This window comes from Geodermatophilus sp. URMC 61 (genome assembly GCF_052931555.1).
The window spans coordinates 2,908,823-2,966,493 of sequence record NZ_JBRFHZ010000002.1 but is presented as its reverse complement, the minus strand read 5'-3'; the positions used below and the strand labels follow the sequence as shown (position 1 = coordinate 2,966,493).

Sequence of the window (57,671 nt, the reverse complement as noted above, 5' to 3'; positions counted from 1 at the left end):
GGCCGAGGAGACCGGCATGGCCGCCGACCGGGTGCTGCTCGCCGAGAACGGCGTCGTCGTCGACCTGGTCGACGGCAAGGCGACGATCGTCGGGTCGGTGCCCGTCGGCGACGTCTACGTCGACGGGCTCAACGTCGGCGACGTGGGCGAGGAGTCGCTGCAGGAGCGGCGCATCCTCGGCGACGAGGGGTTCGTCGCGCTCACCGTCGTCATCGAGCCCTCGACGCGCACCATCGTGCGGCCGGTGCACCTCTCCGCCCGCGGCTTCGCCGACGACCCCACGGTCTTCGACCCGGCGCTGCAGTTGGTCGAGGAGAACCTGCGCCGCACGCTGGCCGACGGCGAGACCGACCCGCACCGCCTCTCGCAGGTGATCCGCCGGACGATCGGCAAGTGGGTGTCCGACACCTACCGTCGTCGCCCGATGATCATCCCGACGGTCCTCGAGGTGTGAGGACCGTCCTGCGGGGGCGCCGGCGGCCGGTGGCGTCGCGGGGTCACCTCATGATCGGGATGGGCTGGATGCCCTCGTCCTCGGGCAGCTCGAAGCCCCAGACCTGCGCGTAGAAGGACAGCTCGCCGTCCAGTGCGGCGCGGATGGTCTCCGCCCGCCGGAACCCGTGCTGCTCGCCGGGGAAGAGCAGGTAGGCGTGCGGTACGCCCTTCGCCCGCAACGCCGCGACGATGGCCTCGGCCTGCTCGGGCGGCACCACCCGGTCCTCGGCGCCCTGGAACACCGCCAGCGGGGTGTCGAAGGCGTCGACGTGCGAGATGGGCGAGCGCTCGGCGTAGACGTCCGCGCCCTCGGGCCACGGCGCGACGAGGGAGTCCAGGTAGCGGGACTCGAACTTGTGCGTGTCGGCGGCCAGGGCGGCGAGGTCGGCCACGCCGTAGTGGCTGGCCCCCGCGGAGAAGACGCCCGGCCGCAGGCACAGCGCGGCGAGGGTCGTGTACCCGCCGGCCGAACCGCCGCGGATCGCCATCCGGGTGCGGTCCACCCGGCCGGCGTCGGCGAGGGACTGCGCGCACGCCACGACGTCGTCCAGGTCGACCACGCCCCACCGGCCGCGCAGCGCCTCCCGGTAGCGGCGGCCGTAGCCGGTCGACCCGCGGTAGTCGACGTCGGCCACACAGAAGCCGCGGGAGGTCCAGTACTGCACCTCCGGGTTGAGCACCGCGGTGGTCGCGGACGTCGGCCCGCCGTGCACGACGACCAGCAGGGGCGGCAGCGTGCCCTCCGGCGCGGTCACCTCCGGGTTGGTCGGCGGGTAGACCAGCGCGTGCGCCGCACCGATGCCCGTGCCGCGCTCCGGCGTGGGGAAGGTGACGTGGTCGGGCCGGGAGAACCAGGCCGGGTCCACCCCGAGGTCGCGCGCCGGCCGCAGCACCTCCGCCGGGGCGCCGTCCGCCGGGACCCGCAGGACGACCGGCTCGCTCGTCGGGCTGCCCGCGACACACACCACCGACCCGCCCGCGGCGGTCAGGGCGCGGAAGGCCGTGTAGGGCAGCTCCAGCTCGCGCACCCGCCCGTCGGGCTCGCGCACGGCCAGCCGGTCGGCGCCCTGGCGCGGGAACGCCAGGACGACGCGGCCGTCGTCGAGCGGCGCGAAGCGGCGGGCACCGAGCCGCCACTGCGGGCCGGCGATGTCGGCGCCCACGTCGAGCACCAGCTCCGCCTGCCCGCCCGGCCGCCACCGGTACAGCGCCCACGTCCCGGTGCGGTCGGCGCAGAACCACAGCGCACTCTCGCCGTCCCACGTCGGCTGGACCACCGACTCCACGCGGCCGTCGGGGGCCCGGCCGCCGGCGACGACCGTCTCGCCGCCGTCCGCGTCGCGGACGACGAGCGCGGCGGCGTCCCACGGCATGTCGGGGTGCTGCCACTGCAGCCAGGCCAGGTGCCGGCCGTCGGGGGAGGAGCGGGGGTCGGAGACGAAGTCGGGCCCGCTGACCAGGACGTCCACTGCGCCGTCCGCACCGACGCGCACGAGGTCGTTCCCCACGTCGGCCGCCGCCCCGCCGGCCGCGTGGGTCTCCCGGACGGCGAGCAGGCCGCCGTCCCGCGTCGGGTGGAGGTCGCCGTAGCGGACCCCCGCCGGCAGCTGCGGCTCCGGCGTCACCGCGACCGGCTCGGCGGCACCCGGGTCGCGCCGGTACAGCCGCTGGTCGGCGAAGTGCGCGAACCACAGCACTCCGCCGGAGACCGCCCACGCGCCGCCGCCGTACTCGTGCACCCGCGTCCGCGCGTTCCACGGTTCGGGCAGGACGTCGGCCGCCGTGCCGTCGTCGCTGCGGCGTACCACCGCGGAGCGGCCGCCCTCACCGGGGCGGGACTCCGACCACCAGACGGCGCCCGCGTCGACGGCCACGTCCTCGAGCCGGGCGGCGGCCCGGACGACGAGTTCCGAGGTGACCGGCGTGGGCCAGCTCCCGTACGGGAGGGTGCGGCGTGCGGGCATGGCCCGACCGTAGACGCCGCTGTGCGCCGCTCCCCGGGCCGGACGCGGGCCACACCGGGGGATGCGCCGGGACCGGACGCTGTCGGGCACGTGGGGTGGACGCGGGGGCCGGTTCCCGGTGAGGATCGGGACGACGGTGGCCTGCAGTGGCAGGTCGACGGGAGCAGCAGCGAGTGGAGGGCGCCGGGCTCGGGGGAGGGGACGCGGTCCGCCCGAGCGGGTGGCGGACACGTCCTCCCGCTTCCGTTGACCCAGCGTGTGCGGCGATTACCGTCTGATGCATGCCTGCTCGCACGACGACGACCCGGCCGTCGGGTCGGTCGTCCGCGCGCGGACGCTCGGGCTCCGGGTCGACCGCGTCCCGGAAGCGTCCGCCCGCCAAGCGACCTGCCGCCGGCGGCCGCAAGCCCGCCGCCCGCAAGGCCGCCGCCAAGAAGTCCGGCCCCGGTCTGTGGAGCGTCGTCAGCGGTGGCTGGTCGCTGCTGGCCCGCGGCGCCGGCGGGCTGGCCCGCTCGGTCGCCCGCCCGGAGGAGGCCGAGCCGCTCGCCCCCGAGCACCGCCGCGACGGCGTGGGCCTGGCCGTGCTGGGCCTGGCCGTCGTCCTCGGCGCGGCCGCCTGGAGCAACGGCATCGGCCCGGTCGGGGCCGCCTTCGCCGGCGCGGTGCGCTGGGTGGTCGGCTCGCTGGTCATGGTGCTGCCGGTCGTGCTCTTCCTGGCCGCGCTGCGGCTGCTGCGCCGCGGACCGCGCCCCGAGGCGCGCGGCCGGCTGGCCATCGGCTGGCTGTGTCTGGTGGTGTCGGTGCTCGGCATCGCCGAGGTCGTCGGCGAGGGGGCCGACCCGTCGCAGGACCGGCCCGGCTCCGGTGGACTGGTCGGCTGGGCCGCGGCCACGCCGCTGGTCGCCGGTGTGGGCACCGTCGTCACCGTGGTCCTGCTGGTCCTGGTGGCCTTCTTCGGTCTGCTGGTGCTGACCGCGACGCCGGTGCACCTGATCCCCGAGCGGCTGCGCGAGCTCACCGACCGCCTGCTGGGCCAGGCCGACGACGAGGACGCCTACGACGACGAGGACTGGGAGGACGACGAGGAGCCGGCCGAGCCGCCGGCGCCCCGCCGCGCCCGCCGTCGGTCGCTGTCCGACGACCTGGCGGACACCGGCCCGGTGGAGACCGTGCCGGCCGTCGACCACGCCGCCTTCGACGAGGCGCCCGAGGCCGTGCGCCACGAGCCGCCGCCCCCGCCGGTCCCGGCCCGCCGTCCGGCAGTCGTCGACCGGACCGCGCCGCCGGAGGACCTCCCGCCCGTCGAGGAGCCCGAGCAGCTGCGGATCGAGCCGGTGGAGGGGCAGTACACGCTGCCCTCGGTCGGGGTGCTGCGCGCCGGCGACCCGCCGAAGAAGAGCTCGAAGGCCAACGACGCGGCGATCGAGGCCATCACCGGCGTGCTCGAGCAGTTCAACATCGACGCCGCCGTCACGAGCTTCACCCGCGGTCCGACGGTGACCCGCTACGAGATCGAGCTGGGCCCGGCGGTCAAGGTCGAGAAGATCACCGCGCTGACCAAGAACATGGCCTACGCGGTGGCCAACGACAACATCCGGATCCTCGCGCCGATCCCGGGCAAGTCCGCCGTCGGCGTCGAGGTGCCCAACGTCGACCGCGAGATGGTCAGCCTCGGCGACGTGCTGCGCTCGCAGGTCGCCAAGCAGGACCCGCACCCGATGCTGGTCGGGCTGGGCAAGGACATCGAGGGCGGGTTCGTCTGCGCGAACCTGGCCAAGATGCCGCACCTGCTGGTCGCCGGTGCCACCGGTGCCGGTAAGTCCAGCTGCGTCAACTCGCTGCTGACCTCGCTGCTGCTGCGGGCTACGCCCGACCAGCTGCGGATGATCCTGGTCGACCCGAAGATGGTCGAGCTCACGCCCTACGACGGCATCCCGCACCTGATCACGCCGATCATCACCGACCCGAAGAAGGCCGCCACCGCGCTGGCCTGGCTGGTCGAGGAGATGGAGCAGCGCTACCAGGACATGCGGGCCACCGGCGTCCGGCACATCGACGACTTCAACCGCAAGGTCGAGCGCGGCGAGATCGTGGCGCCCCCGGGCAGCGAGCGGGTGTACCGGCCCTACCCGTACATCCTCGCGATCGTCGACGAGCTCGCCGACCTGATGATGGTCGCCCCGCGCGACGTCGAGGAGTCGATCGTCCGGATCACCCAGAAGGCGCGTGCCGCCGGCATCCACCTGGTGCTGGCCACCCAGCGCCCGTCGGTGGACGTCGTCACCGGCCTCATCAAGGCCAATGTGCCCTCGCGGCTTGCCTTCTCCACCTCCAGCCTCACCGACAGCCGGGTCATCCTCGACCAGCCCGGTGCGGAGAAGCTGATCGGCATGGGTGACGCCCTGTTCCTGCCGATCGGCGCCGGCAAGCCGATGCGCGTGCAGGGCGCCTACGTCTCCGACGCCGAGATCGAGGCGGTCGTCGAGTTCACGAAGCGCCAGGCCGAGCCGGAGTACCGCGAGGAGGTCTTCAGCGCCGCCGAGGGCGACAAGAAGGAGATCGACGAGGACATCGGCGGTGACCTGGAGCTGCTCGTCCAGGCCGTCGAGCTCGTCGTCACCAGCCAGTTCGGCTCGACGTCGATGCTGCAGCGCAAGCTGCGGGTCGGTTTCGCCAAGGCCGGCCGGCTCATGGACCTCATGGAGAGCCGCGGCATCGTCGGCCCGTCCGAGGGGTCCAAGGCCCGCGACGTGCTGGTCAAGCCCGACGAGCTCGAGTCGGTGATGTTCACCCTCCGCGGCGGCACGCTCCCCGGCGGCGAGTGACAGCAGTCCCGGGGACGACGCCCGGCGGCCCTCCTGCCCCCGCGGCGAGCCTGCGAGCCGTGGGGGGCAGGAGCGTCCTTCACCTACGATGGACCGGTGACACCTCCGACCGACGCTGCTCGCACCGTGGCGGTGGTGACCCTCGGGTGCGCCCGCAACGAGGTCGACTCGGAGGAACTGGCCGGCCGGCTGGCCGCAGGCGGGTACCGCCTGGTCGAGGACGCCGAGGGCGCCGACGCCGTCCTGGTGAACACCTGCGGCTTCATCGAGTCGGCCAAGAAGGACAGCGTCGACGCGATCCTGGCCGCCACCGACTCCGGCGCCCGGGTGGTCGCGGTCGGCTGCATGGCCGAGCGGTACGGCTCCGAGCTCGCCGGTGCGCTGCCCGAGGCGACGGTGCTCGGCTTCGACGACTACGCCGCGATCGGCGACCGCCTCGACGACGTGCTCACCGGTCGCCCGCTGGTCCCGCACGACCCCCGCGACCGTCGCACCCTGCTGCCGATCAGCCCGGTCGAGCGCACGGCGGCGGTCGCCGCGGTCGACGCCCCGGTCATCCCCGGCCACGGCTGGGTGCAGCGGCAGCGACTGGCGTCCGGCCCGTCCGCCGCGCTGAAGCTCGCCTCCGGCTGCGACCGGCGGTGCGCCTTCTGCGCCATCCCCGCCTTCCGCGGCTCGTTCGTCTCCCGGCCGCCGGCCGAGGTGCTCGGCGAGGCGCGGTGGCTGGCCTCCCAGGGCGTCACCGAGCTGGTGCTGGTCAGCGAGAACTCCACCTCCTACGGCAAGGACCTCGGCGACCTGCGCCTGCTCGAGCGGCTGCTGCCGCAGCTGGCCGCCGTGGAGGGCATCGTCCGGGTGCGGGTCGCCTACCTGCAGCCGGCCGAGCTGCGGCCGGGCCTGCTCGAGGTCATCGCCTCGACCGAGGGCGTCGCCCCCTACTTCGACCTGTCCTTCCAGCACTCCTCGCCCACCCTGCTGCGCCGGATGCGCCGGTTCGGCGGCACCGACGACTTCCTCGCGCTCATCGAGCGGGCCCGCGGGCTGGCCCCGACCGCCGGGTTCCGGACCAACGTCATCCTCGGCTTCCCCGGGGAGACCGAGGACGACGTCGCCGAGCTCGAGCGCTTCCTCGTCGAGGGCCGCCTCGACGCCGTCGGGGTGTTCGGCTACTCCGACGAGGAGGGCACCGAGGCGATGGGCCTGCCCGGCAAGCTCGACCAGGACGAGATCGGCGCTCGCGTCCGGCGCATCACCGACCTGGTGGAGGAGCTCACCGCGCAACGCGCGGAGGACCGACTGGGGGAGCGGGTCGAGGTGCTGCTCACCGAGGACCTCTCCACCGACGAGGGCCACGTCGACGGGGGACGTGGTACGTGGGCGGGGCACGCCGCCCACCAGGACCCCGACGCCGACGGGACGACGGCGGTCACCGGGGTGCCCGCCGGTGCGGTCGCCGGCCTCGTCGTGGCCGCGGAGGTCGTCGACACGGAGGGCGTGGACCTGGTGGCCACGGCACTGGTGCCCGCGGTGCGCGCATGAGCGCTCCGGTGGACCCGGCCGCCACGCCGCCCCAGTCGGCGCGGGTGCTCAACCTGGCCAACGCGCTGACCGTGCTGCGGCTGGCCGTGGTGCCGGTGTTCGCCGCGCTGCTGTTGGCCGACGGCGGTATGGACGACGAGCGGCGGTACTGGGCCACCCTGGTCTTCGCGCTCGCGATCATCACCGACCGCTACGACGGGATGATCGCCCGGCGCACCGGTCAGGTGACCGAGTTCGGCAAGCTCGCCGACCCGATCGCCGACAAGGCGCTGACCGGCACCGCTCTCGTCGCCCTCTCGGTGCTGGCGCTGCTGCCCTGGTGGGTGACCCTGACGATCCTCGTCCGCGAGGTCGGGGTGACCCTGCTGCGCTTCTGGGTCATCCGCCACGGCGTGATCGCCGCCAGCAGGGGTGGCAAGGCCAAGACCGTCGTCCAGGCGCTGGCCATCGGGCTCTACATCCTCCCGATCGACGGTCTGTTCGGCACCCTGCGGTGGTGGGTGATGGCCGCCGCCGTCGTACTCACGGTGGCGACCGGCCTGGACTACGTGCACCGCGCGCTGGCGCTGCGGCGCACCAGCGTCCGTGCCGCTCGCGCCGCGGCCGCCCGCCGCTCCACCGGGCCGGCTGACCCACGGACCGACGCCGCCGCCTGAGCGAGGGCGCCCTGCGCCCCGCCGCTCGTCAGAGGGCTCCGGGCCCCTCGCCAGCCCGCGACGGGGCCACGGAACAGAGCCTCCGCTCACGGTGTTACGCCCAGAGCGGACGCGCCTGGCTCGGGACGGTGGGCGTCGGTGGCGCCGCGTACCGTGAGCGCACGGCTCCCTCCCCGGGTGCCGCCGCTTCCGCACAGGTAGAACAGGAGACGGCGATGACGCTGCTGCGCACCCAGCTCGGGACGACCCTGCGTGGCCACCGGCTGCGCCAGCGTCGGACGCTGCGCGACGTCTCCGGTGCCGCCCGGGTGAGCCTGGGCTACCTCTCGGAGGTCGAGCGGGGGCAGAAGGAGGCCTCCTCCGAGCTGCTCGCGTCGATCTGCGACGCCCTCGACGTCGAGCTCGCCGACCTGCTGGCCGAGGTCAGCCAGGGGTTGCGCGGTGACGACGTCCGCGTCCGCCCGCTGGTCCCCGCGCCCGAGGCCGTCGGCGTCCCCGCCGTGGAGGAGACCGCGGCGGCCGCGTCCGACGAGCAGCCGGCCGCCGAGCCCGCGCTGGCGCTGGTCGGTGCGCCCACCCGCGCCTCCGGTCGCCCGACCGGCGCGGTGTCGCTGGCGGCCTGAGCAGGGACCCCGTCCTCGTCCTCCCTCAGCGGGCTGAGGGTGGGACCCGGGACGGGGCCGCGGCGAGCCTCGGGACGGCGCTGCCGTGCCACCCACCCTGCGCAGGATGGGGCCCTGAGGGGTCCTTCCACTTGACCGGCCGTGCCCCCGGTGCGAGACAGGGGGACATGGCGTCGGCCGGACCGCTCCCGCACGACCCCGCCCCGCCGGGCTGGGCGCCCCACGTCCCCGCGCACCTGCCCGGGGCACGCACCCGCAGCGGCAACGCCATGGGCCGCACCCGCGCCGGGCTGCTCGACGGTGCCGCGCGGGCCTTCGCCGAGCGCGGCCTGCGCGGCAGCACGATGCAGTCGGTGGCGGCCGCCGCCGGGGTGGCCAAGGCGACCCTCTACAACCACTTCCGGACCAAGGACGAGGTCGCCCGAGCGCTCCTGGCCGCCGAGCTCGACCGGCTGACCGAGCTGGCCGGCAGCCTCCCGCCGTCCGCGGCCCTGACGCTGCTGGCCGACGAGGTCGCCGTGCACCCCGTGCTGCGCCGGTTGGCGGACGACGAGCCGGCCGTGCTGACCGCTCTGCTCACCACGACGCCGCAGCACTGGGCAGCACTGGTGCACCGGCTGGCAGCGGCGCTGCGGGTCGACCCCGCCCTCGCCGAGCTCACCGCGCGCTGGCTGCTCGGCCTCGTCCTCCAGCCGGGAGAGGCGGAGGCGCGCCGGGCGACTGCGGAGCGCCTCTCCGACCTGCTGCCCTCCTGACCGGGTCCTGGGCCGGCTCCCGCGTCGTACGCGCGGCGGACCGGTGCGGCGTGGGATGGTGACGGTCCGGCACCGCCCCGCCGAGGGCGTCGGTCCTCCTCGCAGACCTCCGGAGGTCGCCGTGCGGTATCTCTTCCGGCCACCGGCCACCGACGGGGCCGGCCTGCTGAGCCTGCCCTTCCACCTGCCGCTCGAGCAGTGGGACCCCGAGCTGCTGCTCGAGGTCCCGCAGCGGGGCATCTCGCGGCACGTCGTCCGCTTCACCGCGCAGGGCGGGCACGTCTACGCGCTCAAGGAGATCTCCGAGCCGCTGGCCCGTCACGAGTACGCGCTGCTCGGCCAGTTCGAGGAGGAGGGCCTGCCCTCGGTGTCGGTGCTCGGGATCTGCGTCGACCGGCCGGAGGGGCAGGACGCCGTCCTGGTGACCCGCTACCTCGAGTACTCGATGTCCTACCGGTACCTGTTCTCCCGGACGTCCGCCGAGCACTCCGCCGAGCAGCTGCTGGACACGATGGTGGTGCTGCTGGTCCGACTGCACCTGGCCGGCGTCTTCTGGGGCGACTGCTCGCTGTCCAACACGCTGTTCCGGCTCGACGCCGGCGCCTTCACCGCCTACCTGGTGGACGCCGAGACCTCCGAGCGGCACCCGCAGCTGAGCCCCGGACAGCGTCGCTACGACGTCGACCTCGCCCGGGAGCGGGTGGGCGCCGAGCTGCTGGACCTGCAGTGCGGTGACCTGCTGCCCTCGCACGTGGACCCGATCGAGGTCGCGGACAGCCTGCCGGTGCGCTACGAGGCGCTCTGGGAGGAGGTCACCCGCGAGGAGGTCTTCGCCCTGGCCGAACAGCGCCAGCGGGTCGCCGCGCGCCTGCAGCGGCTCAACGACCTGGGCTTCGACGTCGGCGAGATCGAGCTGGTCACCGACCCGGAGGGCGGCGCGCGGCTGCGCGTGGAGACCCGCGTGTCCGAGCCCGGCCAGAACCGCCGGGAGCTGTTCCGGCTGACCGGCCTGGAGGTGCAGGAACGCCAGGCCCGACGGCTGCTCAACGACCTGCGCGCCTACCGGGCCACCCTGGAGCAGAAGCTGGGCACGCCCGTGCCCGAGACCGTCGCCGGGTACCGCTGGCTGGCCGAGGCGTACCAGCCCGTCGTGGACGCCATCCCGCCGGACCTCGCCGGCCGGCTGGCGCCGGCCGAGGTCTTCCACGAGATCCTCGAGCACCGCTGGTTCCTGTCGGAGAAGGCGGGCCACGACGTCGGGACGACGCGGGCGGCGCGCTCGTACTTCGACACGGTGCTGCCCCGCACCCCCAAGGAGCTGACCACGCCCTCGGCCATCGTCGGGGGCCGCGACTGACCCGGTCAGCGCGCCCTCCGGGGGGTGGTCACGGGCTGGTGTCGTTCGAGTTGACACCTCCTGTGGCCTGGGCCACGGTACGAAAACCGCGGTGATCTCAAGCCGCTGTTCTCCCACGGAGGCGGATGCCGGTGTCGAGGTGTGGCAAGGACGGACCGTCGAGCGGAGCTGTGGCTCCCTCGCGGAGACGGTCGCTCGGGGGTGCCGCCGCGACGCTCGTCCTGGCGTCGACGCTCGCGGCCTGTGGCGGCGGTGGTGAGGCGGGCGCCACGCCGACGCTGAACTGGTACATCAACCCCGACTCCGGGGGACAGGCCGAGATCGCCGCCCGCTGCTCCGCGGCGTCCAACGGGGCCTACACCATCGAGGTCTCCCAACTGCCCCGCGAGTCCTCCGCCCAGCGTGAGCAGCTCGTCCGGCGGCTGGCCGCCAACGACACCTCGATCGACCTGATGAGCCTGGACCCCCCGTACATCCCCGAGTTCGCCCAGGCCGGCTTCCTCGCCCCCGTGCCCGAGGACCTCGCCACGCGGGTCACGGAGGGCGTCGTGCAGAGCTCGATCGACTCGGCGACGTGGGACGGTGAACTGGTCGCCATCCCGTTCTGGGCCAACACCCAGCTGCTCTGGTACCGCAAGTCCGTGGCGGAGGCGGCCGGGCTCGACATGACCCAGCCGGTGACCTGGGACCAGCTCGTCACGGCCGCCCAGGAGCAGGGCAAGCTCCTCAGCGCCCAGGGCCGGCGCGCCGAATCCCTGACGGTGTGGCTCAACGCGCTCATCGAGTCCGCCGGGGGCTCGATCATCGAGGAGAACTCCTCGAACCCGGAGGACATCCAGCTGGGGCTGACCACCCCGGAGGCTGCCCGGGCCGCCGAGGTGATGAACACCGTGGCGAACTCAGGCGTCGTCGGTCCGGCCTTCTCGACGTCGAGTGAGGACACCAGCGCCACCGAGTTCGAGAGCGCGGACGCCGGCTTCATGGTCAACTGGCCGTTCGTCTACTCGCGGGCGCTCGCCGCCGTCGAGTCGGGCACCCTGGACGCCTCCGTGCCGGAGGACTACGGCTGGGCGCTGTACCCGGCTGTCGACGCCGGCCAGCCGAGCGCACCTCCGTTCGGCGGGATCGACCTGGGCGTCAGCGCCGTGGGCCGGAACGTCGACCTGGCCTACCAGGCGACGGAGTGCATCACCAGCGACGAGAACCAGGCGTACTACATGACCACCAACGGCAACCCTGCCTCCTCGGCCGCGGTCTACGACGACCCCGAGGTGCTGGAGGTCTTCCCGATGGCCCCGACGATCCTGGACTCCCTGGAGGCGGCGGCCAACCGTCCGCAGACGCCGTACTACAGCGAGGTCTCCGGAGCCATCCAGCGGGAGTACCACCCGCCGTCGTCGGTGACGCCCGAGACCGGTGACCGAGCCCAGGCCCTGATCCAGGCCGTCCTGTCAGGAGACCAGCTGCTATGAGCACCACCACGCTGCCACCCACAGAGAAGACCCAGCCGGTCGCAGCTCCGCGCGGGACCATCAGCGACCGTTCGCGCGCCGAACGCCGGCTCGGCTGGCTGCTGGCCGGCCCGGCGTTCGTGGTCATGCTGCTGGTCACCGCCTACCCGATCCTGCAGGCGATCTGGTACTCGTTGTTCAACTACCGCCTGACCGACCCGGAGAACCGGTCGTTCCGGGGGCTGGGCAACTACGCGGTGATCCTGACCGACGGCCTCTGGTGGCAGGCGCTGCTCGTCACGCTGTTCATCACGGTGGTGACCGTCGTCGTCGAGCTGGTCCTGGGCTTCGCGCTGGCGCTGGTGATGTCCAAGGCTCTCAGCTCCATCCGACCCGTCGTCCGGGCGGCGATCCTCATCCCGTACGCGGTCATCACGGTCGTCTCGGCCTTCGCGTGGGCGTTCGCGTTCAAGATCGAGACCGGCTTCGTCAACAGCTGGTTCGCCTGGCTCCCCGGGATCTCGGCGGACACCGACTGGTTCGGCGGCCAGTGGACCTCCCTGCTCGTGATCTGCCTGGCCGAGATCTGGAAGACCACGCCCTTCATCTCGCTGCTGATCCTCGCCGGCCTCGCGCAGGTCCCCGACGTGCTGCAGGAGGCTGCCAAGGTCGACGGCGCCACCTGGTGGCAGCGGATGTGGCGGGTGACCATCCCGAACATGAAGGCGGCGATCATGGTCGCCCTGCTGTTCCGCACGCTCGACGCGTTCCGCATCTTCGACTCGATCTTCATCATGACGGCCGGGGCCAACGGCACGGAGTCGGTCTCGTTCCTGGCCTACCGGCAGACGATCGCGCGAGTGGAGATCGGCCTCGGCTCCGCGGTCTCGGTCCTGCTGTTCATCTCCGTGGTGATCATCGCGTTCGGCTTCATCAAGGGGTTCAGGATCGACCTGGCCCAGGCGAGAGGGGAACGCTGATGTCCCGGCGGGAGAAGACCTGGTGGATCATCGGCGGCGTCCTGATCGTCCTCTACTGCCTGTTCCCCATCGCGTGGATCGTGGCGCTGTCGATGAAGACGCCCGAGGACATCGCGAACGGCCAGTTCCTGCCGACCGACGCGTCGTGGGAGAACTACTCCACCATCCTCACGGGATCGGCGAGTGAGCTGTTCCTCCCGGCGCTGCGCAACTCGTTCGGCATCTGCCTCATCGCGACGTTCATCTCCTGCGTCCTGTCGATGTTCGCCGCGTACGCGATCGCCCGACTGGACTTCCCGGGGAAGAAGCTCATCCTCTCCACGGCCCTCGGGGTGGCGATCTTCCCGGTCATCTCGATCGTGACGCCGCTGTTCAACCTCTGGCGCCAGATCGGGCTCTACGACACCTGGCCCGGGCTGATCATCCCGTACCTGTCGCTGACCCTGCCGATCTCCATCTGGACGATGTCGGCCTTCTTCCGGGAGATCCCCTGGGAGATGGAGCAGGCGGCGCAGGTGGACGGCGCCACCACCTGGCAGGCGTTCCGCAAGGTGATCGTCCCGCTCGCCACTCCTGGCGTGTTCACCACCGCGATCATCGCCTTCTTCATCGCCTGGAACGACTTCGCGTACGGCATCTCGCTGACGTCGACCAGCGCCTCCCGGCCGGTCCCCGCCGCGCTGGGTCTGTTCTCCGGTGCCTCACAGTTCGAGGACCCGACCGGTGCGATCGCCGCGGCGGCGGTGATCGTGACGATCCCGGTCGTCGTCCTGGTCCTGCTGTTCCAACGGCGCATCGTCGCCGGCCTGACCAACGGCGCGGTCAAGGGCTGACCCCCGACCCATCCACCCAGCGAGGGGACGAGTTCTCATGGCATCGATCGAGATGCGCAACATCGTCAAGCAGTACGGCGACGGCTTCCCGGCCGTGAACGACGTCAGCCTGGACATCGCCGACGGGGAGTTCATGATCCTCGTCGGCCCGTCCGGCTGCGGGAAGTCGACGCTGCTGAGGATGATCGTCGGGCTGGAGGACATCACCAGCGGTGACATGATCATCGGTGGCAAGCGGGTCAACGACCTTGCGCCCCGGGACCGCAACCTGTCCATGGTGTTCCAGAACTACGCGCTGTACCCGCACATGACGGTGTACGAGAACATCGCCTTCCCGCTCCGGTTGTCCAAGACGCCCGACGACGAGGTGCGCCGCAGGGTCACCGAGGCCGCCGAGGTCCTGGAGCTCAAGGAGCACCTGGACCGCAAGCCGGCCAACCTCTCCGGTGGCCAGCGCCAGCGCGTCGCCATGGGCCGCGCCATCGTGCGGCAGGCCGAGGCGTTCCTGTTCGACGAACCGCTGTCCAACCTCGACGCCAAGCTGCGCGGCCAGATGCGGACGGAGATCTCCCGGCTGCAGCGCCGACTGGGCATCACCACGGTCTACGTCACCCACGACCAGACCGAGGCCATGACCCTCGGCGACCGGGTCTGCGTGCTCCGCAAGGGCCGGATCCAGCAGGTGGCCTCGCCGCGCGAGCTGTACGAGCAGCCGGTCAACCTGTTCGTCGCCGGGTTCATCGGCTCGCCGCCGATGAACTTCCTCCCCGCGCACGCCGAGGGCGGCCGGCTGCAGACGCCGTTCGGGCCGATCGAGCTCGACGAGCGCCGGGCCGCCGCCATCAAGGGCCGCGATCTGCTGCTGGTCGGCATCCGGCCGGAGTACTTCGAGGACGCGTCGCTGGTGGACGAGGCGAAGCGGCCGCTGGGCTCGGTGTTCCGGGCCCGGGTCGACGTCACCGAGTGGCTCGGCGACTCGCAGTACGCCTACATCCCGTACGAGGCACCGGAGGCGATCCGCAACCAGTTGCGTGACCTGTCGCGGGAGCTCGACGCCGAGGAGCTGCGCACGCAGGCGATCGTTTCCATCGACGCCACGAGCCGGATCCGTGAGGGGCGCGAGGCGGAGTTCTGGCTGGACGCCCGCAAGGTGCACGTCTTCGATCCGCAGACCGGCGAGAACCTCACCCGGGACGCGGAGGCCGGGGCGCGGCTGACGCAGATGGCCACCGAGGACCGGGTCGAGCAGGTCCACGAGGCGCAGGCTCAGGGGACGACGGTCGGCGGTGGGGCCAGCCGGGCCGGAGCGGCCTGAAAGAGGACCTCGTCCCGGGCCCCACCCCTCGCACGCAGGGCCGGGGCCCGGGACGGGGCCGACTCGGGGACGCCCTGGAGGGCCGGGACGATGCGAGCCTGCGACGACCGCCGTCCGTGGTGGCGGACGGCGGTCGTCTACGAGGTGTACCTGCGCAGCTTCGCCGACTCGGACGGGGACGGCGTCGGTGACGTCAACGGGCTGCGCAGCCGACTGCCGTACCTGGCGGACCTCGGCGTCGATGCCCTGTGGGTCACGCCCTGGTACCCGTCCCCGATGGCCGACGGCGGCTACGACGTCAGCGACCACCGCGACATCGACCCGCGACTGGGCACCCTGGCCGACGTCGACTCGCTGCTGGCCGAGGCCCACGACGCGGGCCTGCGACTGATGGTCGACCTGGTCGCCAACCACACCTCCGCCGAGCACCCGTGGTTCCGCGCCGCCCTGGCGGGCGGTCGGGGCGCGCCCGAGCGGGCGCGGTACTTCTTCCGGGACGGCCGGGACGGTGGGGACCGGCCACCCAACGACTGGATCAGCGCCTTCGGCGGTCCGGCCTGGACGCGGGTGCGGGAGCCGGACGGGTCGATGGGGCAGTGGTACCTGCACCTGTTCGCTCCCGAGCAGCCCGACCTCGACTGGGACGACCCGGTCGTGCAGGAGGAGTTCGACGGGACCGTGCGGTTCTGGCTGGACCGCGGCGTCGACGGCATCCGGGTGGACGCCGCGCCGGCCCTGGCGAAGGTCCCCGGGCTGCCCGACGCCGGCCACGCACCCGGTGCCCTGTTCGAGTCGGCCCGGTGGGTGGACAACCCGCACTGGGACCGCGACGAGGTGCACGACGTGTTCCGGCGCTGGCGTTCGATCAGCGACGGCTACGACGGTGACCGGGTGTTCGTCTCCGAGGCGGTGGTCGCCGGTCCCGAACGGCTCGCCCGCTACGTCCGGCCCGACGAGCTGCACACGAGCTTCAACTTCGACTACCTGCGCGCCGCCTGGGACGCGGACGGTCTGCGGGCGGCGATCGACGGGACGCTGTCCGCGCTCGCGCCGGTCGGGGCGCCGCCCACCTGGGTGCTCTCCAGCCACGACGAGACACGGCACGTCACCCGCTTCGGCCGGGCCGCCAGCGGTGCGGCCACCATGGGCTTCGACGCGGCAGCTCCGACGGACCTCGTCCTCGGCCTCCGCCGGGCGCGTGCCGCCGCCCTGCTCACCCTCGCCCTGCCCGGAGGCGCCTATCTCTACCAGGGGGAGGAGCTCGGTCTGCCCGAGGTGGAGGACCTGCCCGAGGAGGTCCTGCAGGACCCGACCTGGGAGCGCTCCGGGCACACCGCCCGCGGCCGGGACGGCTGCCGGGTGCCGCTGCCGTGGTCGGGCGACCGGCCGCCGTTCGGGTTCACCGCCGACGACGTCCGCCCCTGGCTGCCGCAGCCGGAGTCGTGGCGTGACCTGACGGTGGCGGCGCAGCGCGACGACCCGGCGTCCACCCTGTCGCTGTACCGCCGTGCCCTGCGGCTGCGCCGCACCCTCCCCGGCCTCGCCGACGACGCACCGCTGACCTGGTGCGACCTCGGAGAGGGCGTGCTCGCGTTCGACCGGGGCCGTCGCTTCCGCTGCATCGTGAACCTGTCGGACCGGCCGGTGGCGCTGGCCGGGCAGGGTGGACCGGTGCTCACCAGTTCGCCCGTCGCCGCCGACCTGCCGACGGACACGGCTGCCTGGCTGCGGACGGACTAGCGGGTCAGCGACCGGGTGAGGACGAGGCGGTGCTCGCCCGGTCCGTTGCGGTCCGGCGCCAGGTGCGCGCTGGCACCCAGCGCGGTGTGGAAGGCGACCGCGGCGGTGTTCTCCGGCCGGGCGACCGCCTGGACGACGCGCGCCCCGGTGGCCAGCGCCACCTCGTCGAACGCGCGCACCAGCCGGCGGCCCAGGCCGGTGCGGCGCCGGTCGTCTCTCACCGCGAGCAGGTGCAGGTAGGCCAGCCCGTCGGCGGTGACCACCCCGAGGAGGTAGCCGACGTCCTCGCCGTCGGCGCTGCGGGCCAGCGTGCCGAAGCCGCCGAACTGGTCGAACCAGACCGGGTGGTGCAGTGGCCGGGTGTCGACGTCCCAGAACCGGTCGTGCGCGGCGAGCAGGCGGGCGCGGACGACGGTGGCCGACAGCTCGGCCAACCCGACCAGGGCGACGTCGTCGGGGTCGGTCACCGGCGGGCCGCGGCCAGCTCGTCGTGGGTCGGGGGGTCGGCGCCCTCGCGGGTGCAGTTGATCGCGGCGACCAGCAGGGCGTCGTCGACGATCGGCAGCAGCTCCTCGTCGGGCAGCTCCTCCAGTGCCACCCGGGTGGTGATCCCGGCCTCGAGCAGCCCCGTGAACAGGCCCGCGGCCAGCGAGTCACCGGCGCCGACGGTGTCGGCCACGGTCACCCGCGGGGGCTCGCGGTGCAGCAGCTCACGGCCGGGCCGGGCGATGCGCAGCGGCGCTCCGCCGTCGGTGAGCACGACCAGGGCGATGCCGCGGTCGGCCCAGCGCAGCGCCGTCGCGTCGAGGTCGTCGGCGGCGTCGGGCTCGAGCCAGGAGAGGTCCTCGGCGCTGACCTTGACGATGTCGGCCCGGGACAGCAGCCGCTCGAGGCGGGTGCGCACCGACTCCGGCGAATTGCCCAGCGCCGCGCCGACCGGGCCGTCGGCCAGCATCGGCCGGATGTTCGGGTCGACGCTGACCAGGGCCCGGCCGTCGGCAGCCACCTGTTCCACCAGCCGGGCGATCGCCTCGCAGCCCGGCGGGGTCCAGCTGGAGATGGAGCCGACGTGCAGGATCGCCGTCCCGGCCGGCAGGACGGCGGCGAGCTCCTCGTCGGTCCACTGCCAGTCGGCGGCGCCCTGGACGTGGAAGCCGTAGTCCGGGGAGCCGTCGGGCCCCAGCCCCACCACCGCCAGGCTGACCGGCTCGGTGGCCGGGACGAACCCGCCGAGGTCGACGCCGGACAGCTCGACGTGCCGCCGGAGACTCGCGGCCAGCGGCCCGGTGCCCAACCGGGCGAGCAACCGCACCGGGACGCCGAGCCGGCCGGCCGCGACCGCGACGTTGAGGGCGTTGCCCCCGGGGCGGGCGACGTAGTGCGGGGTCGTGCCGTGCGGCCCGGCGCCGGCCGCGGCGTCGGGCAGCATGTCGACGACGAGCTCGCCGAGGACGCTCAGCACCGGGCGGTCGCTGTTCACCCCCGCGACCCTAATGGGGGATCCGGTCGGGGACGTCCCTGGTGGCTCGCGGACAGCACCACCTGGGACGATGACGGGGACGACGATCGCTGCGGCGCGCCGGACGGGTAGGCCTGGTGCACGACCGCGACTGCGCAGGAGGACAGATGCCGAACCCGTTCGTGAAGCTCTGGAGGTACCTCACGGCCTCCGCCAACGCGAAGATCGATGAGAAGGCCGACCCCAAGATCCAGATCGCCCAGGCGATCGAGGCCGAACAGCAGCGGCACCAGGCGCTGGCCAACCAGGCCGCGGCGGTGCTGGGCAACCAGCGGCAGCTGGAGATGCGGCTCAACCGGCAGCTCGGCGAGGTCGAGAAGCTGCAGGCCTCCGCGCGCCAGGCGCTGGTGCTGGCCGACCAGACCCGCGCCGGCGGTGACGCGGCGAAGGCCGCCGAGTACGAGCAGGCCGCGCAGGCCTTCGCCACCCAGCTCGTCGCCGCGGAGCAGTCCATGGAGGACCTCAAGCGCAGCCACGACGAGGCGCTGCAGGCCGCCGAGCAGGCGCGCGGTGCGGTCGAGCAGAGCCGGATGCGACTGCAGACGACGCTGGCCGAGCGCACCAAGCTGATGAGCCAGCTCGAGCAGGCCAAGATGCAGGAGCACGTGGCCGCGTCGATGCGCCAGGTCAACGAGCTGTCCGCGCCGGGCAACACGCCGAGCCTGTCCGAGGTGCGCGACAAGATCGAGGCGCGCTACGCCAACGCCCTGGGCCAGGCCGAGCTGGCGCAGACGTCGGTGGAGGGGCGGATGCTCGAGGTGCAGAAGGCGACCCTCGACGTCGCCGGCGCCTCACGGCTGGACCAGATCCGCGCCTCGATGGGGCAGCCGGCGATCACCGGGGGCCAGAACGCGACCCCGGCGCTGGAGGAGGGCGCGCCGTCGGTGCCGACGTCCACTGCGCAGCCGGCGGCCCAGCCCGCCGAGCGCCCCGACCAGCAGTAGGAGAAGCACCCCTGCTCCCACCACTCGCGAGCTCGCGGCGGGGCCCTGCAGGGAGCCGCGTCCTCCCCACCCTTCGCCGGCTCAGGGCGGGACCCGGGACGGGGCCGATCGCTCCGCGGGCCCGGTCAGCTCCGTGACCGGGCCCGCGGCGTCTCAGGAGGCGCCGGGTAGCGGCGGTGGGTGGTCGGGCTCGCCGGTGCGGGCCGCGGGGTCGATGGGGGAGCGGGCGGCCTGGCAGCGGGGGCACCAGTAGGTGATCCGCTCCTGCAGGTCCGGGCCCTGGTCGCCGCGCAGGATCGGCGTGCCGCAGCGCAGGCAGGGGCGGTCCTTGCGGCCGTAGACCCAGTGGTCGCGGCCGCGGCGCAGGTCACCGGTGGTGCTCTGCTCCGGGCGGTCGCGGTTGGCCAGCATCAGCGTGCGGATCCGTTCGACCAGCCCCGCGAGGTCCTCGACGTCGGCGACCCGGGCCCACGGGTGCACGCCGCTGAGGAACAGGCCCTCGACCTTGTAGAGGTTGCCGGGACCGCACAGGTTGCGCTGGTCGAGGATGGCGACGCCGATCTGCTCGTCAGGGTGTGCCCGCAGTCGACGCATGGCCTCGTCGAGGTCCCAGTCCGGGCCGAGCACGTCGGGGCCGAGGTGGCCGACCAGCTGGTCCTCGTGCTCGGTGCGCACCATGGCGACATCGTGCAGCCGGTAGCCCACGCACTCCCACTCGTCGGTGGCGAGGATGGCGCGGATGGCGAAGGCCGGACCGCCACGCCACCGCGTCCCGTGCCGGTAGATGTGCCAGCTGCCGTCCATCCGGTAGTGGGTGCGCAGGGTCCAGCCGTCGGTGAAACGAGTCAACATGTGCTTGCCGCGCGGGACGACCTCGGAGACGGTGCGGCCGGCGAGGTCGGTGGCCGCCAGCTGCGGCACGCGCAGCTCGCCGCGGCGCAGGGTGGCGCCGGCGAGTGCGGTTTGCATCCGTTTCGCCGCCAGCCAGACGGTGTCTCCCTCGGGCACGCGCTCCAGTGTCCTGCCTGGCCGGAGCCGTCGCCGCATCCGCCCTGCTCGGCCGCGGCGCATGTCACCTCGGGGGTGGGAAGGGGCAGCTCGACCGCGGTGCTGAGCCTCCCGTGCAGCGACGCGACCGATCGACGAACGCCCCGCTCACCGCACCCGAGGCGGTGGTCGCCGCCGCCGAGCCGGTCACGGTGACCGTTGCCCGTGACGTGCGTGCCGACCGGCGCGAGGCCTTCGAGGGGTGGGCGGCCGAGGTGCTCGACCTGGCTGCGGGGTTCCCGGGCAACCTGGGTGCCAGCCTGCTGCGTCCCGGACCGGGCTCGACCCGCTACCACCTGGTGTACCGGTTCGCCGACGGCGAGTCGTTGGCGCGCTGGGAGCGCTCGAGCGAGCGGCAGGCCGCGCTGGAGCGCGTCGAGCACCTGACCGACGGGGTCGACTACGCGCACGTGGCCGGCCTGGACAGCTTCTTCACGGCCCTGACCCCCTCCCGGCCGGGACCCCGCTGGCGGCTGACGGTCCTCACCGTGGCCGCCGTCTTCGCCATCACGCTGGCCTTCCAGCTGCTGGTCGCCCCGCACGTGTCGGGGTGGCCGCTGCCGGCGCGGTTGCTGCTGTCGGCCGTCGTCGTGGTGGTGCTGCTGGGCTACGTCGTCATGCCGGCGCTGTCGCGGCTGTTCCGCCGGTGGCTGCGCCCCTCCCGAGACTGAGAGGACCTCCCTGCCGCAGCTCCTCCCAGGCTCGCGGCGGGACCCTGCAGGGAGGCCGCCCCTCCTCCACTCCTCGGAGGAGGACCCCGTCCCGAGGCTCACCCCGAGCCTGCGAGAGGTGAGGAGGACGGGGTCCTGCCAGGGGCCTGCGGTGCCCTGGACGGGGCTGCGCTCAGGCACGCACGCGCAGGCCGCGGGGAGTGGCGGCGAAGCCCGCCGCCTGCAGCGCGGCCGACAACGGGGTCGACTCGTGCACCGAGGCGCCGTCGGCCTTCTGCACCACCATCCGGCCGAGCGCGCCGGCCGCGACCGCCCCGGACAACGCCGTCGCAGCCTCCTTGAGCGTGGTCTCGTCCTCGGTCCAGGACAGCAGTGTCTTGCCGCCCCGCTCGACGTAGAGCACCAGCTCGCCGTCGACGAGGACGACCAGTGCGCCGGCCTTGCGCCCGGCGCGGTGCCCGGCGCCGCGCCGTCCGCCGCCGGTGCCCTCGCCGAGGTCGACGGCGCCGTCCGGGTCGCCGCCGCCCTCACCGGTCGCGCCGGGGCGCTCGGGCCAGGGCAGGGCCGCGCCGTAGACGTTGGCCGGGTCGGTCGCGGCCAGGACCACCGCGCCGCCGGGCACCCGGTCCGGCGAGGCGAAGCTGCGCAGCCGGTCGACCGAGCCCGGCGTGCCGAACTGCGCGGCACCGAGGGTCTCCACGAAGTAGCCGCGCCGGGCCCGGCCGTTCTCCTCGAAGGCCCGCAGCACCGGGTACACCGCGGAGAACCCGCCGGCGACCTGCTCGGCCACCACCGCGCCGCGGGTCAGCACGCCGTGCCGCTCGAGCAACGCCTCGGCGCGGGCCGTCGTCCGCTTGGTGGGGTTGGCCTCCCGGTCGGGCAGCCGCGACCAACGGCCGGCCATGGTGGGCGGCCCGCTGCGGGTCGGCATCGCCGGGCGGCCCAGCCGGGTGCGGCCGTAGCGGCTGCGGTCCAGCCGCGCCCCGGGCGGAGCGGGCTGGCGCCTGTGCGTGCCGCCACCGGACAGCCGGGTGCGCAGCGGCGCCAGGGTGTCGTTGGTCAGCGCACCGGCCCAGACGAGGTCCCACACGAGGTCGGCGAAGGCGGCGTCGTCGGTGGAGCCGGCGAGGTCCGACAGCCCGCGGAAGAACAGCGCCTGTCCGCCGGCCAGGTGCTCGAGCACCGCGGGGCCGGCCTCGGGCAGCTCCAGCAGTTCGGGGAGCAGCACCGGTGCGAGGTCGGCCGGCACGAGGCTGATCCAGCCGTCGCCGCCGGGCAGCCCGCCGGCGCCTGCCCACAGCACCTCTCCGGCGCTGGTCAGCTCGTCGAGCATCGCGGGGGAGTAGTCGCGGACCCGGGCCGGCAGCACCAGCGACTCCAGCGCGCTGGCGGGGACCAACGCCCCGGCGAGCTGCTCGATGACCGCCAGCACGCCGTCCGGCCCGCGCATCCGGCTGCCCACCGACTGCCAGGACGGCGTGAACCGCGCCAGCGTGTGGACCGGCACCGGCTCGACCTCCTGGCGCAGCCGGGCGAGGCTGCGCCGGCGCACCGACCGGAGCACGTCGGCGTCGCACCACTCCTGCCCGGTGCCGCCGGGGCGGAACTCGCCGGTGACCAGGCGGCCGGTGCCGACCAGGCGCTGCACTGTCGCGGTGACCACGGCGACGCCGAGGCCGAGTCGCTTCGCCACCTCGGTGGGCTGGAAGGGGCCGTGGGTACGGGCGTAGCGGCCGACCAGGTCACCCAGGGGGTCGGGGACCGGCTCGGTGAACACCTCGGGCACCCCCACCGGCAGCGCGGTGCCGAGGGCGTCGCGCAGCCGGCCGGCGTCCTCGATCGCCACGTACCGCTCCTCGCCGGCGATGCGCACCACGAGCGCGCGGCGGGCGGCCACCAGCTCGTCGAGCCACTCCTGGCCCACGCCGCGGGCGGCGGCCTCGGTGGCGGTGAGGTCACCGACGATGCGCAGCAGGTCCGCGGCGCCGTCGAGGTCACGGGGGTGGCGGTCGGCCGGCAGGCGCTGCAGCTCGGCCTCGACCTCGGCGAGGGCCTCGGCGTCGAGCAGCTCGCGCAGCTCGGAGCGACCGAGCAGCTCCGCGAGCAGCCCGGTGTCGAGGGCCAGGGCCTGCGCCCGGCGTTCGGCCAGGGGGGCGTCGCCCTCGTAGAGGAACTGGCCGACGTAGCCGAAGAGCAGCGACTGGGCGAAGGGGGAGGCCGTCTGGGTCTGCACGTCGACCACCCGGACCCGCCGAGAGCGGACGTCGCGCATCAGCTCCACCAGTCCGGGCACGTCGTAGACGTCCTGCAGCACCTCGCGGGCGGCCTCGAGCGTGATCGGGAAGCTGGAGAACTCGCTGGCCACTGAGAGCAGCTGGGCGGCCCGCTGCCGCTGCTGCCACAGCGGGGTGCGCCGGCGCGGGTCGCGGCGGGGGAGCAGCAGCGCCCGCGCCGCGCACTCGCGGAACCTGCTGGCGAACAGCGCCGAGCTGCCGACCTCGGCGGTCACCTCCCGCTCGACGTCGTCCGGGTCGAGGACGGCGAGGTCGGCCTCCGGCGGTTCCCCGGTGGTGTCGGGCAGGCGCAGCACGATGCCGTCGTCGGAATGCATGGAGGCGACGTCGACCCCGTAGCGCTCTCGCAGCCGTGCGGCCAGCACCAGTGCCCACGGGGCGTTGACCTGCGCGCCGAAGGGGGAGTGGACGACCAGCCGCCAGTCGCCGAGCTCGTCCCGGAAGCGCTCGACCAGCAGCGTGCGGTCGTCGGGGAGGTGACCGGTGGCCGCCTTCTGCTCGTCGAGGTAGGTCAGCAGGTTGGCCGCACCCCACTCGTCGAGGCCGGCGGCCCGGGCCCGGTCGAGCCCGGCCTCGGGCGTGGCGGTACCGACCTCGCGGAGGAAGGCGCCCAGCGCGCGGCCGAGCTCCAGGGGGCGCCCGGGCGCGTCGCCGTGCCAGAACGGCATCTTCCCGGGCTGGCCGGGGGCCGGGCTGACCAGGACCCGGTCGTGGGTGATCTCCTCGATCCTCCAGGAGGAGGACCCGAGCAGGAAGACGTCGCCCACGCGCGACTCGTAGACCATCTCCTCGTCGAGCTCGCCCACGCGCCGGCCGCCGCGGCTGTCCTCCCCGCCGACGAGGAAGACGCCGAACAGGCCGCGGTCGGGGATGGTGCCGCCGCTGGTGACCGCCAGGCGCTGGGCGCCACCCCGGGCGGTGAGGGTGTCGGTGACCCGGTCCCACGTCAGCCGCGGGCGCAGCTCGGCGAAGGCGTCGGAGGGGTAGCGACCGGCCAGCATGTCGAGCACCGCGTGCAGCGCGGAGTCCGGCAGCGAGGCGAACGGCGCGGACCGGCGGACCAGTGCGGCGACCTCGTCGACGGTCCGCGGCCGCTCGGAGACGATCGCGACCACCTGCTGGGCCAGCACGTCCAGCGGGTTGCGCAGGTAGCGGATCGACTCGATCGCGCCGGCCCTCATGCGCTCGGCGACCAGCGCGCACTGCACCAGGTCACCGCGGTACTTCGGGAACAGGACACCCCGACTGACCGCGCCCACCTGGTGCCCGGCCCGGCCCACGCGCTGGAGGCCGGAGGCTACCGTCGGCGGCGCCTCGACCTGCACCACCAGGTCGACGGCGCCCATGTCGATGCCCAGCTCGAGGCTCGAGGTGGCGACCACCGCCGGCAGCCGACCGGACTTCAGCGCCTCCTCGACGATCGCCCGCTGCTCCCGGGAGACCGAGCCGTGGTGCGCGGCAGCGACCGGCTGCACGCCCTCGGGCACCCCGCCGCCTGACCCGGCCTGCGCCATGAGGGCGGCGGCGTTCGTGCCCGGCGGGACCGGCTCCCCGGTCGCCCGTTCGTACGCCAGCTCGTTGAGTCGACTGGTCAGCCGCTCGGCCAGCCGCCGGGAGTTGGCGAAGACGATCGTGCTGCGGTGGGCCTCCACGAGGTCGAGCACCCGCTCCTCGACCGCCGGCCAGATCGACGTCCGCGGCTGGTTGCCCGCCGCCGAGCCGTCGAGCTCACCGGTGGGCTGACCCAGGGAGCTCATGTCCTCCACGGGGACGACGACCGAGAGGTCCCACTCCTTGGCCGACCCGGGCGCGACCACCTCCACCGGGCGGCCACCGGCGAGGAAGGCGGCCACCTCCTCGACGGGGCGCACCGTCGCCGACAGGCCGATCCGCTGCGCGGGGCGTTCCAGCAGCTCGTCGAGCCGGTCGAGGGAGACGGCCAGGTGGGCGCCGCGCTTGGTGTCGGCGACCGCGTGCACCTCGTCGACGATCACCGTCTCGACGCCGCGCAGCGCCTCGCGGGCGGCGCTGGTGAGCAGGAGGAACAGCGACTCCGGCGTGGTGATGAGGATGTCGGTGGGCCGTCGGGCGAAGGCCCGCCGCTCGTCGGCCGGGGTGTCACCGGAGCGGGTGCCCACCTGGATCTCCGGACGCGGCAGGCCCAGCCGGGCCGCGGCCTGACCGATGCCGGCGAGCGGAGCGCGCAGGTTGCGCTCGACGTCGACGGCCAGCGCCTTCAGCGGAGAGACGTAGAGGACCCGGCAGCGGGCCTGCTCGTCCGCCGGCGGCGGTGTGCTGGCGAGCCGGTCGAGCGACCAGAGGAAGGCGGCGAGCGTCTTGCCCGAGCCGGTGGGGGCCACCACGAGGGCGTGCCCGCCGGTGCTGATGGCCTGCCAGGCCCCCTGCTGCGCGGCCGTGGGCTCGGCGAAGGCGCCGGTGAACCACGCCCGGGTGGGCTCGGAGAACCGGTCGAGGGCGGACACGGCTCCCAGTGTCCACAGGGGTACGACACTCCGCTGGCCTGCGAGGAGCCGCCGGAGAGGGACGTGGTGTGCGGCACACTGACCGCCATGCGCCGATCCCTGTACGAGGCCGAGCACGAGGACTTCCGGGAGACGGTCCGGGCGTGGGCCGAGAAGAACGTCGTCCCCTTCCACGACCAGTGGGAGCGCGACGGCATCGTGCCGCGCGAGGTCTGGACCTCGGCCGGCGCGCAGGGCTTCCTGGGGACCGACATGGACGAGCGCTTCGGCGGCGGGGGCGTGCGCGACTTCCGCTACCAGGCGGTCCTCGACGAGGAGCTCATGCGGGTCGGCGCCACCGGTGTCGGCTTCGACCTGCACAACGACGTCGCCGGGCCCTACCTGCGCGACCTGGGCACCGAGGAGCAGAAGCAGCGCTGGCTGCCCGGCTTCTGCCGCGGTGAGCTGATCACCGCCATCGCGATGACCGAGCCGGCGGCCGGCAGCGACCTGCAGGGCATCCGGACGGCAGCCCGGCGGGACGGCGACGACTGGGTGCTCACCGGCTCGAAGACGTTCATCACCAACGGCATCAACGCCGACCTGGTCATCGTCGTGGCCCGCACCGACCCGGATGCGCCGGGCGCCCGGGGCCTGAGCCTCCTGGTGGTGGAGCGCGACATGCCCGGCTTCTCCCGCGGACGGAACCTGGCCAAGATCGGTCTCAAGGCGCAGGACACCGCCGAGCTGTTCTTCGACGAGGTGCGCGTGCCGGCGGAGAACCTGCTCGGCACGGAGAACCGCGGTTTCGCCCACCTGATGGAGAACCTGCCGCAGGAACGGCTGTCGATCGCCGTCGGCGCGGTGGCCGCGGCCGAGACGGTGCTGGCGCAGACCGTCGAGTACGTCACCGCGCGCACCGCCTTCGGGCGGCCGGTCGGCAGCTTCCAGAACAGCCGCTTCGTCCTGGCCGAGCTCCAGACGGAGGTCACCATCGCCCGCACGTTCGTCGACGAGTGCGTGCGCCAGCTGAACACCGGTGAGCTCACACCGGTCGACGCGGCGATGGCGAAGTACTGGACGACGGAGCTGCAGAACAAGGTGGCAGACCGCTGCCTCCAGCTGCACGGCGGCTACGGGTACATGGACGAGTACCCGGTCTCCAAGGCCTGGCGCGACGCCCGCATCCAGCCCATCTACGGCGGCACCAACGAGATCATGCGCGAGATCGTCGGCCGCTCCATGGGCCTCTGAGGCCGGGCCTGCTGTGCCCGCGCGGACCCGGGCCGTCGACCCGGTCGCCGTCCAGCGCCGGACCCTGGGCGTGCTCAGCGGGGGAGTCGCCCTGAGCGGGCTCGGCATCACGGTGGGCATCACCGTGGGCGGTCTCCTCGCCCGCGACGTGGCCGGCACCGAGACGGCGGCGGGTCTCGGCCAGACGGCCGGCGTGCTCGGGGCCGCGGTCCTCGCCGTGCCACTGGCGCGGATCAGCGACCGCGCCGGGCGCCGAGCCGGGCTGGCGGCCGGGTACGCAGTCGCCGTCCTCGGGTCTCTGCTCACCGTGGTCGCGGCGATCGTCTCCTCCCTGCCGCTGCTGCTCGTGGGACTGTTCGCCTTCGGCGCGGCGACCGCGTGCGGGCTGCAGGCCCGGTATGCCGCAGCGGACCTCGCCGTACCGCAGAACCGCGGACGCGCGCTGTCCCTCGTCGTGTGGGCGACGACGGTCGGCTCGGTGCTCGGACCCAACCTCGCCGGCCCCGGCGAGGCGCTCGGGGACGTCCTCGGGCTGCCGCCGCTGACCGGCGCCTTCGCGATCTCCCTGGCCGTCTTCGCCGTGGTGGCGCTGGGACTGCTCGCCCTGCTGCGGCCGGACCCGCTCCTGCTGGCCCGCCGGCTGCGTGGCGCCGGGGCGGACGTCGGCCGCCCGCGCCGCGCCACCACCGACGCCGTCCGCGCGGTCTGGGCCGACCCTCGCGGCCGGCTCGGGATCACCGCGGTCGTGGTCTCCCACGCGGTCATGGTCGGCGTGATGGTGATGACACCGGTGCACATGGGCCACGCCGGCGGCCGGGAGGAGGCGACGCTGCGTGTCATCGGTCTGGTCATCAGCGTGCACGTCGCCGGCATGTACCTCTTCTCCCCGCTGGTGGGAGTGCTGGCCGACCGGGCCGGCCGCCGGACGACGGTCGCGGTGGGCGCGGGCCTGCTGCTGACGGCGGCTGCGCTGGCCGGGACGGCGTCGGCCGGGGCGGCACTGCAGCTGGGCGCGGGGTTGCTGCTGCTGGGCCTGGGCTGGTCCTGCGGGCTCATCGCCGGGTCCACCCTGGTCACCGAGGCGGTCGACGAGGGACGGCGGCCCGCCGCGCAGGGCGGCACCGACCTGCTGATGGGCCTGGGTGCCGCGCTGGCCGGGGTCGCCGGGGGCCCGTTGCTCGCCCTTGGCGGCTACGGGCTGGTCGCGACGGTCTCGGCCGCGATCGTCGTCCCGCTGCTGGTGGTGTGGGTGCGGACCGGGGAGCGCAGGGGAGCGGTGCCGGCTCAGCGCCCGCGGTAGTTGCGCCAGAGCAGGACCAGGGAGGCCAGGAGGGCTAGTGCGATCCCGACCTCGAGGACGAGGTCCAGGGTGGCCGAGCCGGTGCCGATCACCACCCCAGCGTAGGAGTCCGGAGGGCTCGGCCGACCGCCCCGCGTGCGCGCTAGCGTCGAGGGCGTGCGACTGCAGGACTTCTGGGCCCGTCTCCGCGAGCAGTTCGGCCCCATGCGGGCCGAGAGCGTGGCTCGCGACCACGTGTTCTCCGCGTTGGGCGGGCGCAGCGCCGTCGAGGCGATCGAGGCCGGCCTGCCGGTGCGACGCGTGTGGCTGGCGATCTGCGAGGAGTTCGACGTGCCGCGCAAGGAACGCTGAGTCGCGGGAACGGCGTGTCACCCTGGCAGTCGAACACACGTTCGGTCTAGATTGGGCGGCGCAGTCCACAGGCCGGGCGTTCCTCCACAGGTCGACCGGATCCCCCGGAAGTGTCAGACCCCCGCTCTAGCGTCGACACCGACCCGCTTCACGCGACTCCCGAAGGTGAGCACCATGGCAACGCTCGACCGCGACAAGGCCCTCGACATGGCCCTCGCCCAGATCGACAAGCAGTTCGGCAAGGGCTCGGTCATGCGGCTGGGCGACAACGCCGCGCAGGCGATCAAGGTCATCCCGACCGGCTCGATCGCCCTCGACATCGCACTCGGCATCGGTGGCCTGCCCCGCGGCCGCATCATCGAGGTGTACGGGCCCGAGGCCTCCGGCAAGACCACCGTCGCGCTGCACGCGGTGGCCAACGCCCAGGCCGCCGGTGGCATCGCGGCGTTCATCGACGCCGAGCACGCGCTCGACCCCGAGTACGCCCGGGCGATCGGCGTCGACACCGACGCGCTGCTGGTCAGCCAGCCCGACACCGGTGAGCAGGCGCTGGAGATCGCCGACATGCTCATCCGCTCGGGCGCGCTCGACATCATCGTCATCGACTCGGTCGCCGCGCTCGTGCCCCGCGCCGAGATCGAGGGCGAGATGGGTGACAGCCACGTCGGTCTGCAGGCCCGGCTGATGAGCCAGGCGCTCCGCAAGATCACCGGTGCGCTCAACAACTCCGGCACCACCGCGATCTTCATCAACCAGCTGCGCGAGAAGGTCGGCGTCGTCTACGGCTCGCCGGAGGTCACCACCGGTGGCCGCGCGCTGAAGTTCTACTCGTCGGTCCGGCTCGACGTCCGCCGCATCGAGACCCTCAAGCAGGGCACCGAGGCGGTCGGCAGCCGCGTCCGCGTGAAGATCGTCAAGAACAAGGTCGCCGCGCCGTTCAAGCAGGCCGAGCTCGACCTGCTCTGGGGTCAGGGCTTCAGCCGCGAGGGTGGCCTGATCGACGCCGGTGTCGAGCAGGGCTTCATCCGCAAGTCCGGCGCCTGGTACACGTACGAGGGCGACCAGCTCGGTCAGGGCAAGGAGAACGTCCGCACGTTCCTGCGCGACAACCCCGACCTCGCCGACGAGATCGAGAAGAAGGTCAAGGAGAAGCTCGGCATCGGCCCGAAGCTGGATGAGCCGGCCACGGCCGACCAGCCCGACTTCTGACGGTGGGCGGCTGGCCCGAGGCCCGGGAGCGCTCGGCTCCCGGACGTCGACGCGGGCGGCGCTCCGGTTCGTCCCCTGACCCGGACGGGCCGGACGCCGTCCCGCCGGCCGGCGGCCCCCACCTCGAGGACGACCCGGGCGACCCCGAGCAGGTCGCCCGGTCCATCTGCCTGCGGGCGCTGACCGGTGCACCCAAGACCCGTCAGCAACTGGCCGACCTGCTGGCCAAGCGCGGGATCCCCGACGATGTCGCCGAGGCGGTCCTCGACCGGTTCGGCGAGGTCGGGCTCATCGACGATGCCGCCTTCGCCCGGGCCTGGGTGACCTCCCGTCAGGCCGGCCGCGGACTGGCACGGCGCGCGCTCAAGGCCGAGCTGCGCGCCAAGGGCGTCGACGGTGAGGTCGCCGAGGAGGCGATCGCGCTCGTCGACGACCAGGACGAGTGGGACGCGGCCCGGCGGCTGGTCCAGCGCCGGCTGCCGGGCCTTCGGCGGGTCGACCGGGTGACCGCCGAGCGACGACTGGTGGGAATGCTCGCCCGCAAGGGCTACGGCTCCGGACTGGCCGGGTGGGTGGTCCGCGAGGCCCTCGACGAGGACCGGTCCGGCGACGCCGCCGGGGAGCCCGGGGTGCACGAGGACCAGGGCCTGGACGCCTGGCTGCCCTGACGCCAGCGGCGTCAACTCCAGGCCGGTACCCCGGGCTGCGCTGACCGAACGGACCCGGCTCCGGACCTGACCCGCTCGCCGTCTTGACGCATGGCGCCGGGCGCGAAGCCGATGGCGTCCGAACAGCACGCCGATGGCGACCGACTGGCGCGAGCCCGATCTCGTGCTGTGTGCGACCGGCTGACTCCAGGCGGGAGGGCCGGCGCTCGGCTCAGGTGGGGTCGGGATCCCGGCTGCCCTGTCGGGGGCCCTCGCTGAGGCCGACGTCGCTGACGCCGGCGTAGGGCTCGTGCCGCTTGCCGGAGTGCTTCTCCTCCTCGAGCCGGTCGAGCAGGTGCGGGTAGTGGGCCTCGAATGCCGGCCGCTCGGAGCGGATCTTCGGGATCTCGGTGAAGTTGTGCCGCGGCGGCGGGGACGACGTCGCCCACTCCAGCGAGTTCCCGTGGCCCCAGGGGTCGTCCCGCAGCGCCAGGGGGCCGTAGCGCCACGAGTGCACCACGTTGTACAGGAACGGGAGGACGGAGGCGCCGAGCACGAAGCTGAAGATCGTGGAGACGGTGTTCAGTGTGGTGAACCCGTCGGTGGGCAGGTAGTTGACGTACCGGCGCGGGTAGCCCTCGCCGCCCAGCCAGTGCTGCACCAGGAACGTGCCGTGGAACCCGATGAACACCATCCAGAACTGCAGCTTGCCCAGCCGCTCGTCCATCATCCGGCCGCACATCTTCGGGAACCAGAAGTACATCCCGCCGTAGGCGGCGAACACGACGGTCCCGAAGACCACGTAGTGGAAGTGGGCCACGACGAAGTAGCTGTCGTTGACGTGCCAGTCCAGCGGCGGGCTGGCCAGCAGGACGCCGGTCAGGCCACCGAGCAGGAAGGTGACCAGGAAGCCGACGGAGAACAGCATCGGCGTCTCGAAGGTCAGCTGACCGCGCCACATGGTGCCGATCCAGTTGAAGAACTTGATGCCGGTCGGCACGGCGATCAGGTAGGTCAGGAACGCGAAGAACGGCAGCAGCACCGCGCCGGTGGCGTACATGTGGTGTGCCCACACGGTGATCGAGAGGAAGCCGATCGCGATGGTCGCGAAGACCATGCCCTTGTAGCCGAATAGCGGCTTGCGGCTGAACACCGGGATGATCTCGGTGATGATCCCGAAGAACGGCAGCGCGATGATGTAAACCTCGGGGTGGCCGAAGAACCAGAACAGGTGCTGCCACAGCATGGGCCCACCCATCTCCTCCGAGTACACCAGCGCACCCACCTGCCGCTCGGCGAGCAGGGCGAACAGGGCGGCGGTGAGGATCGGGAAGGCGAAGAGCACCAGCAGGCTGGTGACCAGCGTGTTCCAGGTGAAGATCGGCATCCGGAACAGCGTCATGCCCGGTGCCCGCAGGCAGATGATCGTGGTGATGAAGTTGACCCCCCCGAGGATGGTGCCCAGGCCGCTGACCGCGAGGCCGGCGATCCACAGGCCACCGCCCAACCCGGGGGAGTGCTGGACGGTGGACAGCGGCGTGTAGGCGTACCAACCGAAGTCCGCCGCGCCGCCCGGGGTGATGAAGCCGGCCACGGCCATCGTGCTGCCGAAGAGGAACAGCCAGTACGACAGGCTGTTGAGCCGCGGGAAGGCGACGTCGGGCGAGCCGATCTGCAGCGGCATGATGAGGTTGCCGAAGGCGAAGAACAGCGGTGTGGCGAAGAACAGCAGCATGATCGTGCCGTGCATGGTGAACAGCTGGTTGTACTGCTCCGGCGAGAGGAACTGCAGTCCCGGCCGGGCGATCTCACCGCGGATCAGCATGGCCATCACGCCGCCGACCACGAACCAGAGGAATGACGTGGCCAGGTACAGCAGGCCGATGGTCTTGTGGTCGGTGGTCCGCAGCAGGCTCGACAGCCGCGAGCCCTTCGTCGTCTCGGGGGCCGGGGCCGGCCGGCTGACGATGGGCTGAGGGGCGAGTGCGGTCATCGGGCGCTCCCAAGGGACCGGCCGCGCTCCACCGGCTCGGGAGCGTCAGGTCCATGGTGGACCCGACGATGCAGGTCAGGGAAGCCGAACAGCAGTCGGTGCGGTCAGCTGGTGGTGCGCGCGCGCCGACCAGGCGGTCACGTCGACGGCCACGCCGTCCGGGGCCTCGTCGTCGACCACCAGCCAGCTGCCCTCCCGGCTCAGCTCGGAGGACAACCACGCCCGGATCTGCAGGTCGAAGGCCTGCTGGGGCGAGGCGGCCGCGGAGCTCACCGGGCCGAGGAAGGTCAGGTCGGTCTCCCCGCCCGCGGCGAAGCGCAGCACCACCCGGCAGCGCGAGCGCCGGTGACGAGCCGGAGGCACCACCTCCCGCACGACGGCGGAGTCGGCGCCGGCCGCGGCGGCCAGAGAGGGGGCGGAGGCGCGCAGCCGGGTCACGAACTCCTGGGCGGCGTCCAGGGGCACCGCCGGACGGCGCACCGGCACCGGGAGCGGGGGCACGGCAGGGCGGAGGGCGGTGTCCACGTCGCAGTTCTCGGCAGCCCCGCCGCCGGTCGGAACCGCCGGGTGGGACCCGTCGGCCCCATCCGGCAGCCGCTGTCACCGCACTGCAGGAAGGACGCCGCCGCCACCGCCCATCTGCACGTCGGCGGGCAGCTCGGTCGGCGTCGTGGCCGCCGCCTTGTCGCTGCGCCGCGTGCGCCGTTCCACGTACCGCGCCAGCCACGACAGCAGCAGGTTGATCACGATGTAGATCACCGCCGCGGCGACGTAGAGCTGGAACGTGTACTCGTTGCCGAACTGCAGCGTGAAGAACTCGACGAGGCTCCGCGCCCCGCGCAGCAGCTCCGGGAAGCTGATGATGAAGCCCAGCGAGGTGTCCTTGAGCAGCACCACGAGCTGGGCGATGAGCACCGGGAGCATGCGCCGTGTGGCCTGCGGGAGGAGCACCAGCGTCATGACCTGCGTCTTGCGCATGCCCAGGCCGTAGGCGGCCTCGCGCTGGCCGCGGTCCACCGACAGGATGCCGGCGCGGAAGATCTCGGCGAGCACCGCGGAGTTGTAGAGGACCAGGCCGCCGACGAGTGCCCAGAACGCGCTGAGGCGGATCCCGAACTTCGGGAGCAGGAAGTAGAGCGCGAAGATCAGGACCAGCAGGGGCACCGCGCGGAAGAACTCGATCAGCGTCGTCACGAGCAGCCGGACCCAGCGGTGCTCCGAGAGCCGGCCCACCGCGAGCAGCAGACCCAGCACGGTGGCGAGCACCATGCCGACGATCGCCACCTGGAGCGTGCGCAGCAGGGCCTGGCCGAGCGCCTGCGGCACCTGGCTGGCCGGGTCGAACAGGACGGCCCAGCGCTGTGCCTCCAGTTGACCGTTGGCGGCCAGGCGGACGAGCACGAAGGCGAGGATCGCCACGACGACGAGGACGCCGACCGCCGTGCCGATGCGGATGCGCTGGCGGGCCTTGGGGCCGGGCAGGTCGAACAGGACGGGTGTCGTCATCGCAGGATCGCCACCCGGCGCTCGATCCGGTTGACCGCCAGGGCGGAGGGCAGGGTGATGACCATGTAGCCCACGACCACGCCGATGAGCACGAGGGTCAGGTCACCGGCGTCGGCGTTGACCAGCCGGGGCAGCAGGGAGCTCAGCTCGCTGACCGAGAACCCCGCGGCGATGGAGGTGTTCTTCACCATCGCGATCAGCACGTTGCCCAGGGGCGGGACGACGGTCCGGAACGCCTGCGGGAGGACGACCTCGCGGAGGGACTGCCCGAACGTCAGCCCGAGCGCCCGCGCGGCCTCGGCCTGGCCGGCCGACACCGCGTTGATCCCCGAGCGCAGCGCCTCGCAGACGAACGCGGCGGTGTAGAGACCGACCGACAGGACGGCTCCCGGGAAGAAGCCGATGACGAAGTCGATCTGCGGCAGCCCGAAGATGATGAAGAAGAAGACCACCGTGAGCGGCGTGTTGCGGAAGGTCTCGACGTAGAAGGTGGCCAGCCCGCGCAGCGGGGGGATGGGGCTGACTCGCATGGCGGCGAGGAGCGTGCCGAGCGCCAGCGCCAGCAGGCCCGCCAGCAGCGACAGACCGAGGGTGGTCAGGAACGCATCGAGGAACAGGTCGGCGTTCTCGCGTACGAAGTCCACAACGCCTCCTCTCCGGGTCGGGACGGCGAAGCGCCGCCGGGCGGGAGGTCCCGCCCGGCGGCGTCAGGGATCCGCTCGGTCAGTAGCGGTCGATCGTCGGGGGCTCGGGAGCCGGCTCGCCGGTGATGGCGCCCGCGGTGCGGTCCCAGGCCGCGGCCCAGCTGCCGTCCTCGAAGGACTGCTCGAGGGTGTCGTTGATGAAGCCGCGGAAGTCGTCGTCGCCCTTCTTCAGGCCGATGCCGTAGGGCTCCTCGGTGAAGGGGTTGCCCACCAGCTCGAACGCGCCCTGGCCGCCCTGCACGAGGCCGGTGAGGATGACGTTGTCGGTGGTCACCGCGTCGACCTGGCCGTTGCGCAGCGCATCGGCGCACTTGGAGTACACGTCGAAGAGCGTCAGCTGCGCCTCCGGGTAGTTGTCCCGGATGTTCTGCGCCGGGGTCGAGCCCTCGACCGAGCAGACCCGCTTGCCGGCGAGGTCGTCGGGACCCTCGATGCCCAGCGGGTTGCCGGTGGCGACCATGATGTCCTGGCCGGCCACGTAGTAGGGCCCCGCGAAGTCGATGAGCTGCTTGCGGGCGTCGTTGATCGTGTAGGTGGCCACGACGATGTCGACGTCGCCGTTCTGGATGAACGACTCCCGGTTGGCCGACACCGTCTCCTTCCACTGGATGTCCTCAGGGGCGATGCCCAGCCCGCCGGCGACGATCTTGGCGACCTCGACGTCGAAGCCCTCGGGCACGCCCTGCGGGTTGGCCAGGCCGAAGCCGGGCTGGTCGAACTTGGTGCCGATGGTCATGGTCCCGGCCTCGGCGAGCCGGGCCATCGTGCTCCCGGCGGGGAACTCGACGTCCTGGGCGACCTCGGGGGCGTTCGAGGTCGCCTCCTCGGCCTGCTGGCCGGCCTCGCTGGAACAGCCGGCGAGCACGAGGCCGAGGGCCCCCAGGGTGGCGGCGTAGCGGGTGATGCGCATGTGCGTTTCCTCTCTACCGGGCTCAGTGGGTGAGGATCTTCGCGAGGAAGTCCCTGGCCCGGTCCGACTGCGGGTTGGTGAAGAAGGTCTCGGGGGTGGCGGACTCGACGATCCGGCCGCCGTCCATGAACACGACCCGGTTGGCCGCCCGGCGGGCGAAGCCCATCTCGTGGGTGACGACGACCATCGTCATCCCGTCGCGGGCCAGCGAGGTCATGACGTCGAGGACCTCGTTGATCATCTCGGGGTCGAGCGCGGAGGTCGGCTCGTCGAAGAGCATGACCTTCGGGTCCATCGCCAGCGCCCGTGCGATCGCCACGCGCTGCTGCTGACCTCCGGACAGCTGGGCCGGGTACTTGTCGGCCTGGCTGCCGACGCCGACCCGGTCGAGCAGCTCGCGGGCGCGCCGCTCGGCGTCCGCTCTCGGCTGCTTGCGGACCTTGACCGGGCCGAGGGTGACGTTCTCCAGCACGGTCTTGTGCGCGAAGAGGTTGAAGCTCTGGAAGACCATCCCGACGTCGGCGCGCAGCCGGGCCAGCTGCTTGCCCTCCTCGGGCAGCCGCTGGCCGTCGATGCTGATCTCGCCGGAGTCGATGGGCTCGAGCCGGTTGATCGTCCGGCACAGGGTCGACTTGCCGGAGCCGGACGGACCGATGACGACGACCACCTCGCCGCGGTCGATCGACAGGTCGATGTCCTGCAGGACGTGCAGTTGGCCGAACCACTTGTCGACCCCGGACAGGCGGACGAGAGGCTCTCCGGCGGTACGGCTGGTCACCCGGGAGACCCTAGAGGCGGCCGACGACGACGGACGCACCCGCTGATCACGAAGCCGTAACGAAGCCGCAGGGGGCGGAGCCCGGCAGGAGGACGCCGCACCCGCCGTACCCTCGACGCGTCATGACCAGCGAGCTGAGCCACGCCGACCCGCCCGCCCCCGGGCGGACCTACCGGGTCCGCACCTACGGCTGCCAGATGAACGTGCACGACTCCGAGCGCCTCTCGGGGCTGCTGGAGGCCGCCGGCTACACGGCCGCTCCCGAGGGGACCGACGCCGACGTCGTCGTCCTCAACACCTGCGCGGTGCGGGAGAACGCCGACAACCGGCTCTACGGCAACCTCGGCCACCTCCGCCCGGTCAAGGACGCCCACCCCGGCATGCAGATCGCGGTCGGGGGTTGCCTGGCGCAGAAGGACCGCGGCGAGATCGTGCGGCGCGCGCCGTGGGTGGACGTCGTCTTCGGCACGCACAACGTCGGCTCGCTGCCGGCGCTGCTGGAGCGCGCGCGGCACAACGCCGAGGCGCAGGTCGAGATCGCCGAGGCCCTCGAGGTCTTCCCGTCGACGCTGCCGGCCAAGCGGGACTCCGCCTACTCCGGCTGGGTGTCGATCAGCGTCGGGTGCAACAACACGTGCACGTTCTGCATCGTCCCGGCGCTGCGCGGCCGGGAGAAGGACCGCCGTCCCGGCGAGATCCTGGCCGAGGTGCAGGCGCTCGTCGACCAGGGCGTGCTCGAGGTGACCCTGCTCGGTCAGAACGTCAACGCGTACGGGGTGGAGTTCCGGGACCGAGGTGCCTTCGCCGACCTGCTGCGCGCCACCGGCCGGATCGAGGGCCTGGAGCGGGTGCGGTTCACCAGCCCGCACCCGCGGGAGTTCACCGACGACGTGATCGACGCGATGGCCGAGACGCCGGCGGTCTGCCACCAGCTGCACATGCCGCTGCAGAGCGGGTCGGACGACGTGCTGCGCCGCATGCGCCGCGGCTACCGGCAGGAGCGCTACCTCGGGATCATCGACCGGGTGCGCGCCGCCATGCCCGACGCGGCGATCACCACCGACATCATCGTCGGCTTCCCCGGCGAGACCGAGGCCGACTTCGAGCAGACCCTCGAGGTGGTCCGCCGGGCACGCCTCGCCAGCGCCTTCACCTTCCAGTACTCCAAGCGCCCGGGGACGCCGGCCGCCGAGATGGCCGAGCAGCTGCCCAAGGAGGTCGTCCAGGAGCGCTACCTCCGGCTGACCGCGTTGCAGGACGAGATCAGCTGGGCGGAGAACCGCGCCCAGGTGGGGCGGACCGTCGAGCTGCTGGTCGCTTCGGGGGAGGGCAGCAAGGACGCCCGCACCGGCCGACTGTCCGGCCGCGCCCGCGACGGCCGGCTGGTGCACTTCACGGCGGCGGACGGCGGCGGGCCGGTCCACGTGCGTCCTGGCGACGTGGTCGACACCGTGGTGACCCAGGCCGCGCCCCACCACCTGGTCGCCGACGGGCCGCTGCTGTCGCACCGTCGCACCCGTGCCGGCGACGCGCACGAGGCGGGCACCCGCCCGAGCACCCCGGGCGTGCTGCTCGGGATGCCGAAGGTGGGCGTCCCGGCCCCGCTGGCCCCCGCCGGAGGCTGCTAAGCCCGCCGCGGCCCCTCCAGGGCACCGCCCCGAGCTTGCGAGGGGTGGGCAGGAGGGGGTCCTTTCAGCGGCGGGAGGCCGACCTCTCCGCCTCGGCCAGCCACTCCCGACGGGTGGCCAGGTCGGCGCGGGCCTGTTCGATGCGCTTGGCGTCGCCGGCGGCCTCGGCCTTGGCCAGCTGCTCCTCGGCCTTGGTCACCGCCTGCCGCATCGAGGCGACCATCGGGTTCTCCGGTGCCACCCGCGAGCGGGAGGAGTCCACGGCGCCGCGGATGCGCTGCTCGACGGCCTGCATCCGGTCCTCCAGCTGGCGCATCGCGCCGCGCGGCACGTGGCCGATGGCGTCGTAGCGCTCCTGCAGCTTGCGCAGGACGTTCTGCGCGTTGCGCAGGTCGGTGGACGGGTCGAGCTTCTCGGCCTCGGCGAGGATCTCCTCCTTGGCCTGCTGGTTGGCCAGCTGCTCGGCGTTGCGGGCCTTGTCCGACTCGGCGCGGGCGGTGAAGAAGACGTCCTGCGCGGCGCGGAACTGCTTCCACAGGTCGTCGTCGCCGTCGCGGCCGGTGCGCGGGACGGCCTTCCAGCGGTCCATCAGGCTGCGCATCGCGGCACTCGTCGCACCCCAGTCGGTGGACGTCGAGAGCCGCTGCGCCTCCGCGATCAGCTCCTGCTTGGCCGCACGGGCCTCACCGCGCTGCGCGTCGAGGGCGGCGAAGTGCGCCCCCCGGCGGCGCCCGAAGGCGTCACGGGCGGCGGCGAACCGGCTCCACAGCGCCTCGTCGGTCTTGCGGTCGATGCCGCGGATGGTCTTCCACTCCTCGACGATGGCCTTGAGCCGGTCACCGGCGGCCTTCCACGAGGTGGACTCCGCGGCGATCTGCTCGGCCTCGGCGGCCAGCGCCTCCTTGCGGGCGATCTGCGCGGCCCGGGCGGCGGCCTTCTCCGCCCGGGACTCGGCGGCCGCGGAGTCGGCGGTCTCCACCATGGCGCGGGCGCGGGCGGCCAGCCCGTCGAGGTCCCCGACGGCGGCGGCGGTGGGGATCGACTCGGCCAGCGCCAGCGCCTTGGTCTTGATCTCGCCGGGGTTGCCGGTGTGCGCCCGCAGCCGCGCCTCGAGCAGCGACACCTCCGTGGCGAGGTCGTCGTAGCGGCGGGCGTAGTGGGCCAGCCCCGCCGCGGGGTCGCCGGCCTGCCACGAGCCGACGGCGCGCTCGCCCTCGGCGGTGCGGACGTAGACCGTCCCGTCCTCGTCCACGCGACCCCACTGCGCGGGGTCGGACGCGGCGGCGGCCGCGGGCGGCGGGGGGACGGCGGGCTGTGCTGGGGGGGTCTCGGCGGCAGGGGCCTCCGGTGCGGCGGACTCCGCGGCCGGGTCGGCGAGAGCGGCGTCGCCAGGCGTGGGCGCCGCCGTCGTCCCCGCCTCGGGGGTGACCGCCTCGGATCCGGCCGTCGACGACTCGGGCAGCTGCTGCGCGGGGGTTCCGGCGTTCTCCGTGCTCGACACGTCCCGGAGTGTCCCACGACGCATCCGGGACACTGCTCCGGTGAGCTCAGTCCCGGCCGCACGGTCGCACGCGGCACCGCAGGCCGTCGCCTTCTGCCCGTGCCCGCCGCTGCTGGTGCCCGCCGTGGCCGGGCGGGCCGCGGCGGACACCGCCGTCCTGCGGGCGGCCTGCGCGGCCGCGGTGGATACGGCGCTGGCCACGCGCCCGGAGGTCGTCGTGGTCGTCGGCGGCGAGGACGGCTGCGGGCGCTTCGGCGCCGGCGACGGCGGGGACCTGCGCGGCTACGGCGTCGACCTCGACGTCCCCTTCGCCGGCCGGGCGCGCCCGGGCGGTCGCCGCACCCCGCTGGCGCACACGATCGGCGCCTGGCTGCTGCACGAGGCCGGGTACGCCGGCCACCGCCTCGGCGTCGGACCGGCCGACCTCGCCGACGTCCTCGGGGACCTGCCCGGGCCGGTCGCCGTCCTGGCGGTGGGGGACGGCTCGGCGCGGCGCTCGCTCAAGGCGCCCGGCCACCTCGACCCGACGGCGCAGCCGTTCGACGACGCCGTCGCCGCCGCACTGGCCGCCGGGGACCCGGACACCCTGGCCGTGCTCGATCCCGCTGAGGGCGCCCGGCTGCTCGCCGCCGGCGTGCCGACCTGGCGGGCGGTCGGCGCCGCGCTGGCCGGCCGCGAGGTGAGCGGCCGGCTGCACGCGCACGAGGCGCCCTTCGGCGTCGCCTACCTGGTGGCCGACTGGAGCGTGCGGTGACCACTCTCCCGCCGGTGGTCGCGCTGGTGGGCCCCACCGCCACCGGCAAGACCGCCCTCGGGGTCGCGCTGGCGCACCGGCTGGGCGGCGAGGTGGTCAACGCCGACTCGATGCAGCTCTACCGCGGCATGGACATCGGCACCGCCAAGCCCGACGCCGCCGAGCGCGACGGCGTGCCGCACCACCTGCTCGACCTGTGGCACGTGCGGCAGGCGGCGTCGGTGGCCGAGTACCGGCGGCTGGCCCGCGCCGAGGTGGACCGGCTGCGGGCGGCCGGGGCGGTGCCGCTGCTGGTGGGCGGCTCCGGGCTCTACGTGCGCGCCGTCCTCGACGAGCTGGACTTCCCCGGCACCGATCCCGCGGTCCGGGCCCGGCTCGAAGCGGAGCTGGCCGAGGCCGGCCCGGCGGCGCTGCACGCCCGCCTCGCGGCGGTCGACACCCACGCCGCCGCGGCGGTGCTGCCCAGCAACGGACGGCGGATCGTACGGGCGCTCGAGGTCGTCGAGATCACCGGCGGGCCGTTCCGCGCGACGCTGCCCGAGCCGCGGCCGCACTACCCGGCGGTCGTCGTCGGACTGGACCGCGAGCCGGCCGAGCTCGACGAGCGGATCGCGCTGAGGGTCGACCGGATGTGGGCGGCCGGCTTCGTCGCGGAGGTGGAGGCGCTGGCCGCCGACGGGCTGCGCGAGGGGCCGACGGCGTCCCGGGCGCTGGGCTACGCCCAGGTGCTGGCCCAGCTCGACGGCGTCCTCACCCCCGACGAGGCCCGCGTGCGCACGGTCTCGACCACCCGCCGCTTCGTGCGCCGGCAGCGCTCGTGGTTCCGACGCGACCCGGCGACCAGCTGGCTCGACGCCGCCCGGCCCGACCTGGTGGAGGCCGCCCTCGGGGTGATCACCGCTCGTACTCTGGGCCGGTGAGTGCGCACCGGGTGTTGATCGGCCACGGCACGGAGAACGACTTCGTCGTCCTGCCCGACCCCGACGGCACCGGCTGGCCGGAGGACCGGCTGGACGCGGCGATGGTGCGGCGGCTGTGCGAGCGCCGCGCCGGTCTCGGAGGGGACGGCGTGCTGCGCGTCGTGCGCAGCGTGCACGTGCCCGACGCCCCTGCCGTCCTCGGCGAGGCGCTCGGGCGGTGCGAGTGGTTCATGGACCACCGCAACGCCGACGGCTCCACCGCGGAGATGTGCGGCAACGGCATCCGGCTGTTCCTGCACGTGCTCGTCACCGAGGGCCTGGTCGAGCGGGACGTCTGCGCCGACGGCATCTGGGTCGGCACCCGTGGCGGCCCGCGCCGGGTGGGGGCCGCGGCCGACGGCGGCTACTGGGTGGACATGGGGCCGGCCCGGCCGTTCGGCGTCGGCACCGCCGAGCTCGGGGGCGTGGTGTTCCCCGGCCGCGCGGTCTCGATGGGCAACCCGCACCTGGCCTGCCTCACCGACGTCGACGTCGACACCCTCGACCTCACGACGGCGCCGGCGGTCGACGCGCAGCTGTTCCCGGACGGCGTGAACGTCGAGTTCGTCACCGTCGTCGAGGCGGGCCGGCACGTGCGGCTGCGGGTGTCCGAGCGGGGCGTGGGGGAGACCCGCTCGTGCGGCACGGGCGCCTGCGCCGCGGCCTGGGCGGCCCTGGAGGCTGCCGGCGCGGCGACCGGCACGGTCACCGTCGACGTCCCCGGCGGCCGGCTGGGCGTGACCGTCGACGAGCGGACGACGGTGCTGTCCGGCCCCGCAGTCGTGGTGGCGACCGGCGAGCTCACCCGCGAGTGGCTCGGGGGCTGACCCGCCCTCGGCCCGTCCGGAGGCTCGCCGCGGCCCCGTCCCGGGCACCGCCGGCCCCCTGGTGGGTCCCGCCGGCCCCGTCCGGCGGCGCTCCTGCAGGGTCCCGCCGCGAGCCTGCGAGTGGCGGGCGGCAGGGGTCCTTCCACGGGGAGGACGGGGCCCTCGCTCAGCTCTTCGGCGTCTCGGTGCCCTCGGGGCTGTCGGGCATCATCGACTCGCCGGCCGTCCCCGGACTGCCGGAGGGCCGCCCGCGACCGCTGTCCTGGTCGGGCCCCCCGCCGAGCGGGTTGCGCGGCGGGTTGAGGCCCTTGGGGTCACGGCCCGGATCGTCGAGCTCCTCGTTCGTCCCAGCGGCGCTGCTGCCCGTCTCGCTCATGTCGAGCCTCCTCGGAGTGTCGGTCGTCGCCCCCCCGCCGTACCCGGTGGGAACCCGGACACGCGTGCCGGGATGGTCCGCCGCGGCCGCGGTGTTGTTCCGGTCGATGACAACTCACGTGCCCCAGGTGCTGGGGTCTGCCACGCTGGAGACGATGACGACAGCACAGGACCGCGCCGTGTTCGCCCAGACCGAGGAGCGCGCCCTGCGGGCCGCGCCCGCGCCCGCCGAGGAGGCAGCCCGTCCCGACGCGGGATGGGACGAGCCGGACGACACGACCGGCTCCTACGCGCTCGAGGCCCGCGGTGCGCTGCGCCGCGTCGCCGGCCTGTCCACCGAGCTCGCGGACATCACCGAGGTCGAGTACCGCCGGCTGCGCCTCGAGCGCGTCGTGCTGGTCGGGGTCTGGACCGAGGGCACCCAGGCCGACGCCGACCGCTCGCTGGCCGAGCTGGCCGCGCTGGCCGAGACCGCGGGCTCGCAGGTCCTGGAGGCGGTGAGCCAGCGGCGCGACAAGCCCGACGCCGGCACCTACGTTGGGTCGGGCAAGGCCACCGAGATCCGTGACATCGTCGCGGCCGCCGGCGCCGACACCGTGATCTGCGACGGTGAGCTGACCCCGGGCCAGCTCAACGCGCTGGAGAAGATCCTCAAGGTCAAGGTCGTCGACCGGACCGCGCTGATCCTCGACATCTTCGCCCAGCACGCCTCCAGCCGGGAGGGCAAGGCGCAGGTCGAGCTGGCCCAGATGCAGTACATGCTGCCGCGGCTGCGCGGCTGGGGTGAGTCGCTGTCCCGGCAGGCCGGTGGCCGCGTCGCCGGCGGTGGCGGTATCGGTACCCGCGGCCCCGGTGAGACCAAGATCGAGACCGACCGGCGGCGGATCCGCGCGCGGGTCAGCAAACTGCGCCGGGAGATCGCCGGCATGGCGACCGCCCGGGCGACCCAGCGCTCGGCCCGCGGGCGCAACGCCGTGCCGAGCGTGGCGATCGCCGGGTACACCAACGCCGGCAAGTCCAGCCTGCTCAACCGGCTGACCGGTGCCGGCGTGCTGGTGGAGAACGCGCTGTTCGCCACCCTGGACCCGACGGTGCGCCGGGCACAGGGCCCCGACGGCCGCGAGTACACGCTCACCGACACCGTCGGCTTCGTGCGGCACCTGCCGCACCAGCTGGTCGACGCGTTCCGCTCGACGCTGGAGGAGGTGGCCGCCGCCGACCTGCTCCTGCACGTCGTCGACGGCTCCGACCCCGACCCCCTGGGGCAGATCGAGGCGGTGCGCGTGGTGCTCGGTGAGATCGACGCCGCGGCCGTTCCGGAGCTCATCGTCGTCAACAAGGTGGACGCGATGAGCGAGGACGACGTCCTCACCCTGCGCCGGACCCTGCCCGGCGCGGTGTGGGTCTCGGCCCGCACGGGCGCCGGCATCGAGCAGCTGCGCGAGATCGTGGCCGCCCGCCTGCCGCACCCCGACGTCGAGGTCGACGTGCTGGTGCCCTACGACCGCGGCGACCTGGTCGCCCGGGTGCACCGGGACGGCGAGGTGCTCAACGAGACCCACGAGGCCGGGGGCACCCGGCTCACCGCCCGGGTGGACGGCGGCCTGGCCGCCGCACTCGAGGGGTTCGCGGCGCCGGTCGCCTGACACCTCCTCCGGCCGAGCGAGGTCACGGTCAGGTCACGGCCCGGTACCGTGGCCGGCGTGACCAGCGGCGCGGTGCGGCGGCGTCCCGGGGCCTCCCCGCCGGACGTCGCCGACGTCCGCGTCGGCCGCCCGCCGCGGTGGCTCCTGGGCGCTGCCCTGGTGGTGACCGTGGTGGTCACCGTCGACCTGCTCAGCCGCGGCGTGCTCGAGCGGATGGACCTGCGGGTCTCCGAGGTGGTCAGCGGCTGGGACCTGCAGGGCTCGGCCGCCTACTGGCCGGTGTGGGCGGTGACCCAGCTCGGTGGGCGCGGCTTCATCCTCATCGTCCTGGCCGGGCTGGTCGGCTACCTCGCGTGGCGGTTCCGCACCGTCGTCCCGCTGCTGCGGGTGCTGCTGGCGCTGGGTCTGCTCACCGTCGTCGTCTACTCGTTCAAGTTCGGGACCGGCCGGACGGCGCCGGCCTACCCCGGGTCGTTCTTCCACCGGGACGGCGCCTCCTACCCCTCCGGGCACGTCGCCAACGCCGTGCTCATGTGGGGGGTGGCCCGGTGGCAGGTGGTGCAGTACCGGCTCGCCGGGTGGGTGCAGCAGACCGCCCGGGTGCTCAGCGTCGTCGGCCCGGTGGCCACCGGCGTGGCCATGGTGTCCCTGGACTTCCACTGGGTCACCGATGCCGTGGTCGGGGCGGCGGTCGGCATCCTGCTGTTGGGCGTGGTTCACCTGCTCGACACGGTCCTGGTGTCACGCTGGGTCAGTGCCCGAGCTGGCCGGTCGTCCGCGTAGCGGGGCCAGGAGGCGACGTCTGGCGGCCGGGACCGGTCTCGCGCTGACGCTCGCCCTCGGCCCCGCCCTGCCCGCGTCCGCCGCGCCGGCCGACCCGGCCACACCCGCGACGCGCTGCCAGCTCACCGACCCCCGGCTGCCCGAGGTCTCGGGGTTGGTCGAGGTGGGCGACCGGATGCTGGTGCACAACGACGGCGGCGACTCGCTCGACGTCTACGTGCTCGACGGGACCTGTGCGGTGGTCACCGTGCACTCCGCGGCGGTGGACCCCTATGACCCCGAGGACATGGCGCTGGCCGTCGACGGGACCGTCTGGCTCGCCGACACCGGCGACAACACCAGCACCCGGCCGACGGTCGCCCTGCTGGCCCTGCACGCCGACGGCAGCAGCTCGGTCTACCGGCTGGCGTACCCCGAGGGCCCGCGGGACGTCGAGGCGTTGCTGCTGGCCCCCGACGGGACGCCGTACCTGGTGACCAAGGAGGTGCTGGGCGCCAGCGAGGTGTTCCGCCCGGTGTCGGCGCTCGTCGAGGAAGGCACCGTCGGCCTCACCGAGGTCGGTGGGGTGGAGTTCGTGCTGACCGGGACGCCGGGCGGCCCGGTCGGCCGCGCCGGTCAGCTCATGGTCACCGGCGGCGCCGTCTCGCCCGACGAGCGCTGGATCGCGCTGCGCACCTACACCGACGCCTACGTCTGGCAGCTGACCGGCTCGGACGTGGCCGGTGCGCTGGCGGGGGAGCCGCGCCGGGTCGCCCTGCCCGAGGCGGCCCAGGGCGAGGCGATCAGCTTCACCGGGGACTCCTCGGCGCTCGTCGTCGCGGGGGAGGGACTCCCCAGCGACGTCACGGTGGTGCCGCTGCCGGCCCCGGCGGCGCGCTCGTCGGAGGCGGCGCCCGCGGAGGGCACGGTCGCCGGCCTGCTGTCCGGCGACGGCGGACCACCTCCGGTGGCGGCGGCGGTCGCTGCCGCCGTCGTGGCCGGCGTGCTCGTCTGGCTCGGGGGCAAGCTCGTGCGCCGGCGCGACTGAGACCTCGCTCCGTGCTCGGGCGCTCCGCCCGCGCCCGCGTGCCCGCCGGTCGGCGCCCGACGGGCACGGTGGTACGCCCGGCCGCCGGCGCGGTGGTCGCGGCGCCGGCGGGACGGGGTCAGACCCGGCGGAGCACCGTGACGACGCGGCCGAGCACGGTGGCGTCGTCGCCGGGGATGGGCTCGTACGCGGGGTTGTGCGGCAGCAGCCACACGTGCCCGTCGCGCCGCTTGTAGGTCTTCACCGTCGCCTCGCCGTCGATCATGGCAGCGACGATCTCGCCGTTCTCCGCGGTCGGCTGCTGGCGCACGACGACCCAGTCACCGTCGCAGATGGCCGCCTCGACCATCGAGTCACCGGTGACCTTGAGCATGAAGAGCGTGCCCTCGCCGACCAGTTCGCGGGGGAGTGGGAAGACGTCCTCGACCGCCTGCTCCGCCAGCACGGGCCCACCGGCGGCGATCCGGCCGACGAGCGGGACGTAGGTGGGGGCGGGCGTGTCCTCGGCAGCGGCGGGGGCCACGACCGTGGGCGCGGGCGCGCCGGGGGTGTCGCCGGGCAGGCGGACGTCGAGGGCCCGCGGGCGGTTGGGGTCGCGGCGCAGCCAGCCCTTCTTCTGCAGCACGCTGAGCTGGTGGGCCACCGACGAGGCCGACGACAGCCCCACGGCCTCGCCGATCTCCCGCACCGAGGGCGGGTAGCCGCGCCGCTCGATCGAGTCGCGGATCACCTCGAGGACCCGCCGCTGTCGCTGGGTGAGCCCGTCGCCGCTCTCCCCCCGGTCGGGGAAGGGGCGCACCGAGGCCGTCTCGGCCACCTGCGGTGCTGCGGTCCGGCTCCCGGACGCGCGCCGCGACGAGCCGCCTCCGCCCCGGACACCGCTGCCCGACGTCCCGCTCGTGCCCGCCACGTCTCCTCCTCGCCGGCCGTGTCGCCACGGCCCTGTCGTCCTGCGCCCGCCCGGGGAGCCGGTCCGGGCCGGCTCCGCCAGCTCGGAGCGCTGTCGGCCCCGGCCCCGCCGGCGACCTCGCGGCGACGGCGGACGGGTGCTGCTCCGGACCGTAGCGCTTCGGCGTCGTTACTTCAAACGTGTGTTCGAAGCGCGCGTGTGCGGTGTCGGGTCGACCACGTCACCGGGATGCGGTAGACACCGCACAGACGTTCGATCGAACGTGCGTTCGATCGGTGTCCGGTCGACGGAGAGGAGAGGTCATGGCGAGCGTGCGGCAGGCCGTGCTGGAGTTCGACGCGGCGGTCCAGGTCCCCTGGCGGCCGTTGCTCGGGGCGCTGGACGGCGGTCTCGCGGGCCGGCCGGGGGCTGTGCCCGGGCGCTCCTCGCGGACGCCTGTTGTGACGAGTCTGGCCGGCACCGGTCCTCGGGTCGCCGGTCACCTGCGGCCGGTGCCCGACCGCCCCGCGGGTCCGGAGCCGCGGCCCGCGGACCCGGCTCCTCCGGCCCGGGGTGCGGGCCGGGCTCCGGCCCGCCGGGAGTCGACCTCCTCGGGTGCCCGTCCCGCCGTGTTCCGCCCAGTGCCGGCCGGCGCGGTGCGCGGCGGTCGCGCCGTCCCCGGGCGCGCTGCCGGCCCGCGGCTGCGCCTGACCCGCCGGGGGCGCCGACTGGCGCTCGTCCTGGCCCTCGGTGGTGCCGTCGCACTCGGCTCGGTCGTCGCCCCGCTCGTGCGGGGCGCGGACGGCGGTGGGCTGCAGTTGGCCGGGGAGCGGAGTGTGGTGGTGGAGCCCGGCGACACGGTGTGGTCGATCGCCGGGGAGCTCGCCGGGGCCGACCAGGACGTGCGCACGGTGGTCGACGCCATCGAGGAGCTCAACGACCTGGAGGGTTCCGCCCTGGTCCCCGGCCAGGTCCTCGAGCTCCCCTGAGCGGCGCACGGTCACCGGTCACTCGAGGGGGCGGTCGAGGAGCGACAAGAGCCGGCGGCGATGTTCGTCAATCCGTCGAGCCGAGTCGCTGACGCTCTGTCGCTGAAAGGCGACTTACCGTCAGCTCCGTGTCAGCGATCTCAGGCAACCGGGCCGCCGTCTTCACGCAGCAGTCGCAGCGCTGCGAGGTGTTCGTCGAAGGCGCCTGGTGGCCGGGGTCGCTGCTGGGCTGGCGGCACGACGGTCAGGGTGCGTGCCAGGTGTGGGTGCGTGTGGCCGTCGCCGGCGTCGACCGTGACACCTGGACCGACCTGGCCGGGGTGCGCCTGTCGGAGACCCGCCCGGCGCAGGTGCTGGTACCGGACGGCGGGATCAACCCCTTCGTGAACCTCGGTGAGGAGCTGCTGCCGGGCGCCTCGGCCGTCCCGCTGCTGTCGCTGAGCGAGGCCGCCGCCCGTGAGCAGCGGGTGGCGGGCGTCCTCCCTGTGTCGGCTCCGCCCGCCTGCCGCCGCCGTCACGGTGGCGACGTGACCGCCGAGCAACCCGCCGTCCCCGCGGGTGTGGCTGCCGGCCGGCACCGGGTCGGGCGTCACCGGGCGGCGGACGCGTCGGAGCAGCCGGAACAGCCGGAGCAGGCTTCGGGCCCGGCGCCGGGTGACGCGACGGTGCTCATGCCACGCGCGGCCGAGGCCGACTGCCTGACCCGCCCCCTGCGGCTCGGCGACCGTGTGTCCAGCCCCCGTCTCGTGCGGCCCGGCGAGGCCGTCCGCGCCTGAGGCAGGTGCCTCTCCGCACCCCGCACGGCACCTCTGCGCCCGGCGCCGCACGCCCGGCCCGCGGTTCCTCCGAGGGGGCTCGGGTCGGTCGTTCCCCACACCCGACCGGCGTCTCGCGCGAGCGCTGCAGCGCGTTCCCCGGCGTGTCCCGGGGCGCGTGTGACGGGTGCGCGCGGGTGGTCAGGAAGTCATCTCGACGGACGACGCGCCTGGTGTTCGGCTTGCAGATCTAGTGGGGCCGGACCTAGGGTTCCCCTACATCTAGTAGTTGCACCGTTGTAAGGCCGTCCACAGGCCGATCCTCAGGTCCTCCCCACGGCGTCCACCGGATGTCCCCAGGGAGCTCCACAGGCGGTCTCCCGGCTCCACCGCACCGACCGCTCCGGCGGCCCCCGCGGCGCCCGGGCGGACCCTGCGCCGGGGCACGTCACGAGGGGAGGGGATCGGCCGTGCGCTGCCCCTTCTGCCACAACCCCGACAGCCGCGTCATCGACTCGCGCGAGGCCGACGAGGGCGCCACCACCCGTCGCCGCCGGTCGTGCCCCGCGTGCGGGCGGCGCTTCACCACGGTGGAGGAGGCCGTCCTCGCGGTCGTCAAGCGCAGCGGCGTGAGCGAGCCGTTCAACCGCAGCAAGGTGGTGGCCGGCGTCCGCCGGGCCTGCCAGGGGCGGCCGGTCGACGAGGACCAGCTGCAGCAGCTCGCCCAGCAGGTCGAGGACGCCATCCGGGCCACCGGCGCGGCGGAGGTCCCCAGCCACGAGGTGGGGCTGGCCATCCTCCGGCCGCTCCGGGAACTGGACGAGGTCGCGTACCTGCGCTTCGCCAGCGTCTACCGCGCCTTCACCTCGCTCGAGGACTTCGAGAAGGAGATCACCGAGCTGCGGGCCCGGCACGTCGCCGCCGGCACCCCGCCACTGCCTGGCATGCAGGACCCGCCGGTCCGCCGGCGGGGTGGGGGGCGGAGCCAGGCCGCCTCCGACGGCAGCTCCGGTCGATGACGACCACCGCCGTCTGACCAGAACTGTCAGCACCACCCACTAGGAAGAAGGCGGCTCTCTTCCCCAGCCGCCGAGACGCCCACAACGCAGGGAGAGCTCCGTGACCGAGACCGAGGATCGCTTGTCGGGCCGTACGCGTCGCGCCGCCAAGGCGCCGACCAGGGGGAAGGGCCTGAAGGTCAAGCGTGTCTTCACCACCGCCGGGGTGCACCCGTACGACGAGGTGACCTGGGAGCGTCGTGACGTCGTCATGACCAACTGGCGGGACGGCTCGATCAACTTCGAGCAGCGCGGCGTGGAGTTCCCCGCCGAGTGGAGCATCAACGCCACCAACATCGTCACCACGAAGTACTTCCGCGGCGCCGTGGGCACCCCGCAGCGCGAGACGAGTCTGCGTCAGCTCATCGACCGGGTGGTGCTGACCTACGGCCAGGCCGGCCGGGAGCACGGCTACTTCGCCAGCGAGGGCGACGCCGAGATCTTCGAGCACGAGCTGACCTGGATGCTGCTGCACCAGTACTTCAGCTTCAACAGCCCCGTGTGGTTCAACGTCGGCACCAGCGCGCCGCAGCAGGTCAGCGCCTGCTTCATCCTCGCCGTCGACGACACGATGGACTCGATCCTCAACTGGTACCGGGAGGAGGGGCTGATCTTCAAGGGCGGCTCCGGTGCCGGCCTGAACCTCTCCCGCATCCGCTCCTCCAAGGAGCTGCTCTCCTCCGGCGGCACCGCCTCGGGCCCGGTCAGCTTCATGCGCGGCGCCGACGCCTCCGCCGGCACCATCAAGTCCGGTGGGGCCACCCGCCGCGCGGCCAAGATGGTCGTCCTCGACATCGACCACCCCGACGTCGAGGAGTTCATCGAGACCAAGGCGCGCGAGGAGGACAAGATCCGTGCGCTGCGGGACGCCGGGTACGACATGGACCTCGGCGGCAAGGACATCACCAGCGTCCAGTACCAGAACGCCAACAACTCCGTCCGGGTCTCCGACGAGTTCATGCGCGCGGTCGAGGACGGCACGGGCTTCGGGCTGCGCGCCCGCCTCGACGGCTCGGTGATCGAGACCGTCGACGCCAAGGACCTGTTCCGCAAGGTCACCCAGGCCGCCTGGGAGTGCGCCGACCCGGGCATCCAGTACGACGACACGATCAACGACTGGCACACCAACCCCGAGACCGGGCGGATCAACGCGTCCAACCCCTGCTCGGAGTACATGAGCCTGGACAACAGCTCGTGCAACCTGGCGTCGCTGAACCTCATGAAGTTCCTCAAGGACGACGGCACGTTCGACACCCGGAACTTCGTCAAGGCCGTCGAGCTGGTCATCACCGCGATGGACATCTCGATCTGCTTCGCCGACTTCCCGACCGAGCCGATCGGTGAGACCACCCGCGCCTACCGGCAGCTGGGCATCGGCTACGCCAACCTCGGCGCGCTGCTCATGGCCACCGGCCACGCGTACGACTCGCGCGGCGGCCAGACCCTGGCCGCGGCGATCACCTCGCTGATGACCGGCACCGCCTACCGCCGCTCGGCGGAGCTGGCCGGCATCGTCGGCGCCTACGAGGGCTTCGCCCGCAACGCCGACGCCCACGCCCGGGTCATGCGCAAGCACGCCGCGGCCAACGACGCGATCCGCCCGGTCGGCGCCGACGACGCCGACGTGCTCAAGGCCGCGACCGCCGAGTGGCAGGCGTGTCTGGAGATCGGCGCCGACTTCGGCTGGCGCAACGCGCAGGCCTCGGTGCTGGCCCCCACCGGCACGATCGGCTTCATGATGGACTGCGACACGACCGGGATCGAGCCGGACTTCTCGCTGGTCAAGTACAAGAAGCTGGTCGGCGGCGGCTCCATGCAGATCGTCAACCAGACGGTCCCGCGGGCGCTGCGCAGCCTGGGCTACCAGGACGAGCAGATCGAGGCGATCGTCGAGTACATCGCCGAGCACGGCCACGTCGTCGACGCCCCGAGCCTGCGCCCGGAGCACTACGAGGTGTTCGACTGCGCGATGGGCGAGCGGGCCATCTCCCCGATGGGCCACGTCCGGATGATGGCCGCGGTCCAGCCGTTCATCTCCGGCGCCATCAGCAAGACGGTCAACATGCCGGAGACGGCGACCGTCGAGGACGTCGAGAACATCTACTTCCAGGGCTGGAAGCTCGGCCTCAAGGCGCTGGCCATCTACCGCGACAACTGCAAGGTCGGCCAGCCGCTGTCCGACGCCAAGGCGAAGAAGGCCGACACCAAGGTCGAGGCGGAGGCCGCGCCGGTCGCCGCGACGTCGCACCCGGTGCGCCGCCGGCTGCCGAAGAAGCGGCAGAGCATGACGACGTCCTTCAGCGTCGCGGGCGCCGAGGGCTACATGACCGCCGGGATGTACGAGGACGGCAGCCTCGGCGAGGTGTTCCTCAAGCTCGGCAAGCAGGGCTCGACCCTGGCCGGTGTCATGGACGCCTTCTCGATCTCGCTGTCGATCGCGCTGCAGCACGGTGTGCCGCTGGAGACCTACATCCAGAAGTTCACCAACATGCGGTTCGAGCCGGCCGGCATGACCGACGACCCGGACATCCGGATCGCCCAGTCGGTGATGGACTACATCTTCCGTCGCCTGGCGCTCGACCACCTGCCGGTCGAGAAGCGGGCCACCCTCGGCATCTTCACCGCCGAGGAGCGGGCGGCTCAGGTCTCCGGCTACGACGTCTCCGCGTCGACCCCCGCGGTGGTCGAGGAGGAGGAGGTCGACCTCGAGGCGCTGCGCGGCTCGGCGCCGACCGACGAGCGCAAGCCCGAGGCCAAGGTCGAGCCGGTCAAGGAGGCCCACTCCTCGGCCGAGCTGCTCGAGCTGGTCACCGGCACCGCCACCGACGCGCCGCTGTGCATGACCTGCGGCACGAAGATGCGCCCGGCCGGCAGCTGCTACGTCTGCGAGGGCTGCGGCTCCACCAGCGGCTGCAGCTGAGGTGAACGGCCAGGGGATGTCCCGCCGAACCGGACCGCGATGTCCCGGATCCGGACGGCGGGACACTCCTGACCGCTGAGGTCGTCACCGGCCCGGTCCTCCGAGGACCGGGCCGGTGGCGTGTCGAGTGGGGACAGCTGCTCAGGCGGAGCCCTCGATCGCTGCTCCGCGCCGCAACCGGCCCCGTTCGTCGAGCAGGGCGAGAGCACCCGGCTCCGGCTCGACCACCGTCCTGCTGAACAGGTACTCCGGGTAGACCGGCTGCTTGCCCAGGAGCCGCCCCAGCGGTGCCAGTCCGCCGAACAGGATGCGTTGCACCAGGGGCGGTGGCGCGGTGAAGACGAGGGTGTCGCGGTAGGCCGTGAGCGTGACCGCGGCCTGCAGCAGGTGCGGTAGGCCGCGGGCGTCGACGTGGCCATCCGCGGCGAGGCCGAAGGTCGTGGCGACGACCCGTGTGAAGCGTTCGCCAGGGGTCACCTCCACGAGGATCTGCGCCTCCTCGGCCCCGATCTGCCACCAGTCGTGCGTGGTGCCCGGCGGGACCTCGCAGGACTGGCCGGCGCCGAGCTCGCTCTGCTTGCCGCCCAGCTGGAAGCCGACTCGACCGGCCAGCACGTGGAAGCGCTCGGTCGCTCCCGGGTGGACGTGCGGCGCGGCCACCCGGCCTCCCGGCCTGACGAACAGGTGCGAGACGAGCGCCCGGTCCGGATGTGTCTCCGGATCCGTGAGCAGCACGGCTCGCTCGCCGGTGACGGGATTGGTGAACACCTGCCCACGCCGGGAGGCGGCGGAGGTGCCGAGCGGGTCGTGGCGTTCGGTCTCCGCTCGATCGGGAGGGGCGCTGTGGGTGCTCTCGTGCTCCGGCATGAACTCCTCCTCCGGGAGCCCTGCGCATCCGTGCCCGCCCTCACGTCCGGTGGCGAGGCAACGCCGGAGATGGTGGCACGGTCGTCGCGGTCTCCACAGCGGTTCTCCGAACGCTGGACCGGGGCGTGGGGCCACCGTCACGACGAGCGCCGCGGCGAGGGGATGGGTCAGCGGAGCTGCGCGGCGTCGACGGCAGCGACGTCCCCCTCGCCGGCCTCGAGCTGAGGGGCCCCGCGCACTCCGTGGCCGCACGAGGTGGGGCCTGCTCTTCGGCCTGATCGTCTTCGTCCCCCTGCTCGGCGCAGCCGTGGGGCCAGGCTGCTGGCCCCCGCTGTCGGTGGATGGGCCTCGAGCACCACGAGCAACGGGAGCCCGACGATCGCTCCGTGGACGACCCGCGCGGCCTGACGGGAACCGAGGTGAGCCTCGGGCCCGCCCCGCGCAGCTCTCCATGCTTCTCCGAGGAGGGACCCAGGAGACCATCCGTTCGTGGTGAGTCCCCGTGCTGACACCCCGGAGGCGCCGTGATCGACAGGCTGCCTGGACACGCCCGGACTGACGTCGGGTCCGCCGCGGCGATCCGCACCGAGCTGGCCGAGCTGGCCGACCCGGAGCGGGCCGCCGGGATGGCGTGCTACTTCCAGGCGCGGCCGGGCGGTTACGGGGAGGGCGACCGGTTCCTGGGGATCGCGGTGCCGCCGCTGCGGCGGATCGCTCGTCGTCACGCTGCGGCCACGCCGCTGGACGACGTCGAGGAGCTGCTGGGGAGCCCGTGGCACGAGGAGCGGCTCACCGCGCTGTTCGTCCTCGTGTGCCGCTTCGAGAGGGCGGCCGAGGAGGAGCGCGACCGGATCGTGGCGCTCTACCTCGTCCGGCGTGACCGGGTGGACAACTGGGACCTCGTGGACGCCTCGGCGCCGTACCTGCTCGGCCCCTGGTTGCTCGCCCGCGACCGGGCCGACGACTGGGCCCTGCTCGACGAGCTGGCCGCGTCGGCGTCGGTGTGGGAGCGCCGGATCGCGGTGATGGCCACGTTCGCCGGCGTCCGGGCGGGTCGCCCCGAGGCGGCCCTGCGGCTGGCCGACCGGCTGCTCACCGACCCCGCGGACCTGGTGCAGAAGGCCGTGGGGTGGATGCTGCGGGAGGTCGCGAACCGGGACCGGGTCCGGGCGGAGACCTTCCTCGCGCCGCGCTACCGACGGATGCCGCGCACGATGCTCCGGTACGCGATCGAACGGCTGCCCGCGGAGCGGCGCCGTGACTACCTCTCCGGGCGGATCTGACCGCCCGGCCCGACCCGGCCGCTGGGCCGGGCGGCCGGGTCGGGCCGGAGGCGGACGGGAGTGTCCCGGGTCAGCCGGCGACGACCGCGGCGTCGGCCGAGGTCGAGCCCGCCCGGGCGAACCCCAGGCCGACCGGGTCGTCGGTGCAGAGCAGGTCCACGCCCAGGGCGGCCATCCCCTCGGCCTCGTCCGGGTCGTCCACGATCCCCACGGCGACCAGGAGGCCGAGGGCGTGCACCCGGTCCACCACGGAGGGGTCGTCCCGCACGTGGGTGACGTGCAGGTGAACGTCGGTCAGCCCGTGCGCCCGGGCACGCAGTGCCGCGCGGTCCGGATCGACCTCGGGTGCCACGATCAACGCTCCCGAGACGGTGCCGCACCGGGCGAGCGACGCCGCGGTGGCCAGGTCGAACGACGTCGTCGTGACCCGGTCTGCGCCGGGCCGCCGCCGGCGCCGGTCCTCGAGCAGCGCGACGAGCAACCGGGCCGTGCGCCGCGCGTCGGGGCCGCCGGCCTCCGGCTTGACCTCGGTCACCACGTACGCCCCCGTGACGGCGGCGAGGTCGAGCACCTCGGTGAGGGTCGGGACTCCGGTGCCGCCGGGCAGGTCGACGGAGCGGAGCTCCGCCAGCGGCGTCCCCGCGATCACGGGCCCGGTTCCCCCGCCGGTGCCGAGGACCCGCCCGAGGTCACCGTCGTGCGAGAGGACGAGGGCGTCGTCCTCGGTGGCCCGGACGTCGACCTCGACGCCGTCGGCACCCGCTCGGAGGGCGGTGCGGACGGCGGCGACCGTGTTCTCGGGGTAGGTGGGGTGGATGGGCGTGCCGCGGTGGCCGATGACGCGCATGGCCGCACGCTGTCGGTGCCGCACGACCCCCCGGTGACGGCGACACGAGCCCCGCGTGGCCCGCGCGGGAACTCCACGACGACCTCTGCGGTGCCGGTCACGACGGCGAGTCGACGACGGTCAGCTCGTCGAGCAGTGCCCGCCACTGCGGCAGCACCGCCGGGACGCTGTAGCGGGCCACCACGTCGGCGTGCAACTGACGGCCGAGCCGGGCGCGCAGGCCCGGGTCGCGGACCAGCCGGCCCAGTGCCGCGGCGGCCGCCGCCGGGTCGCGGTGCGGCACGAACAGCCCGCTTCGGCCGTCGACGACCTGCTCGGCGGCGCCGTTGTCGGGGGTGGCCAGGACCGGCAGGCAGGCGGCGCCGGCCTCGGCCAGGACGTGCGGCATCCCCTCGCCCTCGGACAGCCAGACGACGGCGTCGAGGCCGGCGAGCAGCCGCGGGACGTCGGGCCGGTCGCCCAGCCAGCGGACGACGCCGTCCAGCCCCAGAGCGGTGGCGTGCCGGTGCAGCTCGACCTCGTACTCGCGGTAGGCGAAGTTCGGCCCGCCGACCAGCACCCAGCGGACCTCGGGGTGGTCCTCCGCGAGCAGCGCCGCGGCCGCGAGCACGTCCTCGACCCGCTTCTTGCGGTCCAGCCGCCCCACCCAGCCGACCACGGGGACGTCGTCGGCCACCTCCCACTCGCGGCGCACGCCGGCCCGCTGCCGCGGGTCGAACTCGGCGAGGTCGACCAGCGAGGGGATCTCCAGGGCGTGGTGCTCGCGGCCGGGCATCGCCTCGGCGGCGGCGTCCCGGATGGTGGCGCAGACGCCGACGTAGCGGTCGGTGAGGTCCTTGACGCCGCTGCGGGCCTCCGACACCAGCCCGCCGTGCTCGACCAGCGGCGGGCGGACGGCGAGCCGCTGCAGCGCCGGCCGGAGGTACGGCACCGCCTGGCTGGCGACGACGACGTCGAAGCGCGGGACGATCCGGGTCAGGTGGTCGACGATCTCCTCGTCGGGCAGCCCGCACGGCGTGGTGTCGACCGGGACGCCGAGCTCGGCCAGTTGGCGGTGGGTCTGCTCGGGCATGCCCGGCCTGCGCGAGCACACCACGACGTCGACCGTCCAGTCCGGGCGCAGGTGCTGGGCCAGCAGCCGTACCTCGGTCTCCTCGCCGCCGACGACGAGCCAGGCGAAGACCCAGAGCAGCCGCCGGGGCCTCACCGGACCCCCTCGCGCGGCACCCGCAGCGGCACCCGTTCGCGGGCGGAGCGGACCGCCGTCGTCGTCACCAGGTGGGTGCGCAGCGCCTCGGCGTAGTCGGCGCGGGTGCGGTCCTCCCGGCCCTGGACGGCGTCGACGAACGCGCGGTCCTCCCGTTCGAACGGGTCGCCCTGTGCCTCGACGACCTGCCGCTGCCCGCCGTCGACGACCGTGAGCGTCTTCTCGGTGAGCTCCAGCGCCAGCCCGTCGGCGTACAGCGACAGTCCGATCGCGTGCGGCCCGGTGAGCAGGCAGGTGGCGGCGAACGTGCCGACCGCGCCGCCGGCGAAGCGCACCGACGCCGTGGAGACGTCGTCGACGTCGCAGTCGGGGTGTGCCGCGCGGGGGGTCCGGCTGCCCAGGGCGACGACCTCGTCGACCTCGCCGACCAGGAGCCGGGCCGCGTCGACGAGGTGGGTGGCCTGCTCGACGAGCTGGCCCCCGGAGAGCTCCCGCCGCTGCCACCACGGCACCGGCGGGGTGGCGTCCAGCCAGGTGCCCAGCACCAGACGGGCGGGCCGGTCGGCCAGCAGGTCGGGGATGCGCTCGACGGTGTCCAGCCACCGCCAGTGGTAGCCGACGCCGGTGACCACCCCCTGCTCCCGGACGGCGGCGGCGATCCGGGTGGCGGTCACCGCGTCGGCAGCCAGCGGCTTCTCGACGAAGAAGGGCAGCCCGCGCGCCAGCACCGCGAGCTCCGGCTCGCCGTGGGCGAACGGCGGAACGCACAGGTACACGGCGTCCACCTGCTCGCCGTCGAGCATCGCGGCCAGGTCGGGGTACGGCGTCGCGCCGACGGTCCCCGCCAGGACGGCGGCGCGCTCGGTCTGCACGTCGGCGACGGCCGTGACCTGCACGTCGTCGAACCGGGCGAGGGTGCGCACGTGCCGGCGAGCGATGACGCCGGCCCCGAGGACGCCGATGCGCGTCCGCGCCGCCACCGCGGTCACCGGGCGGCAGGACGGGTCGTGCCGCAGTCCGCGGCAGGGATGGACACGAGTCGGACGTCGCGCATCGGCACGTCACCTGCTTCCGGACGGAGTGGGCTCACCGCGGACAGGCCGGAGGCTGCCTACCACGTCGACAGGAGCCGGTGTCCGCTCCCGGACCTGCCCGGACGGCGGCGCCTCGGGCCGGTTCGGGACGTCGCGCCCGGTGCGCGACGCCGCGACCGCTGACCGTCACCTCCGAGAGA

At 73.8% G+C, this 57,671-nt stretch carries 49 protein-coding genes (1 of these 49 cut by a window edge); 31 read left to right on the top strand and 18 right to left on the bottom strand.

The annotated features are described in order from the left end of the window. Nucleotides 1-454: the 3' end of a ribonuclease J gene (locus ACU610_RS13745; protein WP_446768275.1), read on the top strand. 1,247 nt of this gene lie to the left of the window's left edge; 454 of the gene's 1,701 nt are visible here — the last part of the coding sequence; its start codon lies beyond the left edge, outside the window; its stop codon occupies nucleotides 452-454. Between the two features lie 43 nt (nucleotides 455-497). On the opposite strand, the gene ACU610_RS13740 is transcribed toward ACU610_RS13745, so the two are convergent. Continuing rightward, nucleotides 498-2,459, bottom strand: a complete 1,962-nt coding sequence (locus ACU610_RS13740) for a dipeptidyl-peptidase 5 (RefSeq protein ID WP_446768274.1) — start codon at nucleotides 2,457-2,459, stop codon at nucleotides 498-500. 281 nt (nucleotides 2,460-2,740) lie between these two features. Between ACU610_RS13740 and ACU610_RS13735 the strand changes: the two genes are divergently transcribed. The 11 genes from ACU610_RS13735 to ACU610_RS13685 all read left to right on the top strand — a co-directional run bounded on the left by ACU610_RS13735 (nucleotide 2,741) and on the right by ACU610_RS13685 (nucleotide 16,533). Next, nucleotides 2,741-5,284 (top strand): DNA translocase FtsK, encoded by a 2,544-nt coding sequence (locus ACU610_RS13735; protein WP_446768273.1) that lies wholly within the window; start codon nucleotides 2,741-2,743, stop codon nucleotides 5,282-5,284. 96 nt (nucleotides 5,285-5,380) lie between these two features. Continuing rightward, nucleotides 5,381-6,823 carry a MiaB/RimO family radical SAM methylthiotransferase gene (locus ACU610_RS13730; RefSeq protein ID WP_446768272.1) on the top strand — a complete coding sequence of 481 codons (1,443 nt, stop codon included), beginning with the start codon at nucleotides 5,381-5,383 and terminating at the stop codon, nucleotides 6,821-6,823. Next, entirely contained in the window at nucleotides 6,820-7,479 is a 660-nt protein-coding gene (gene pgsA / locus ACU610_RS13725) for a CDP-diacylglycerol--glycerol-3-phosphate 3-phosphatidyltransferase (RefSeq protein WP_446768271.1), read from the top strand. Before ACU610_RS13730 ends, pgsA begins: the two co-directional genes overlap by 4 nt. A 215-nt stretch (nucleotides 7,480-7,694) precedes the next feature. After that, nucleotides 7,695-8,102, top strand: coding sequence for a helix-turn-helix domain-containing protein (locus ACU610_RS13720; RefSeq protein ID WP_446768270.1), 408 nt, complete (start codon nucleotides 7,695-7,697; stop codon nucleotides 8,100-8,102). A 167-nt stretch (nucleotides 8,103-8,269) separates the two neighbouring features. Next, nucleotides 8,270-8,857: a TetR family transcriptional regulator gene (locus tag ACU610_RS13715; protein WP_446768269.1), complete on the top strand. Its 588-nt coding sequence runs from the start codon at nucleotides 8,270-8,272 to the stop codon at nucleotides 8,855-8,857. 121 nt (nucleotides 8,858-8,978) lie between these two features. Continuing rightward, nucleotides 8,979-10,214 (top strand): DUF4032 domain-containing protein, encoded by a 1,236-nt coding sequence (locus ACU610_RS13710; RefSeq protein ID WP_446768268.1) that lies wholly within the window; start codon nucleotides 8,979-8,981, stop codon nucleotides 10,212-10,214. Nucleotides 10,215-10,384: 170 nt separating this feature from the next. Next, on the top strand, nucleotides 10,385-11,686 hold the full coding sequence (locus ACU610_RS13705; protein WP_446768267.1) for an extracellular solute-binding protein: 1,302 nt from the start codon (nucleotides 10,385-10,387) through the stop codon (nucleotides 11,684-11,686). After that, nucleotides 11,683-12,645: a carbohydrate ABC transporter permease gene (locus tag ACU610_RS13700; protein ID WP_446768266.1), complete on the top strand. Its 963-nt coding sequence runs from the start codon at nucleotides 11,683-11,685 to the stop codon at nucleotides 12,643-12,645. The genes ACU610_RS13705 and ACU610_RS13700 overlap by 4 nt, the downstream gene beginning before the upstream one ends. Then, nucleotides 12,645-13,478, top strand: coding sequence for a carbohydrate ABC transporter permease (locus ACU610_RS13695; RefSeq protein ID WP_446768265.1), 834 nt, complete (start codon nucleotides 12,645-12,647; stop codon nucleotides 13,476-13,478). The genes ACU610_RS13700 and ACU610_RS13695 overlap by 1 nt, the downstream gene beginning before the upstream one ends. Nucleotides 13,479-13,515: 37 nt before the next feature. After that, the gene (locus ACU610_RS13690) at nucleotides 13,516-14,793 is read left to right on the top strand and encodes an ABC transporter ATP-binding protein (RefSeq protein ID WP_446768264.1); all 1,278 of its coding nucleotides are present in this window, start codon (nucleotides 13,516-13,518) and stop codon (nucleotides 14,791-14,793) included. 90 nt (nucleotides 14,794-14,883) lie between these two features. Next, nucleotides 14,884-16,533: a glycoside hydrolase family 13 protein gene (locus ACU610_RS13685; RefSeq protein ID WP_446768263.1), complete on the top strand. Its 1,650-nt coding sequence runs from the start codon at nucleotides 14,884-14,886 to the stop codon at nucleotides 16,531-16,533. Here ACU610_RS13685 and ACU610_RS13680 read toward each other — a convergent pair. Together ACU610_RS13680 and ACU610_RS13675 are read right to left on the bottom strand one after the other, a co-directional pair. Next, nucleotides 16,530-17,000, bottom strand: a complete 471-nt coding sequence (locus tag ACU610_RS13680) for a GNAT family N-acetyltransferase (protein WP_446768262.1) — start codon at nucleotides 16,998-17,000, stop codon at nucleotides 16,530-16,532. The two genes, ACU610_RS13685 and ACU610_RS13680, sit on opposite strands and share 4 nt — an antisense overlap. Next, nucleotides 16,997-18,013 carry a PfkB family carbohydrate kinase gene (locus ACU610_RS13675; protein ID WP_446768261.1) on the bottom strand — a complete coding sequence of 339 codons (1,017 nt, stop codon included), beginning with the start codon at nucleotides 18,011-18,013 and terminating at the stop codon, nucleotides 16,997-16,999. The genes ACU610_RS13680 and ACU610_RS13675 overlap by 4 nt, the downstream gene beginning before the upstream one ends. Nucleotides 18,014-18,159: 146 nt before the next feature. Between ACU610_RS13675 and ACU610_RS13670 the strand changes: the two genes are divergently transcribed. After that, on the top strand, nucleotides 18,160-18,996 hold the full coding sequence (locus ACU610_RS13670) for a PspA/IM30 family protein (protein WP_446768260.1): 837 nt from the start codon (nucleotides 18,160-18,162) through the stop codon (nucleotides 18,994-18,996). Nucleotides 18,997-19,149: 153 nt separating this feature from the next. Here the strand turns inward: ACU610_RS13670 and ACU610_RS13665 are convergent, their stop codons facing one another. Further along, nucleotides 19,150-20,004: a DNA-formamidopyrimidine glycosylase family protein gene (locus tag ACU610_RS13665; RefSeq protein WP_446768259.1), complete on the bottom strand. Its 855-nt coding sequence runs from the start codon at nucleotides 20,002-20,004 to the stop codon at nucleotides 19,150-19,152. A 113-nt stretch (nucleotides 20,005-20,117) separates the two neighbouring features. On the opposite strand from ACU610_RS13665, the gene ACU610_RS13660 reads away from it, so the two are divergent. Continuing rightward, entirely contained in the window at nucleotides 20,118-20,714 is a 597-nt protein-coding gene (locus ACU610_RS13660; protein WP_446768258.1) for an antibiotic biosynthesis monooxygenase, read from the top strand. 172 nt (nucleotides 20,715-20,886) lie between these two features. Here the strand turns inward: ACU610_RS13660 and ACU610_RS13655 are convergent, their stop codons facing one another. Then, nucleotides 20,887-25,491, bottom strand: a complete 4,605-nt coding sequence (locus ACU610_RS13655) for an ATP-dependent helicase (protein ID WP_446768257.1) — start codon at nucleotides 25,489-25,491, stop codon at nucleotides 20,887-20,889. A gap of 87 nt (nucleotides 25,492-25,578) precedes the next feature. Here ACU610_RS13655 and ACU610_RS13650 point away from each other — a divergent pair, with 87 nt between their 5' ends. The 5 genes from ACU610_RS13650 (at nucleotide 25,579) to ACU610_RS13630 (ending at nucleotide 30,252) form a co-directional block, all read left to right on the top strand. Then, nucleotides 25,579-26,724 (top strand): acyl-CoA dehydrogenase family protein, encoded by a 1,146-nt coding sequence (locus ACU610_RS13650; RefSeq protein WP_446768256.1) that lies wholly within the window; start codon nucleotides 25,579-25,581, stop codon nucleotides 26,722-26,724. 13 nt (nucleotides 26,725-26,737) lie between these two features. Next, nucleotides 26,738-28,024: an MFS transporter gene (locus ACU610_RS13645; protein WP_446768255.1), complete on the top strand. Its 1,287-nt coding sequence runs from the start codon at nucleotides 26,738-26,740 to the stop codon at nucleotides 28,022-28,024. A gap of 156 nt (nucleotides 28,025-28,180) precedes the next feature. After that, complete coding sequence (locus tag ACU610_RS13640) at nucleotides 28,181-28,375, top strand: DUF3046 domain-containing protein (protein WP_446768254.1); 195 nt, start codon at nucleotides 28,181-28,183, stop codon at nucleotides 28,373-28,375. 174 nt (nucleotides 28,376-28,549) lie between these two features. Next, nucleotides 28,550-29,584, top strand: a complete 1,035-nt coding sequence (recA, locus tag ACU610_RS13635; protein ID WP_446768253.1) for a recombinase RecA — start codon at nucleotides 28,550-28,552, stop codon at nucleotides 29,582-29,584. A gap of 2 nt (nucleotides 29,585-29,586) precedes the next feature. After that, nucleotides 29,587-30,252: a regulatory protein RecX gene (locus tag ACU610_RS13630; protein WP_446768252.1), complete on the top strand. Its 666-nt coding sequence runs from the start codon at nucleotides 29,587-29,589 to the stop codon at nucleotides 30,250-30,252. Between the two features lie 211 nt (nucleotides 30,253-30,463). On the opposite strand, the gene ctaD is transcribed toward ACU610_RS13630, so the two are convergent. The 6 genes from ctaD to ACU610_RS13600 form a co-directional block, all read right to left on the bottom strand. Beyond that, nucleotides 30,464-32,224, bottom strand: a complete 1,761-nt coding sequence (gene ctaD / locus ACU610_RS13625) for an aa3-type cytochrome oxidase subunit I (protein WP_446768251.1) — start codon at nucleotides 32,222-32,224, stop codon at nucleotides 30,464-30,466. Between the two features lie 75 nt (nucleotides 32,225-32,299). Further along, the gene (locus tag ACU610_RS13620; protein ID WP_446768250.1) at nucleotides 32,300-32,749 is read right to left on the bottom strand and encodes a hypothetical protein; all 450 of its coding nucleotides are present in this window, start codon (nucleotides 32,747-32,749) and stop codon (nucleotides 32,300-32,302) included. A 75-nt stretch (nucleotides 32,750-32,824) separates the two neighbouring features. Then, entirely contained in the window at nucleotides 32,825-33,730 is a 906-nt protein-coding gene (locus tag ACU610_RS13615; protein WP_446768249.1) for an amino acid ABC transporter permease, read from the bottom strand. Further along, on the bottom strand, nucleotides 33,727-34,374 hold the full coding sequence (locus ACU610_RS13610; RefSeq protein WP_446768248.1) for an amino acid ABC transporter permease: 648 nt from the start codon (nucleotides 34,372-34,374) through the stop codon (nucleotides 33,727-33,729). Before ACU610_RS13610 ends, ACU610_RS13615 begins: the two co-directional genes overlap by 4 nt. 79 nt (nucleotides 34,375-34,453) lie before the next feature. Beyond that, nucleotides 34,454-35,344, bottom strand: a complete 891-nt coding sequence (locus ACU610_RS13605) for a transporter substrate-binding domain-containing protein (protein WP_446768247.1) — start codon at nucleotides 35,342-35,344, stop codon at nucleotides 34,454-34,456. Nucleotides 35,345-35,366: 22 nt separating this feature from the next. Next, a complete protein-coding gene (locus ACU610_RS13600) occupies nucleotides 35,367-36,122 on the bottom strand; it encodes an amino acid ABC transporter ATP-binding protein (protein WP_446768246.1) in 756 nt (251 codons plus the stop codon). Nucleotides 36,123-36,244: 122 nt separating this feature from the next. On the opposite strand from ACU610_RS13600, the gene miaB reads away from it, so the two are divergent. Continuing rightward, the gene (gene miaB / locus ACU610_RS13595) at nucleotides 36,245-37,750 is read left to right on the top strand and encodes a tRNA (N6-isopentenyl adenosine(37)-C2)-methylthiotransferase MiaB (protein ID WP_446768245.1); all 1,506 of its coding nucleotides are present in this window, start codon (nucleotides 36,245-36,247) and stop codon (nucleotides 37,748-37,750) included. 64 nt (nucleotides 37,751-37,814) lie between these two features. Here the strand turns inward: miaB and ACU610_RS13590 are convergent, their stop codons facing one another. Continuing rightward, complete coding sequence (locus ACU610_RS13590) at nucleotides 37,815-39,251, bottom strand: DUF349 domain-containing protein (RefSeq protein WP_446768244.1); 1,437 nt, start codon at nucleotides 39,249-39,251, stop codon at nucleotides 37,815-37,817. A gap of 40 nt (nucleotides 39,252-39,291) precedes the next feature. Here ACU610_RS13590 and ACU610_RS13585 point away from each other — a divergent pair, with 40 nt between their 5' ends. From ACU610_RS13585 to dapF, 3 genes are read left to right on the top strand one after another with little or no spacing between them, the layout of a single operon-like run. After that, on the top strand, nucleotides 39,292-40,005 hold the full coding sequence (locus ACU610_RS13585; protein WP_446768243.1) for a hypothetical protein: 714 nt from the start codon (nucleotides 39,292-39,294) through the stop codon (nucleotides 40,003-40,005). Then, nucleotides 40,002-40,925, top strand: coding sequence for a tRNA (adenosine(37)-N6)-dimethylallyltransferase MiaA (gene miaA / locus ACU610_RS13580; RefSeq protein ID WP_446768242.1), 924 nt, complete (start codon nucleotides 40,002-40,004; stop codon nucleotides 40,923-40,925). Before ACU610_RS13585 ends, miaA begins: the two co-directional genes overlap by 4 nt. Next, nucleotides 40,922-41,791 (top strand): diaminopimelate epimerase, encoded by an 870-nt coding sequence (gene dapF / locus ACU610_RS13575; RefSeq protein WP_446768241.1) that lies wholly within the window; start codon nucleotides 40,922-40,924, stop codon nucleotides 41,789-41,791. The genes miaA and dapF overlap by 4 nt, the downstream gene beginning before the upstream one ends. A 166-nt stretch (nucleotides 41,792-41,957) precedes the next feature. Here the strand turns inward: dapF and ACU610_RS13570 are convergent, their stop codons facing one another. Continuing rightward, nucleotides 41,958-42,167 carry a hypothetical protein gene (locus tag ACU610_RS13570; RefSeq protein ID WP_446768240.1) on the bottom strand — a complete coding sequence of 70 codons (210 nt, stop codon included), beginning with the start codon at nucleotides 42,165-42,167 and terminating at the stop codon, nucleotides 41,958-41,960. A 154-nt stretch (nucleotides 42,168-42,321) separates the two neighbouring features. Here ACU610_RS13570 and hflX point away from each other — a divergent pair, with 154 nt between their 5' ends. From hflX to ACU610_RS13555, 3 genes are read left to right on the top strand one after another with little or no spacing between them, the layout of a single operon-like run. Beyond that, nucleotides 42,322-43,812: a GTPase HflX gene (gene hflX / locus ACU610_RS13565; protein ID WP_446768239.1), complete on the top strand. Its 1,491-nt coding sequence runs from the start codon at nucleotides 42,322-42,324 to the stop codon at nucleotides 43,810-43,812. A 57-nt stretch (nucleotides 43,813-43,869) separates the two neighbouring features. Beyond that, entirely contained in the window at nucleotides 43,870-44,595 is a 726-nt protein-coding gene (locus ACU610_RS13560; RefSeq protein WP_446768238.1) for a phosphatase PAP2 family protein, read from the top strand. Further along, nucleotides 44,567-45,622, top strand: coding sequence for a hypothetical protein (locus ACU610_RS13555; protein WP_446768237.1), 1,056 nt, complete (start codon nucleotides 44,567-44,569; stop codon nucleotides 45,620-45,622). Before ACU610_RS13560 ends, ACU610_RS13555 begins: the two co-directional genes overlap by 29 nt. 118 nt (nucleotides 45,623-45,740) lie before the next feature. On the opposite strand, the gene lexA is transcribed toward ACU610_RS13555, so the two are convergent. Further along, the gene (gene lexA / locus ACU610_RS13550) at nucleotides 45,741-46,439 is read right to left on the bottom strand and encodes a transcriptional repressor LexA (protein ID WP_446768236.1); all 699 of its coding nucleotides are present in this window, start codon (nucleotides 46,437-46,439) and stop codon (nucleotides 45,741-45,743) included. Between the two features lie 395 nt (nucleotides 46,440-46,834). Here lexA and ACU610_RS13545 point away from each other — a divergent pair, with 395 nt between their 5' ends. The 4 genes from ACU610_RS13545 (at nucleotide 46,835) to ACU610_RS13530 (ending at nucleotide 52,233) form a co-directional block, all read left to right on the top strand. After that, nucleotides 46,835-47,500, top strand: a complete 666-nt coding sequence (locus tag ACU610_RS13545) for a LysM peptidoglycan-binding domain-containing protein (RefSeq protein WP_446768235.1) — start codon at nucleotides 46,835-46,837, stop codon at nucleotides 47,498-47,500. A gap of 128 nt (nucleotides 47,501-47,628) precedes the next feature. Beyond that, nucleotides 47,629-48,276, top strand: a complete 648-nt coding sequence (locus ACU610_RS13540; protein WP_446768234.1) for a hypothetical protein — start codon at nucleotides 47,629-47,631, stop codon at nucleotides 48,274-48,276. Between the two features lie 449 nt (nucleotides 48,277-48,725). Beyond that, on the top strand, nucleotides 48,726-49,274 hold the full coding sequence (gene nrdR / locus ACU610_RS13535) for a transcriptional regulator NrdR (protein WP_446768233.1): 549 nt from the start codon (nucleotides 48,726-48,728) through the stop codon (nucleotides 49,272-49,274). A 100-nt stretch (nucleotides 49,275-49,374) separates the two neighbouring features. Next, complete coding sequence (locus ACU610_RS13530; protein ID WP_446768232.1) at nucleotides 49,375-52,233, top strand: vitamin B12-dependent ribonucleotide reductase; 2,859 nt, start codon at nucleotides 49,375-49,377, stop codon at nucleotides 52,231-52,233. A 141-nt stretch (nucleotides 52,234-52,374) separates the two neighbouring features. Here ACU610_RS13530 and ACU610_RS13525 read toward each other — a convergent pair whose 3' ends face one another. Continuing rightward, complete coding sequence (locus ACU610_RS13525) at nucleotides 52,375-53,100, bottom strand: cupin domain-containing protein (RefSeq protein ID WP_446768231.1); 726 nt, start codon at nucleotides 53,098-53,100, stop codon at nucleotides 52,375-52,377. A gap of 524 nt (nucleotides 53,101-53,624) precedes the next feature. On the opposite strand from ACU610_RS13525, the gene ACU610_RS13520 reads away from it, so the two are divergent. Next, the gene (locus tag ACU610_RS13520) at nucleotides 53,625-54,383 is read left to right on the top strand and encodes a DNA alkylation repair protein (RefSeq protein WP_446768230.1); all 759 of its coding nucleotides are present in this window, start codon (nucleotides 53,625-53,627) and stop codon (nucleotides 54,381-54,383) included. Nucleotides 54,384-54,453: 70 nt separating this feature from the next. Here ACU610_RS13520 and ACU610_RS13515 read toward each other — a convergent pair whose 3' ends face one another. From ACU610_RS13515 to ACU610_RS13505, 3 genes are all read right to left on the bottom strand, one after another. Next, nucleotides 54,454-55,230 (bottom strand): glycerophosphodiester phosphodiesterase, encoded by a 777-nt coding sequence (locus tag ACU610_RS13515; RefSeq protein WP_446768229.1) that lies wholly within the window; start codon nucleotides 55,228-55,230, stop codon nucleotides 54,454-54,456. 97 nt (nucleotides 55,231-55,327) lie between these two features. After that, nucleotides 55,328-56,437, bottom strand: coding sequence for a glycosyltransferase family 4 protein (locus ACU610_RS13510; RefSeq protein ID WP_446768228.1), 1,110 nt, complete (start codon nucleotides 56,435-56,437; stop codon nucleotides 55,328-55,330). Then, on the bottom strand, nucleotides 56,434-57,426 hold the full coding sequence (locus tag ACU610_RS13505) for a Gfo/Idh/MocA family protein (RefSeq protein ID WP_446768227.1): 993 nt from the start codon (nucleotides 57,424-57,426) through the stop codon (nucleotides 56,434-56,436). The genes ACU610_RS13510 and ACU610_RS13505 overlap by 4 nt, the downstream gene beginning before the upstream one ends. Between the last annotated feature and the right edge of the window lie 245 nt (nucleotides 57,427-57,671).

Excerpts from the sequence above, each read along its gene's own strand:
- ACU610_RS13605 (WP_446768247.1), bottom strand. The coding sequence starts at position 35,344 with ATGCGCATCACCCGCTACGCCGCCACCCTGGGGGCCCTCGGCCTCGTG.
- ACU610_RS13715 (WP_446768269.1), top strand. The coding sequence starts at position 8,270 with ATGGCGTCGGCCGGACCGCTCCCGCACGACCCCGCCCCGCCGGGCTGG.
- ctaD (WP_446768251.1), bottom strand. The coding sequence starts at position 32,224 with ATGACCGCACTCGCCCCTCAGCCCATCGTCAGCCGGCCGGCCCCGGCC.
- ACU610_RS13685 (WP_446768263.1), top strand. The coding sequence starts at position 14,884 with ATGCGAGCCTGCGACGACCGCCGTCCGTGGTGGCGGACGGCGGTCGTC.
- ACU610_RS13740 (WP_446768274.1), bottom strand. The coding sequence starts at position 2,459 with ATGCCCGCACGCCGCACCCTCCCGTACGGGAGCTGGCCCACGCCGGTC.
- ACU610_RS13570 (WP_446768240.1), bottom strand. The coding sequence starts at position 42,167 with ATGAGCGAGACGGGCAGCAGCGCCGCTGGGACGAACGAGGAGCTCGAC.
- hflX (WP_446768239.1), top strand. The coding sequence starts at position 42,322 with ATGACGACAGCACAGGACCGCGCCGTGTTCGCCCAGACCGAGGAGCGC.
- miaB (WP_446768245.1), top strand. The coding sequence starts at position 36,245 with ATGACCAGCGAGCTGAGCCACGCCGACCCGCCCGCCCCCGGGCGGACC.
- ACU610_RS13545 (WP_446768235.1), top strand. The coding sequence starts at position 46,835 with ATGGCGAGCGTGCGGCAGGCCGTGCTGGAGTTCGACGCGGCGGTCCAG.
- ACU610_RS13695 (WP_446768265.1), top strand. The coding sequence starts at position 12,645 with ATGTCCCGGCGGGAGAAGACCTGGTGGATCATCGGCGGCGTCCTGATC.
- ACU610_RS13700 (WP_446768266.1), top strand. The coding sequence starts at position 11,683 with ATGAGCACCACCACGCTGCCACCCACAGAGAAGACCCAGCCGGTCGCA.
- ACU610_RS13650 (WP_446768256.1), top strand. The coding sequence starts at position 25,579 with ATGCGCCGATCCCTGTACGAGGCCGAGCACGAGGACTTCCGGGAGACG.
- ACU610_RS13615 (WP_446768249.1), bottom strand. The coding sequence starts at position 33,730 with ATGACGACACCCGTCCTGTTCGACCTGCCCGGCCCCAAGGCCCGCCAG.
- ACU610_RS13735 (WP_446768273.1), top strand. The coding sequence starts at position 2,741 with ATGCCTGCTCGCACGACGACGACCCGGCCGTCGGGTCGGTCGTCCGCG.
- ACU610_RS13690 (WP_446768264.1), top strand. The coding sequence starts at position 13,516 with ATGGCATCGATCGAGATGCGCAACATCGTCAAGCAGTACGGCGACGGC.
- pgsA (WP_446768271.1), top strand. The coding sequence starts at position 6,820 with ATGAGCGCTCCGGTGGACCCGGCCGCCACGCCGCCCCAGTCGGCGCGG.
- ACU610_RS13525 (WP_446768231.1), bottom strand. The coding sequence starts at position 53,100 with ATGCCGGAGCACGAGAGCACCCACAGCGCCCCTCCCGATCGAGCGGAG.
- recA (WP_446768253.1), top strand. The coding sequence starts at position 28,550 with ATGGCAACGCTCGACCGCGACAAGGCCCTCGACATGGCCCTCGCCCAG.
- ACU610_RS13670 (WP_446768260.1), top strand. The coding sequence starts at position 18,160 with ATGCCGAACCCGTTCGTGAAGCTCTGGAGGTACCTCACGGCCTCCGCC.
- ACU610_RS13720 (WP_446768270.1), top strand. The coding sequence starts at position 7,695 with ATGACGCTGCTGCGCACCCAGCTCGGGACGACCCTGCGTGGCCACCGG.
- ACU610_RS13515 (WP_446768229.1), bottom strand. The coding sequence starts at position 55,230 with ATGCGCGTCATCGGCCACCGCGGCACGCCCATCCACCCCACCTACCCC.